The sequence below is a fragment of the Pseudomonas sp. MF6767 genome, assembly GCF_016405475.1.
GTDB classification, from domain to species: domain Bacteria; phylum Pseudomonadota; class Gammaproteobacteria; order Pseudomonadales; family Pseudomonadaceae; genus Aquipseudomonas; species Aquipseudomonas paracarnis.
On record NZ_JAEKCY010000010.1, the window covers coordinates 57,672 to 113,567 of the forward strand.

At 60.8% G+C, this 55,896-nt stretch carries 54 protein-coding genes (2 of these 54 running past the window's edge); 22 read left to right on the forward strand and 32 right to left on the reverse strand.

The features are described 5' to 3' along the window. From JFT58_RS16975 to minC, 7 genes are all read right to left on the reverse strand, one after another. Positions 1-1,743: the 5' portion of a mechanosensitive ion channel family protein gene (locus JFT58_RS16975; RefSeq protein ID WP_034126128.1), read on the reverse strand. 423 nt of this gene lie to the left of the window's left edge; only the first 1,743 of its 2,166 coding nucleotides appear in the window; the start codon lies at positions 1,741-1,743; its stop codon lies beyond the left edge, outside the window. A 72-nt stretch (positions 1,744-1,815) separates the two neighbouring features. Beyond that, positions 1,816-1,983: a hypothetical protein gene (locus JFT58_RS16980; protein ID WP_003192842.1), complete on the reverse strand. Its 168-nt coding sequence runs from the start codon at positions 1,981-1,983 to the stop codon at positions 1,816-1,818. 200 nt (positions 1,984-2,183) lie between these two features. After that, entirely contained in the window at positions 2,184-3,473 is a 1,290-nt protein-coding gene (locus JFT58_RS16985; RefSeq protein ID WP_054896339.1) for a M18 family aminopeptidase, read from the reverse strand. Between the two features lie 195 nt (positions 3,474-3,668). Further along, positions 3,669-4,304, reverse strand: a complete 636-nt coding sequence (locus JFT58_RS16990; RefSeq protein WP_003192838.1) for an RluA family pseudouridine synthase — start codon at positions 4,302-4,304, stop codon at positions 3,669-3,671. Between the two features lie 106 nt (positions 4,305-4,410). Then, positions 4,411-4,665: a cell division topological specificity factor MinE gene (gene minE, locus JFT58_RS16995; protein ID WP_003175252.1), complete on the reverse strand. Its 255-nt coding sequence runs from the start codon at positions 4,663-4,665 to the stop codon at positions 4,411-4,413. Positions 4,666-4,668: 3 nt separating this feature from the next. After that, positions 4,669-5,481 (reverse strand): septum site-determining protein MinD, encoded by an 813-nt coding sequence (gene minD / locus JFT58_RS17000; RefSeq protein ID WP_003192835.1) that lies wholly within the window; start codon positions 5,479-5,481, stop codon positions 4,669-4,671. Between the two features lie 199 nt (positions 5,482-5,680). Further along, on the reverse strand, positions 5,681-6,418 hold the full coding sequence (gene minC / locus JFT58_RS17005; RefSeq protein ID WP_014719299.1) for a septum site-determining protein MinC: 738 nt from the start codon (positions 6,416-6,418) through the stop codon (positions 5,681-5,683). A 119-nt stretch (positions 6,419-6,537) separates the two neighbouring features. On the opposite strand from minC, the gene JFT58_RS17010 reads away from it, so the two are divergent. Both JFT58_RS17010 and JFT58_RS17015 read left to right on the forward strand, forming a co-directional pair. Continuing rightward, entirely contained in the window at positions 6,538-7,473 is a 936-nt protein-coding gene (locus JFT58_RS17010; RefSeq protein ID WP_054896338.1) for a lipid A biosynthesis lauroyl acyltransferase, read from the forward strand. Between the two features lie 160 nt (positions 7,474-7,633). After that, a complete protein-coding gene (locus tag JFT58_RS17015; protein ID WP_054896337.1) occupies positions 7,634-8,776 on the forward strand; it encodes a patatin-like phospholipase family protein in 1,143 nt (380 codons plus the stop codon). A gap of 112 nt (positions 8,777-8,888) precedes the next feature. Here the strand turns inward: JFT58_RS17015 and JFT58_RS17020 are convergent, their stop codons facing one another. The 8 genes from JFT58_RS17020 to puuE form a co-directional block, all read right to left on the reverse strand. Then, a complete protein-coding gene (locus JFT58_RS17020) occupies positions 8,889-9,674 on the reverse strand; it encodes an outer membrane protein OmpK (RefSeq protein WP_054896336.1) in 786 nt (261 codons plus the stop codon). A 15-nt stretch (positions 9,675-9,689) separates the two neighbouring features. Then, on the reverse strand, positions 9,690-10,067 hold the full coding sequence (locus JFT58_RS17025; protein ID WP_140915357.1) for a hypothetical protein: 378 nt from the start codon (positions 10,065-10,067) through the stop codon (positions 9,690-9,692). A 44-nt stretch (positions 10,068-10,111) separates the two neighbouring features. Then, positions 10,112-11,455, reverse strand: a complete 1,344-nt coding sequence (locus JFT58_RS17030) for a nucleobase:cation symporter-2 family protein (protein ID WP_032896003.1) — start codon at positions 11,453-11,455, stop codon at positions 10,112-10,114. Between the two features lie 195 nt (positions 11,456-11,650). Further along, positions 11,651-12,934, reverse strand: a complete 1,284-nt coding sequence (locus JFT58_RS17035) for a urate hydroxylase PuuD (RefSeq protein ID WP_003192825.1) — start codon at positions 12,932-12,934, stop codon at positions 11,651-11,653. Positions 12,935-12,985: 51 nt separating this feature from the next. Further along, complete coding sequence (locus tag JFT58_RS17040) at positions 12,986-13,489, reverse strand: ureidoglycolate lyase (protein ID WP_014719295.1); 504 nt, start codon at positions 13,487-13,489, stop codon at positions 12,986-12,988. A 135-nt stretch (positions 13,490-13,624) separates the two neighbouring features. Further along, complete coding sequence (alc, locus tag JFT58_RS17045; protein ID WP_017137848.1) at positions 13,625-14,620, reverse strand: allantoicase; 996 nt, start codon at positions 14,618-14,620, stop codon at positions 13,625-13,627. A 41-nt stretch (positions 14,621-14,661) separates the two neighbouring features. After that, on the reverse strand, positions 14,662-15,177 hold the full coding sequence (gene uraD, locus JFT58_RS17050; protein ID WP_014719293.1) for a 2-oxo-4-hydroxy-4-carboxy-5-ureidoimidazoline decarboxylase: 516 nt from the start codon (positions 15,175-15,177) through the stop codon (positions 14,662-14,664). After that, positions 15,174-16,100: an allantoinase PuuE gene (puuE, locus tag JFT58_RS17055; protein WP_054896335.1), complete on the reverse strand. Its 927-nt coding sequence runs from the start codon at positions 16,098-16,100 to the stop codon at positions 15,174-15,176. The genes uraD and puuE overlap by 4 nt, the downstream gene beginning before the upstream one ends. A 441-nt stretch (positions 16,101-16,541) precedes the next feature. Between puuE and uraH the strand changes: the two genes are divergently transcribed. From uraH to JFT58_RS30345, 3 genes are all read left to right on the forward strand, one after another. After that, positions 16,542-16,895, forward strand: a complete 354-nt coding sequence (uraH, locus tag JFT58_RS17060) for a hydroxyisourate hydrolase (RefSeq protein ID WP_034126134.1) — start codon at positions 16,542-16,544, stop codon at positions 16,893-16,895. A 158-nt stretch (positions 16,896-17,053) separates the two neighbouring features. Beyond that, entirely contained in the window at positions 17,054-19,273 is a 2,220-nt protein-coding gene (locus JFT58_RS30340) for a dermonecrotic toxin domain-containing protein (protein ID WP_233095412.1), read from the forward strand. Between the two features lie 66 nt (positions 19,274-19,339). Further along, positions 19,340-22,285: a dermonecrotic toxin domain-containing protein gene (locus JFT58_RS30345; protein WP_233095413.1), complete on the forward strand. Its 2,946-nt coding sequence runs from the start codon at positions 19,340-19,342 to the stop codon at positions 22,283-22,285. On the opposite strand, the gene JFT58_RS17070 is transcribed toward JFT58_RS30345, so the two are convergent. Both JFT58_RS17070 and JFT58_RS17075 read right to left on the reverse strand, forming a co-directional pair. After that, positions 22,269-22,907 (reverse strand): LysE family translocator, encoded by a 639-nt coding sequence (locus JFT58_RS17070; protein WP_054896333.1) that lies wholly within the window; start codon positions 22,905-22,907, stop codon positions 22,269-22,271. The genes JFT58_RS30345 and JFT58_RS17070 overlap by 17 nt on opposite strands. Before the next feature lie 66 nt (positions 22,908-22,973). Further along, positions 22,974-24,320 carry an NCS2 family permease gene (locus tag JFT58_RS17075; protein ID WP_034126137.1) on the reverse strand — a complete coding sequence of 449 codons (1,347 nt, stop codon included), beginning with the start codon at positions 24,318-24,320 and terminating at the stop codon, positions 22,974-22,976. Between the two features lie 310 nt (positions 24,321-24,630). Between JFT58_RS17075 and JFT58_RS17080 the strand changes: the two genes are divergently transcribed. Then, positions 24,631-25,233: a glutathione S-transferase family protein gene (locus JFT58_RS17080; RefSeq protein ID WP_054896332.1), complete on the forward strand. Its 603-nt coding sequence runs from the start codon at positions 24,631-24,633 to the stop codon at positions 25,231-25,233. 102 nt (positions 25,234-25,335) lie between these two features. Here the strand turns inward: JFT58_RS17080 and JFT58_RS17085 are convergent, their stop codons facing one another. Further along, positions 25,336-26,232, reverse strand: a complete 897-nt coding sequence (locus JFT58_RS17085; RefSeq protein ID WP_054896331.1) for a LysR family transcriptional regulator — start codon at positions 26,230-26,232, stop codon at positions 25,336-25,338. Positions 26,233-26,342: 110 nt separating this feature from the next. On the opposite strand from JFT58_RS17085, the gene JFT58_RS17090 reads away from it, so the two are divergent. From JFT58_RS17090 to JFT58_RS17100, 3 genes are read left to right on the forward strand one after another with little or no spacing between them, the layout of a single operon-like run. After that, positions 26,343-27,635: a CitMHS family transporter gene (locus JFT58_RS17090; RefSeq protein ID WP_054896330.1), complete on the forward strand. Its 1,293-nt coding sequence runs from the start codon at positions 26,343-26,345 to the stop codon at positions 27,633-27,635. A gap of 1 nt (position 27,636) precedes the next feature. After that, on the forward strand, positions 27,637-28,962 hold the full coding sequence (locus JFT58_RS17095; RefSeq protein ID WP_054896329.1) for an acyclic terpene utilization AtuA family protein: 1,326 nt from the start codon (positions 27,637-27,639) through the stop codon (positions 28,960-28,962). Then, positions 28,959-29,279: an AtuA-related protein gene (locus tag JFT58_RS17100; protein WP_054896328.1), complete on the forward strand. Its 321-nt coding sequence runs from the start codon at positions 28,959-28,961 to the stop codon at positions 29,277-29,279. Before JFT58_RS17095 ends, JFT58_RS17100 begins: the two co-directional genes overlap by 4 nt. Before the next feature lie 120 nt (positions 29,280-29,399). Here the strand turns inward: JFT58_RS17100 and JFT58_RS17105 are convergent, their stop codons facing one another. From JFT58_RS17105 to JFT58_RS17125, 5 genes are all read right to left on the reverse strand, one after another. Continuing rightward, positions 29,400-29,771 carry a glutathione S-transferase N-terminal domain-containing protein gene (locus JFT58_RS17105; protein ID WP_054896327.1) on the reverse strand — a complete coding sequence of 124 codons (372 nt, stop codon included), beginning with the start codon at positions 29,769-29,771 and terminating at the stop codon, positions 29,400-29,402. A gap of 101 nt (positions 29,772-29,872) precedes the next feature. Continuing rightward, positions 29,873-30,418 carry a GTP cyclohydrolase I FolE gene (folE, locus tag JFT58_RS17110; protein ID WP_014719282.1) on the reverse strand — a complete coding sequence of 182 codons (546 nt, stop codon included), beginning with the start codon at positions 30,416-30,418 and terminating at the stop codon, positions 29,873-29,875. Between the two features lie 78 nt (positions 30,419-30,496). Beyond that, on the reverse strand, positions 30,497-31,054 hold the full coding sequence (locus tag JFT58_RS17115; protein WP_003192796.1) for a Smr/MutS family protein: 558 nt from the start codon (positions 31,052-31,054) through the stop codon (positions 30,497-30,499). A gap of 75 nt (positions 31,055-31,129) precedes the next feature. After that, complete coding sequence (locus JFT58_RS17120) at positions 31,130-31,450, reverse strand: hypothetical protein (RefSeq protein WP_054896326.1); 321 nt, start codon at positions 31,448-31,450, stop codon at positions 31,130-31,132. Positions 31,451-31,586: 136 nt separating this feature from the next. After that, positions 31,587-32,177, reverse strand: a complete 591-nt coding sequence (locus JFT58_RS17125) for a cysteine hydrolase family protein (RefSeq protein WP_014719280.1) — start codon at positions 32,175-32,177, stop codon at positions 31,587-31,589. Positions 32,178-32,417: 240 nt separating this feature from the next. On the opposite strand from JFT58_RS17125, the gene prmB reads away from it, so the two are divergent. Beyond that, complete coding sequence (gene prmB, locus JFT58_RS17130) at positions 32,418-33,326, forward strand: 50S ribosomal protein L3 N(5)-glutamine methyltransferase (protein ID WP_034126143.1); 909 nt, start codon at positions 32,418-32,420, stop codon at positions 33,324-33,326. A gap of 128 nt (positions 33,327-33,454) precedes the next feature. Here the strand turns inward: prmB and JFT58_RS17135 are convergent, their stop codons facing one another. Both JFT58_RS17135 and JFT58_RS17140 read right to left on the reverse strand, forming a co-directional pair. Next, positions 33,455-34,258: a hypothetical protein gene (locus tag JFT58_RS17135; protein WP_034126144.1), complete on the reverse strand. Its 804-nt coding sequence runs from the start codon at positions 34,256-34,258 to the stop codon at positions 33,455-33,457. Positions 34,259-34,357: 99 nt separating this feature from the next. After that, positions 34,358-35,320, reverse strand: a complete 963-nt coding sequence (locus JFT58_RS17140) for an alpha/beta hydrolase (RefSeq protein ID WP_019818577.1) — start codon at positions 35,318-35,320, stop codon at positions 34,358-34,360. A 143-nt stretch (positions 35,321-35,463) separates the two neighbouring features. Here JFT58_RS17140 and aroC point away from each other — a divergent pair, with 143 nt between their 5' ends. From aroC to JFT58_RS17160, 4 genes are all read left to right on the forward strand, one after another. Beyond that, positions 35,464-36,555 (forward strand): chorismate synthase, encoded by a 1,092-nt coding sequence (gene aroC / locus JFT58_RS17145; protein ID WP_054896325.1) that lies wholly within the window; start codon positions 35,464-35,466, stop codon positions 36,553-36,555. A 75-nt stretch (positions 36,556-36,630) separates the two neighbouring features. Continuing rightward, complete coding sequence (locus tag JFT58_RS17150) at positions 36,631-37,794, forward strand: MFS transporter (protein WP_054896363.1); 1,164 nt, start codon at positions 36,631-36,633, stop codon at positions 37,792-37,794. Then, positions 37,791-38,321, forward strand: coding sequence for a 1,2-dihydroxy-3-keto-5-methylthiopentene dioxygenase (locus JFT58_RS17155; protein ID WP_054896324.1), 531 nt, complete (start codon positions 37,791-37,793; stop codon positions 38,319-38,321). Before JFT58_RS17150 ends, JFT58_RS17155 begins: the two co-directional genes overlap by 4 nt. Positions 38,322-38,530: 209 nt before the next feature. Continuing rightward, positions 38,531-38,800, forward strand: coding sequence for a response regulator transcription factor (locus tag JFT58_RS17160; RefSeq protein ID WP_054896323.1), 270 nt, complete (start codon positions 38,531-38,533; stop codon positions 38,798-38,800). A gap of 62 nt (positions 38,801-38,862) precedes the next feature. Here JFT58_RS17160 and JFT58_RS17165 read toward each other — a convergent pair whose 3' ends face one another. After that, positions 38,863-39,141, reverse strand: a complete 279-nt coding sequence (locus JFT58_RS17165; protein ID WP_003172952.1) for a DUF3509 domain-containing protein — start codon at positions 39,139-39,141, stop codon at positions 38,863-38,865. A gap of 452 nt (positions 39,142-39,593) precedes the next feature. On the opposite strand from JFT58_RS17165, the gene JFT58_RS17170 reads away from it, so the two are divergent. The 5 genes from JFT58_RS17170 to JFT58_RS17190 all read left to right on the forward strand — a co-directional run bounded on the left by JFT58_RS17170 (position 39,594) and on the right by JFT58_RS17190 (position 45,370). Beyond that, positions 39,594-41,420, forward strand: a complete 1,827-nt coding sequence (locus JFT58_RS17170; protein WP_054896322.1) for a long-chain-acyl-CoA synthetase — start codon at positions 39,594-39,596, stop codon at positions 41,418-41,420. Positions 41,421-41,526: 106 nt separating this feature from the next. Next, on the forward strand, positions 41,527-42,042 hold the full coding sequence (locus tag JFT58_RS17175; protein ID WP_014719271.1) for an ankyrin repeat domain-containing protein: 516 nt from the start codon (positions 41,527-41,529) through the stop codon (positions 42,040-42,042). Positions 42,043-42,083: 41 nt separating this feature from the next. Further along, positions 42,084-42,614 carry a hypothetical protein gene (locus tag JFT58_RS17180; RefSeq protein ID WP_054896321.1) on the forward strand — a complete coding sequence of 177 codons (531 nt, stop codon included), beginning with the start codon at positions 42,084-42,086 and terminating at the stop codon, positions 42,612-42,614. Positions 42,615-42,681: 67 nt separating this feature from the next. Next, positions 42,682-42,873, forward strand: coding sequence for a PLDc N-terminal domain-containing protein (locus tag JFT58_RS17185; protein ID WP_003192770.1), 192 nt, complete (start codon positions 42,682-42,684; stop codon positions 42,871-42,873). 409 nt (positions 42,874-43,282) lie between these two features. Then, positions 43,283-45,370, forward strand: a complete 2,088-nt coding sequence (locus JFT58_RS17190; RefSeq protein ID WP_034126149.1) for an LTA synthase family protein — start codon at positions 43,283-43,285, stop codon at positions 45,368-45,370. Positions 45,371-45,473: 103 nt separating this feature from the next. On the opposite strand, the gene JFT58_RS17195 is transcribed toward JFT58_RS17190, so the two are convergent. After that, a complete protein-coding gene (locus JFT58_RS17195; RefSeq protein ID WP_003192767.1) occupies positions 45,474-45,626 on the reverse strand; it encodes a DUF3309 family protein in 153 nt (50 codons plus the stop codon). Between the two features lie 329 nt (positions 45,627-45,955). Between JFT58_RS17195 and JFT58_RS17200 the strand changes: the two genes are divergently transcribed. Together JFT58_RS17200 and csrA are read left to right on the forward strand one after the other, a co-directional pair. Then, on the forward strand, positions 45,956-46,771 hold the full coding sequence (locus JFT58_RS17200; RefSeq protein WP_054896320.1) for an SDR family oxidoreductase: 816 nt from the start codon (positions 45,956-45,958) through the stop codon (positions 46,769-46,771). 127 nt (positions 46,772-46,898) lie between these two features. Continuing rightward, positions 46,899-47,102 carry a carbon storage regulator CsrA gene (csrA, locus tag JFT58_RS17205; RefSeq protein ID WP_054896319.1) on the forward strand — a complete coding sequence of 68 codons (204 nt, stop codon included), beginning with the start codon at positions 46,899-46,901 and terminating at the stop codon, positions 47,100-47,102. A 10-nt stretch (positions 47,103-47,112) separates the two neighbouring features. On the opposite strand, the gene JFT58_RS17210 is transcribed toward csrA, so the two are convergent. The 5 genes from JFT58_RS17210 to mnmC form a co-directional block, all read right to left on the reverse strand. Then, the gene (locus JFT58_RS17210) at positions 47,113-47,340 is read right to left on the reverse strand and encodes a YheU family protein (RefSeq protein WP_003192759.1); all 228 of its coding nucleotides are present in this window, start codon (positions 47,338-47,340) and stop codon (positions 47,113-47,115) included. A gap of 72 nt (positions 47,341-47,412) precedes the next feature. Continuing rightward, the gene (locus JFT58_RS17215) at positions 47,413-48,597 is read right to left on the reverse strand and encodes an osmoprotectant NAGGN system M42 family peptidase (RefSeq protein WP_034126152.1); all 1,185 of its coding nucleotides are present in this window, start codon (positions 48,595-48,597) and stop codon (positions 47,413-47,415) included. Between the two features lie 157 nt (positions 48,598-48,754). Further along, on the reverse strand, positions 48,755-50,500 hold the full coding sequence (gene ngg / locus JFT58_RS17220) for an N-acetylglutaminylglutamine synthetase (protein WP_054896318.1): 1,746 nt from the start codon (positions 50,498-50,500) through the stop codon (positions 48,755-48,757). Positions 50,501-50,503: 3 nt separating this feature from the next. After that, positions 50,504-52,276 carry an N-acetylglutaminylglutamine amidotransferase gene (locus JFT58_RS17225; RefSeq protein ID WP_014719264.1) on the reverse strand — a complete coding sequence of 591 codons (1,773 nt, stop codon included), beginning with the start codon at positions 52,274-52,276 and terminating at the stop codon, positions 50,504-50,506. Between the two features lie 136 nt (positions 52,277-52,412). Further along, positions 52,413-54,413, reverse strand: coding sequence for a bifunctional tRNA (5-methylaminomethyl-2-thiouridine)(34)-methyltransferase MnmD/FAD-dependent 5-carboxymethylaminomethyl-2-thiouridine(34) oxidoreductase MnmC (gene mnmC, locus JFT58_RS17230; protein ID WP_054896317.1), 2,001 nt, complete (start codon positions 54,411-54,413; stop codon positions 52,413-52,415). 154 nt (positions 54,414-54,567) lie between these two features. Between mnmC and pap the strand changes: the two genes are divergently transcribed. Then, positions 54,568-55,896, forward strand: partial view of a polyphosphate:AMP phosphotransferase gene (gene pap / locus JFT58_RS17235; RefSeq protein WP_054920485.1) — the 5' portion only. The gene runs 186 nt beyond the window's last position; only the first 1,329 of its 1,515 coding nucleotides appear in the window; its start codon is at positions 54,568-54,570; its stop codon lies off the right edge, out of view.

A 55,896-nucleotide genomic window follows, 5' to 3' on the forward strand; every position in this document is an offset into this window, starting at 1 on the left:
CACGGTACGGATGGTCAGGCCTTCCACCGTGCCGAGGTGGCCGCCCACATCCACGTAGTCGTCGATGGCCAGGGAGTCTTCGATGATGATGAACAAGCCGGTGATCAAGTCGGCTACCAGCGATTGCGCACCAAAGCCGATGGCGATACCGATCACGCCCGCACCGGCCAGCAGGGGCGTGACGTTCATACCCATGTTCGCCAAGGCCACGATGGCGGCGATGATAAAGATGGTCACGAACAGCACGTTGCGGATCAGCGGCATCATGGTTTGCGCACGCGCGTTGGCCAGGCCTTTGCGCGAACGGGTCAGGGCGTGGTGAATCGCGGTGTCGCTGAGGATCCAGATCAGCCAGGCGAACAACAAGGTCCCACCGAGGCCGAACAGCTTCACGGCTATTTCATGGCCTTCACCTTCGGTAAAGCGAATCATCGACAGGCCCCAGACCCGCAGCCCCAGTTCGATAAAAACCAGCCACACCACCAGGTGCACCAGGGTGTAGACAAAGCCTTTGAGGCGTTCGGAGTACAGCGCGTGGCGTTTGTGCCCGCGTTGCGGCTTGAGAGCGTGGCGGCGCACCAGGCCGTTGATCACCATGCACAACACCAGCAGCACCGTGCACAGCAACGACTGGCGCAGGGCGGTGCTGGTGTCGCCGGCCGACAGGAAGGTGGCGAACAGTGAGATGCCCACCAGCAGAAGAGCCGGGATGTACCAGAAGGTGCCGATGATCGACAGAGTATCGGTGAGGGCGCGGCGGGTCAGTCGGCGCGACAGCGGCTGGTTGCGGATCAGGTGCGCGATGGGTCGGCGGAAACGCAGGATAAACACCCCGGTGGACAACGCCGCCATTACATTGGCCACGGTCGCAGCGGTGTGGGCCAGATGCTGGCCGAGCGCGGCAACCAGGCGCGGGTCGCTCAAGGCTTCGCCGAAGGCGGCAAAACTGCCGATCCACCACAGCGGGCGGAACGCCTGGTGGCGCAGGATATACAAGGCGCGGTGGCGGTGCGGGCCGTCGAGTACGGAGAAGGCAATCACGCAGATTGCCGAGAAACAGGTGCCGACCACCAAGGCATAGGCCAGCACCATGGCCAGGGATTTGCCCAGGGAGGAAGGCAGGGCGTAACTGAGGTAAACCGTAATCACCAAAGCGATCAGCCAGGGGCCCAGCTTGCGCAGGGCAAAGCGCAGCATGTCCCAGGTGCGCGGGTGCTGCGGCAGCTCTTCGGGCAGGCCGAAGCGCTCGCGCACTCGGTGGCTGAGCCAGATCAGCGCAGCGGCCAGCAGGCTCCATACGGCCAGGATCACGGCAAAACCGAAGATGATCGGCAGCCATTCGCTGGCCGGCAACATCAGGGCGGCCAGTTCATCCTTGGCCAGGTCGACTTCATTGGACCAGCGCCCCAGCGGGCTGTCGGCGCCGGAAAACTGCTGCTCAAAGCCCGACAGCGTACTGCCGATCAACCCGAGTACCCCGAGTTCGGCGGCGGGCTGGGCCTTTTGCGTGGCGGCGCGCAGTTTCTTCAGGTCGCTGAGCAACTGGGTGCGTTGCTGGTCGTTTTCCAGGGTTTTGATCACTTCGTCCAGCGACTGCCCCAGGGGCACTTCCGCCTGGGGTTGGGTCTTGCTGGAACCGCCCAGCATCCCGGGCAGGCCCACGGCTTGGGCGGGCATCACTGGCAGCAGCGTGAGCAGGGCGATCAGCAGGTAGCAGGGCAGGGCAAACAGACGGGAGAACACGAGGCGGTCAACCTTGAAAACGACGAATTGACCGAGTGTACGAGGCCGCTATGCCCAATGCGAGCGCATTTGTCACTGCGCCAGTTTGGCGAGGATCTTGTAGAGCACGGTGCCGAGGATCAACAGCATGCCGATCCACATGCCAAACACGCCCAGAGGCTTGTCGCGAAAGTTGAAGCCGACCGCGAGCATGATCATGCCGATCACGATGGGGATCAGCATGGCGTGGAATGAGGACATTGAGATCATGGCGAGGGGCGGCCTTGTGGGACTGGAAGTTCTGACAAGTCTAGGCCGGATTGGCAGAAGTGCAGTTGATGTGAGTCAGATAGCCTTATATCTGTTTGGAAACCCATCGCGGGCAAGCCCGCTCCCACACTGAAATGCATTCACAGATCAAATGTGGGAGCGGGCTTGCCCGCGATGGGCGCGCCTGGGTCTCAGGGTAAATCGCGACTGGCGTAGAACGCCCCCAGCACCTTGACCAGATGCGCCAGGTCATGGCTGCCACACAGCTCGCGGATGGAGTGCATGGCAAAGGTCGGCAAGCCGATGTCCACGGTGCGCACGCCCAGGTGGCTGGCGGTGATGGGGCCGATGGTCGAGCCGCAGCCCATGTCGCTGCGTACCACGAAGCTTTGCACTGGCACTTCCTGGGCCATGCACAGGTGGCGGAAGAACCCGGCGGTTTCGCTGTTGGTGGCGTAGCGCTGGTTGCTGTTGACCTTGATCACCGGGCCGGCGTTGAGTTTCGGGCCGTGGTTGGCGTCGTGTTTCTCGGCGTAGTTGGGGTGCACACCGTGAGCGTTATCTGCCGACACCAGCAGGGATTTCTGGATGGTGCGTACGAATTCTTCACCTTCGGGCAACAGGCGACGCAGGGTCTGTTCCAGCATCGGGCCATCGGCACCGCAGGCCGAGCAGGAGCCGACTTCTTCGTGGTCGTTGCACACCAGCACGCAGGTTTCATCGGTGTCGCTGGTGAGCAAGGCTTGCAAACCGGCGTAGCACGACAGCAGGTTGTCCAGGCGCGCACCGGCAATGAAGTCGCCATTGAGGCCGATCACGGCGGCACTTTGGGTGTCGTAGAAACTCAGCTCGTAGTCGAGCACCACATCGGCATTCAAACCATGCTCGCGGGCCAACTGTTCGGTGAGCACGGCGCGAAAGTCCACGCGCTCGTCACCGGCAAACTGCGCCAGGATCGGCGGCAGCTCGGTCTGGGCATTGATTGCCCAGCCCTGGTTGGCTTCACGGTTGAGGTGAATGGCCAGGTTGGGAATGATGGCGATCGGCAGCTTGAAGTCGATCAGTTGGCTCTCGACCTTGCCATCGCGGCGGAAGGTAACACGGCCTGCCAGGGACAGGTCGCGGTCGAACCAGGGCGCCAGCAGCGCGCCGCCGTAGACTTCCACGCCCAGTTGCCAGAAGCCGTGGCGTTGCAGCTCCGGCTGGGGCTTGACCCGCAGGCACGGGCTGTCGGTGTGGGCGCCGACCATGCGGATACCGTCCTGCAGCGGCGATTGGCGGCCGAGCTTGAAGGCGATGATCGAGGAATCGTTGCGGGTCACGTAGTAGCGACCGTTGGCCTCGGTGGCCCAGGTTTCGCGCTCGTCGAGACGCTGGTAACCGGCCGCTTCCAGGCGTTGGGCCAGGGCGGCAGTGGCATGAAAAGGAGTAGGGGAGGCCTTGAGGAAGTCGATCAGGCCTTGATTCAACGCTTCGCGCATAAATAGCTCCAGACAGCAGTGGCGAGAGTTTACCGTATTGGCCAGATATTTGGAGTGAGCGTGCATGGCTGAGAACCACATCAAACCCTGTGGGAGCTGGCTTGCCTGCGATAGCGGTCTTTCTGTGCCAGATGTATTGGCTGGCACGCCGATATCGCAGGCAAGCCAGCTCCCACATTTGACCGCATCAGCCCTTCAAAAAGGCGCAGGGCACTCGAAGCGCAGGCGCTCGCCGCTTTGCGGATGGGTGAAGCTGAGCATGCTTGCATGCAGGCACAGGCGCGGCCACGCGGCCAGGGCTTGTTCATGGGCGTACAAACCATCGCCCAGCAACGGATGCCCGATGGACAACATATGCACGCGCAACTGGTGTGAGCGCCCAGTGATGGGTGTCAGCTCTACGCGGCACCAGTCGCCGCAACGCTCCAGCACTTTCCAGAAGGTCAGGGCATGTTTGCCGAACTCATGGTCGACAACGTGGCGGGGCTTGGTCGGCGGGTCATAGCGCAGGGGCAGGTCGATGCTGCCGCTGTCCAGTGCCGGTTGGCCCCAGGCCAGGGCGGTGTAGGCCTTTTCTGTTTCGCGGTCGTGAAACTGACGGGACAGTTCGCGGTGGGTATCCGCGTCCCGGGCCAGCAGGATGATCCCCGACGTTTCCCAGTCCAGGCGATGAACGATGCGGGCTTCTGGGTAGCCGTTTTCCTGCAGGCGAGTGATCAGGCAGTCCTTGTTGTCGTCGGCGCGACCAGGCACCGAGAGCAGCAGGGTCGGCTTGTTCACCACCAGGACAGCGTCGTCCTGATGCAGGATGTGGATATTGGACAGCGGCATTAAACAGCCTCGTAACAAACGCCAACGGCGGCTCCACTGACGGCCCCCTCACCCTGTAGGAGCGAGGGGGCCGTCAGTGGAGCCGCCGTGGCGACCGCCCTTTCGATCAACGATCGGGCAGGGTGATATTGAGTTCCAGAATCGAGCAGCTGCCGTCATTTTCCAGGGCGACATGCACGTCATCGTTGCCGATATTGACGTACTTGCGGATCACCTCGACCAGTTCCTTCTGCAAGGCTGGCAGGTAATCCGGCGTGCTGCGTTGGCCGCGTTCGTGCGCCACGATGATCTGTAGACGCTCTTTCGCTACCGACGCGGTACTTGGCTTTTTGTTGGCGCGAAAGAAGTCGAGAAATTTCATTGTTTAGTTGCCTCCAAAGATACGCTCGAAGAATCCCTTCTTCTTGACATCGAGGAAGCGGTGTTCCACGGTCTTGCCCAGCAAGCGATCAACTGCATCGCTGTACGCCTGGCCGGCGTCGCTCTGGTCGTCGAGAATCACCGGTACGCCCTGGTTGGATGCCTTCAGGACGGCCTGGGATTCCGGAATCACGCCCAGCAGGGTCACGGCGAGGATTTCCTTCACGTCTTCAACACCCAGCATTTCGCCGTTGTTGACGCGCTCCGGGTTGTAGCGGGTGAGCAGCAGGTGCTCCTTGATCGGGTCCTGGCCTTCTTCGGCGCGCTTGGACTTGCTGGCCAACAGGCCGAGCATGCGGTCCGAGTCACGTACCGAGGAGACTTCCGGGTTGGTTACCACGATGGCTTCGTCGGCGAAGTACATCGCCAGGTGAGCACCGGTTTCGATACCAGCCGGGGAATCGCAGACCACGTATTCGAAGGTTTCCTTGAGCTCGGCGAGGACTTTGCCGACGCCTTCTTTGGTCAGCGCGTCTTTGTCACGGGTCTGGCTGGCAGCCAGCACGTACAGGTTCTCAAGGCGCTTGTCCTTGATCAGGGCCTGTTGCAGGTTGGCTTCGCCGTTCACCACGTTGACGAAGTCATACACCACGCGACGCTCGCAGCCCATGATCAGGTCAAGGTTACGCAGACCGACGTCGAAGTCGACGATGACTGTCTTGTGGCCGCGCAGAGCGAGGCCGGTACCGATAGCGGCGCTGGTGGTGGTCTTACCCACACCACCCTTGCCGGATGTAACCACGAGAATCTTGGCCAAGGTGTTTCACCCCTAAGGAAAAAGGACTTTCGGTCCCTGAAAAACATCTCTTGGAACTCGCCGCAGGCGGACAGCCTTTGCAGGAAAAAGACGGGGTTTCCATGGGGAAACACCAACTTCCAAAAAGTCCTACACAAGTCTTGCCGGTTTCGCTTTGCTATCAGAGTCTAGAGATGCTTGGAAAATGCGGCAGTATCCGTTAAAGACGGATGATGTTCAACACATCGCCCGACAGGTTGACCTGTACCGAAGCGCCCCACAGTGGATCGCGGCGCAAATCTTCGGAAACCTTGTACTGACCCGCGATAGAAACCAGCTCGGCGGTCAACTGCTGGCAAAAAATACGTGCCTTGGTATCACCCTTGATGCCGGCCAGGGCGCGTCCGCGCATCGGGCCGTATACATGGATGTTGCCATCGGCAAGAAGTTCCGCCCCCGGGCTGACCGAGGAAACCACCACAAGGTCGCCGCCCTGGGCGTAAATCTGCTGCCCGCCGCGTACCGGCGAGGTGATGATCTTTGTAGGCCTGATCGCAGGCTCCGGTGGTTTTTCCGGTTTTTTCTTTTCTTCGCCGACCAATGGTTCCAGAGGGCGCTCACGGGCGCCGGACGGTGGCAGTACTGGCAGTTCAATGGCGATGGCGGCGGCAATGTCTTCGATGCGGCTGGCGCGAATCGCCAGTGTGCGCAGGCCATGGGAACGGCATACACGCATCAGGCCGGGCAAATCAATCACTCCCTGGCCAGCCGGCAGCTTGTCCAGCGCCAGCACCAGCGGGGCGTTGTTGAAGAAGTTCGGCGCCAGGGCGACCTTGGCGGCCAGTTGGCGGTCCAGGGCGTCGAGGTCATTGCGGGCCAGTTCCAGCACGGTAATGGCGAGCATGCTGCCTTTTAGCTGGAACACGGGATCTTGGTCTAGCGGTTCGGTTTGGCTCATGGTCGGCGAAAGCGGCTTGTCACGAAAAGTGTCGAGACTTATAACGAGAACACTCACCCGCCGCAAGCCGAGTCGAACCGTTGTAGAATGCGCGGCCCTTGTCTTTACCGGAATCTGTAATGGATCGCCCGCGTTTTCGAGCTGTATTTCTTCACCCGCGTTTTTGGCTGCTATGGCTGGGGCTCGGCCTGCTGTGGCTGGTCACTCAATTGCCGTATCGGGCGCTGTTGACCATTGGTCGCCTGCTGGGCGCGGGCATGTACCGCGTGGCAGGTGATCGTCGCCGCATCGCGGCGCGCAACCTAGAGCTGTGCTTCCCGGAAAAATCCGTCAAGGAACGCAAACGCCTGCTCAAGGAAAACTTCGCTTCCACCGGCATCGCCTTCTTTGAAATGGCCATGAGCTGGTGGTGGCCCAAGCCGCGCCTGGCGCGCCTGGCCCATGTCGAAGGGCTGGAGCACCTCACGCAGGCGCAGTTGGACGGCAAGGGCGTGATCCTCATGGCGCTGCACTTCACCACCCTGGAAATCGGCGCGGCGCTGCTGGGGCAGAAGCACACCATTGACGGCATGTACCGCGAACACGGCAACCCGCTGTTCGACTTTATCCAGCGCCGTGGCCGTGAACGCCACAACCTCGATTCCCTGGCCGTGGAGCGCGACGACGTGCGCGGCATGCTCAAGCTGCTGCGCGCCGGCCGGGCCATCTGGTACGCACCGGACCAGGACTACGGCGCCAAGCAAAGCATCTTCGTGCCGTTGTTCGGCATCCAGGCTGCTACCGTTACCGCTACCAGCAAATTCGCACGCCTGGGCAAGGCGCTGGTGGTGCCGTTTACCCAGGAGCGCCTGGCTGACGGCAGCGGTTACCGCCTAGTGATCCATCCGCCGCTGACCGACTTCCCGGGTGAAACCGACGAGATCGACTGCCTGCGCATCAACCAGTGGGTCGAAGCCTCGGTGCGCGAATGCCCCGAGCAATACCTGTGGACCCATCGCCGCTTCAAGAGTCGGCCGCCGGGTGAGCCCAAGCTGTACGAAAAGCGCCGTCGATAACCCTGCTGTCATTTTAGGAGCGAGCTTGCTCGCGAAAAACCCAATAACACCGCGTTCACCTAGGATGTACGCGTAATCATTGGCGATCTTCGCGAGCAAGCTCGCTCCTACAGTGATATGACGTTGATAAGCCCAACTTTTCGCCACATGGAGTGACGCAATGCGCCCAGTTGAACCGGTCACAGGCTTGATTCTTTCCGGCGGTGGGGCGCGAGCGGCTTATCAGGTGGGGGTGCTGGCGGCGATTGCCGAATTGCTGCCGCCAGGGGCGCCGAATCCTTTTCCGGTGATCGTCGGCACCTCCGCCGGCGCCATCAATGCGGTGAGCCTGGCCAGTGGGGCCAGTGACTTCTGCGCGGCTGTCCAACGGCTGACAGCGTTCTGGCAGGGCTTTCGCAGCCATCAGGTGCTGCGCAGCGATTGGCCGGGGGTGATACGCCAGGCCGGTCGCTTCCTGATCCACAGCCTGTTGGGCCTGGGCGCCCAGGTGCCGGTGGCGTTGCTCAATAGCTCCCCCCTGCGTGACTTGCTGCAAGCGCGTTTGAACCTGGACGGCATCGACGAGGCTATCCGCCGCAAGCACTTGCAGGCGGTGGCGGTGACGGCCTTTGGTTATGAGTCCGGGCAAGCGGTGACCTTCTATCAGGGCGGCGGCACCATCGATGCCTGGTTGCGTCATCGGCGCATTGGGGTACCGAGCCAACTGACGGTAGAGCACCTGTTGGCAAGCTCCGCGATTCCGCTGTTGTTCGCTCCGATCAAACTTGACGAAGAGTACTTCGGCGATGGCGCAGTGCGGCAGTCCGCGCCCATCAGCCCGGCCTTGCACCTGGGGGCCAGCCGCGTATTGGTCGTCGGTGTGAGCGGCAACCCAAGGGGCAATGAAGCCTCGACGCAACGCACCTACACCGGCCAGCAACCGACCCTGGCGCAAATCGGCGGGCACATGCTAAACAGCACGTTCATTGATAGCCTGGAAAGCGATATCGAACTGCTGGAGCGCTTGAACCAGTTCAGCCGCGTCGTGCCTGCGGATGCGGCGGTGCAGGGCCTGGCGCCGGTAGAGGTGTTGGTGATTGCCCCCAGCCAGCCCATCGATGAAATCGCCGCGCGACATCGCCAGGAATTGCCGGCGGCGTTGCGTGTGTTTTTACGGGGGCCTGGGGCAACCAAGACCAGCGGGGCAGGGGTGTTGAGTTATCTGTTGTTCGAGGCGGGGTATTGCAGCGAGTTGATCGAACTGGGGCGCAAGGATGCGCTGGCCAAGCGCGAAGAAATCACCCGTTTCCTGGGCCTGACGTGAACCTTTGTAGGAGCGAGCTTGCTCGCGAAAAACCTGAGAACGCCGTGTTTATTCAGCATGAGCGCGGTGATCTTGAGTTTTTCGCGAGCAAGCTCGCTCCTACACAGGGCCGTCAGAAGTGGTATTTGACCAGGAAGCTTGCTGTGTCCTGAGTCGTTTTGAATGCCCCCGAATCCTCAATCCCGTACTTGTTCTTCCAGTAGTCGTATTCAAAACCCACATACAACTGCTTGTCGCCCCAATGCAGCGCCTTGCCCAAGTCGTATTTGACCTGCGGGTTGAAGTGCAGGTTGGCGTGATAAGTGCCGCGGGCGTTCTTGTCGTTATCCACCACCCAGTCCATGAAACCGTCGATCAGCACGTCGGAATTACCCACGGGAATGGTGTACGACCAGACCGGAGTGATCTGCCACACGCCGTCACCCGGACGATTGCCCTCGGTCTGGCGCTGGTAGAAGTTCAACTGGAAGTAGTCGAAACCGGGGATGTTCAAGTCGAATGCCGGACCCAGCAGGTAGGACTCGTTATCGCCCTCGCCGAACTCATAGGTGAAGGCCAGCAGCACGTCCTTGATCGGGCCGAACGACAGGTCCTTGTCCAGGATCTTGCCGAACGACAAACGCGGGCTGAACTCGCCGTAGTAAGTATTCGGGCCGACATTGCCGTCTTCCTTGCCGTTGTAAAAGATACGGTCGAGGAAGAAGAAGTTGTCGCCGTACTTCCATGCGTCGGCATGTTCGAAGGTGACGGTTTGCTGGATCTGCGGGTTGACGGTAAAGCTCTTGCCCCACAGATAAGTCAGGCTGTTGTTTTGCCACTGCAACAAGTCACTGGCTACGGCCTGGCCACCGGCCAACAGTGATCCAGCCAGCATCAGGCCTTTGAACATAGGTTTCATTCGGTTGCTCCCGAGTTAAAATTTTATGGTTTTTCTTCTACGCAGGCGCTCTGGTGTGGCGCCTTTTGGTTCGCTGCAAAAATCGTCTATTCGGTCAGCTTTGATGCTTTTAGCAAGAGCTGCGCCAAGGTGCTGAAAAAGCCAAAAAAATCCCCGTCGGCTGCAGCGGATGCAGTCGAATTCAGGGGACTTTTGTGCACTTTGGCAGCAAACATCAGGCCGGGATAAGTTGGCCTTGAGGTCAGCTTTTACATTCGCTGTTTTTTTTTGAGTCGATTCGAGCGGGCGCGGAGAATACTGGCTCCCAGGCCTGGGCTCAAGTGCGCTGTAACAGAGCGCGAGGGGCAAGAATGGGGCGCGGCGTGTGGCCGGCCCCATGTCAAGGTTGTGCATGTGGGGGTTCCCTGTTTGTTGTTATTTTTGTACTAACAAAGGAATCAATGCGTATGCGCGACTTCGGGGCGCTCAGCGCCGCCGAGGATGTTGAACAGGATGTTCAGCGACAGCGCGCTGAGGGTGGCCATGGCGATGCCGCTGTGGGTAATCGGGCTCATCCACAACGGCAGCTGTGCGAAGAACTCCGGGCGTACCACGGGGATCAGGCCCATGCCGATGCTCACCGCCACCAGCAACTGGTTACGGCGGTCGGCGATGTCGGCTTCCTGCAGAATCTTGATCCCGGTTGCCGCCACCATCCCGAACATCGCAATCGCCGCGCCGCCGAGTACCGCAGGTGGAATTGAAGCCACCAGATAGGCCGCCTTGGGCAACAGGCTGAGCACGATCAAGAACGCGCCGGCCATGAGCGTGACCGAGCGGCAGCGCACGCCGGTCATCTGCACCAGGCCGATATTCTGCGCGAAGGAGGAGTGGGTAAAGGTGTTGAAGAAGCCGGCAAAGAACGACGCGCCGGCATCACACAACAGGCCGCGTCGCAGCATCTTCGGCGTGACCTCCTGGCCGGTGATCTTGCCTAGGGCGAGGAACATGCCGGTGGACTCGACAAAAATGATCACCACCACCAGGCACATCGACAGGATCGGCGCCAACTCGAACTTGGGCATGCCAAAGTGCAACGGCGTCACGACCTGCACCCACGGCGCCTGCGCCAGGCCACTGAGGTCGACCATGCCGATCACACCACATAGCGCGTAACCCAGGCCCATGCCGATCAGTACCGAGATGTTCACCCAGAAGCCGCGCATGAAGCGGTTGATCAGCAAGATCGTGGCCAGTACCAGGGCGGCAATCGCCAGGTAGACCGGCGAGCCAAACGTGGCGGCGGCGCTGCCCCCGCCGGCCCAGTTCACCGCCACGGGAAACAGCGAAAGGCCGATGGCGGTGATCACCGTACCGGTCACCAGCGGCGGGAAAAAGCGCACCACCTTGGACATGAACGGTGCGATGAGCATGCCGAAGAACCCGGCGGCGATGGTCGCGCCGAAGATGCCCTGCAAACCGATGCCGGGCATGCCGGCCATGGCGACCATGCTGCCCACGGCGGCAAAACTGGCGCCCATCATCACCGGCATGCGGATGCCCATGGGGCCGATGCCGAACGACTGCACCATGGTGGCGATACCGGCCACCAGGAGGTCGGCGTTGATCAGAAAGGCGATTTCTTCACGGCTCAAGCCGGCGGCCTGGCCAATGATCAGGGGCACGGCGACAGCACCGCCGTACATCAGCAAGACGTGTTGCAGGCCTACCAGGATCAGTTGCAAGAGGGGCAGCCGCACCATGGCGGGCGCGGCAGGAGTCTGCGTTTCTAACTGGGACATGCAACACCTCGAATCTTTTTATTTTTGTGTTGTTTGGCATTCAATTGCCGGATGAAACTTAATCTTCAAACCATCACTGATCTCCCTTGTGGGAGCTGGCTTGCCTGCGATGGCGGTGTGTCAGTCACCGAAAATGTTGGTGATCTGCCGCTATCGCAGGCAAGCCAGCTCCCACATGGGAACGGTGTGAAACAGTCAGTTGGTACGGGCCCCCTGATTAATCCAGGTGCCGATCAAATCCCGTTCCTGCTGGGTCATCTGGGTAATGTTGCCCAGCGGCATGATCTGGCTGGCCACGGCCTGCGCTTGAATCCGCGCCGCCTGCTGCTGGATCTGTGCCGGTGTGTCGAACATCACCCCAGCCGGTGCCGTACTGAACAGCGGGCTGGTGGGCTTGGCCGAATGGCACACGGTGCAGCGTTGTTCGATCACGTGGTGCACCTGGCCGAAGTCCGTGGTGGCCTGGGCCGGTGCCGGTTCAGCGGCGGGTGCGGCAGGCGCGGCCGGTTTCAAGCCACCGCCCAGTGCGGTTTCTGGCAGGGGTTGGTACTCGATGGCAGCCGGTGCCTTGGCAATCGGTTCAGCCGGCTTGGGCCCGGTCACGTAGGCCAGGCTGATCATCGCCAAGGCGCCTACGGGCAAGGTCCACGCATACTTCTGGCTGTCATGCCGGGTGTTGAAATAATGGCGCACCAACACTGCTGCCACCGCGATACCGGCCAGGATCAGCCAGTTGTATTGGCTGCCATAGGTGCTCGGGAAGTGGTTGCTGATCATGATGAACAGCACCGGCAAGGTGAAGTAGTTGTTGTGGCGTGAGCGCAGCAGACCTTTGGCCGGCAGCGCCGGGTCGGGCGTGCGATTCTCGGCGATGGCCGCCACCAGCGCGCGTTGGGCCGGCATGATGATACGGAACACGTTACCTACCATGATCGTGCCGATCACCGCACCCACGTGCAGGTAGGCACCGCGGCCGCTGAACACCTTGCTGAAGCCGTAAGCCGCCGCAATCAACAGCACGAACAGGATCAAGCCGAGCAGGGCAGGGCGTTTGCCCAGGGCCGAGTCGCAGAGGAAGGAGTAGATGAACCAGCCGGCGAACAGTGAACCGATGCCCAGCAACACGCCTTCGGTGCCGCTGAGGCTGCTGCCGGGGGCGAGCAGGTACAGCGTCGGGTTGAGGTAGAACACCACGCACAGCAGCGCGACGCCCGACATCCAGGTGAAATAGGCTTCCCATTTGAACCAGTGCAGGTTGTCCGGCATGGTCGGCGGGGCCAGTTTGTATTTTTCCAGGTGGTAGATACCGCCACCGTGGATCGCCCACAAGTCACCGGCCAGGCCGTTCTTGGGGTTGACGCGATTAAGGTTGTTTTCCAGCCAGACGAAGTAGAAAGAAGCGCCGATCCAGGCGACGCCAGTGATCATGTGAACCCAGCGCACGCTCAGGTTCAGCCATTCCAACAGATGTGCTTCCACAGTCTTTACCTCTCGCCTGTCACCCTTGTTGTCGGGTGATCAGACCTTCTCTTATTGGTGGGGGGCGAGGATCAAACGCTCATCCTCTTTGAAAAAATGCTCATCGCAGTTATTGCCTGTGCCACTGCGATCAACCACCAGGAAGTCATCCCGCTTTTCGATCGTCAGCACCGGGTGGTGCCAGACGCCGCGATGGTAATTAATGCCCTGCCTGCCGTTGGTGACGAAGGCGCGGACCAAGCCCGATACAGGTTCATCGCCAAGTGGCGCGACCACGATCAGAAAGGGGTTGCCGAGCAGCGGAATGAAAGCCTGGCTGCCCAGCGGGTGTCTCTCCAGCATGCACACGGTCAGCGGCATGTCCTGCGCGTCGGCGCGGAAGATGCTGATGATGGCGTGGTCTTCCGGCTTCGCGGTGTCGACCGTGGCCAGTTTGTGAAAGCGCATGGTCGACCCGTTGTTGATCATGAAGTGATCGCTGCCGTCGGTTTCGATAACGTCTCCGAAGGGGGCGAAGGCTTCTTTGGTCAGGGGTTCGATCATCAGTGTGCGCATGGCTGTCTTCTTGTCTTGTCTATAGATCGTTCCCACGCTCTGCGTGGGAACGCTGCCCTGGACGCTCTGCGTCCGCTGTGTGACGCGGAGCGTCACGGGGTGCATCCCCACGCAGAGCGTGGGGACGATCGGGTGTTATTTGGCGACCTTGCCCAGGACGCGCAGGCGACTCACACCACCATCCGGGAACACGTTCAAGCGGATGTGGGTAATCGGCCCCAGCGCCTTGATCTGCTCGGCGAAGGTGTGTTCGGCGTGCATTTCCAGCTTCTGCGCCGGCAGCAGTTCGCGCCAGAACAGCGACTGGGTTTCGATCTGGCTGTCGGTGCCGCCTTTCACGAAGGCGCCCTGGATCGAGCAGGTGTCCGGGTAGTTGCCCTTGAAGTGCAGGGTGTCCACCACGATTTTCTCGATCTCGCCCGGGTGGCCCAGGGCGACGATCACCCAGTCATTGCCTGGCGTGCGACGACGTGCGGTTTCCCAGCCATCGCCCATGTTGATGCCGCGGCCCGGGTTGAGGATGTTGCTCATGCGGCCGAAGTGTTCGTCGGAACAGGCCAGGGCACGACCGCCATTGAGCGCGGCAGCCAGGTCGACCTGTTCGTTGTCGCCCACCGAAGACCAGTCGCGGAACGGCACGCCGTACACACGCAGACGGGCCACGCCGCCATCCGGGTAGATGTTGAAGCGCAGGTGGCTGAACGCCTGGTCGTTGTTGATCTCGTGGTAGTGGTGGCTGTTGCCTTGCAGCTCGACGGCTGACAGCACTTCCACCCACTGGGTGTTGGCATCCGGCTCGCCCGAGGCCAGGAAGCAGGCTTCCAGGGAAGCCGACGGCGGGAAGTTGCCGGTGAAGAATGAAGTGTCGATGTCCACGCCTTTGATCGAACCCGGCACGCCCAGGCGGATCACCGCACTGTCGTAGCCTTCGAAGCGCTTGCGGCGTGACTCCCAGCCGTCCATCCACTTGCCGTTGTCATCGAAAACGCCCTCCTTCCACACGGCCGGGGTCGGCTGGAACAGGCGGTTGGCGTCAGCGAACCAGTCATCGGTCACCGAGATGATCTTGGTACCCAGGCGGGCGTCGGCCAGGTTGACGAACTTTTCGAAAGGTACGGCGTAAGCTTTCATTCTTCTTGTCTGCCTTAGATAGAGTGGCTGGGGATGGACTGCTAGAGGGTCAGTAAGCGGAACAACGCGATCTTGTTGATCTCGTCCAGCGCGCACTTGAACTCGGTGTCTGCCGAGTTGTGGATGCGCGTTTCGAAAGCGGCGAGGATCTGATGCCGGTTGCTGCCTTTTACCGCCATGATGAAGGGAAACTTGAACTTGGCTTTGTAGGCCTCATTCAGCTCGGTGAAGCGAGAAAACTCTTCGGCCGTGCATTGGTGAATACCCGCGCCCGCTTGTTCATCGGTGCTGGCTTGGGTCAGTTGGCCCTGGACGGCAGCTTTTCCGGCCAGGTCCGGGTGAGCATTGATCAGCGCCAGTTGCGAGGCGTGATCAGCACTCAACAGGATATCGCTCATGCGCTGGTGCAGGGTTTCGATCTGGTCGATCGACGCGTCCTGGCCCAGGTCGAAGGCCTTTTCGGCCACCCATGGCGAGTGTTCGTAGATATCGGCAAAGGCCTGGACGAAGGCGTCGCGGCTCAAGGTCGAAGGTTTCAGGGTCTGGAACGCAGTCATTTCGCTGCTCCCGGGAAAGGGTGGGTTTGGTGCCAGTGACGGGCGATGTCCACGCGGCGGGTGAACCACACATGGTCATGGCTTTTGACGTATTCAATAAAGCGCTTGAGCGAGGCCAGGCGTGCCGGGCGACCGATCAGGCGGCAATGCAGGCCGATCGATAGCATCTTCGGCGCTTCGGCGCCTTCTGCGTACAGCACGTCGAAGGCATCCTTGAGGTACTCGAAAAAGTCATCGCCCTTGTTGAAACCCTGCACCTGGGTGAAGCGCATGTCGTTGGTGTCCAGGGTGTAGGGGATTACCAGGTGCGGCTTGCCGTTCGGGGTGTTGGGTTCCCAGTAGGGGAGGTCGTCGTCGTAGGTGTCGCAGTCGTACAGAAAGCCACCTTCCTCCATCACCAGGCGACGGGTGTTGGGGCCGGTGCGGCCGGTGTACCAGCCCAATGGGCGTTCACCGGTAAGTTCGGTGAGGATGCGGATTGCTTCGAGCATGTGCTCGCGCTCCTGGGCCTCGTCCATGTACTGGTAGTCGATCCAGCGGTAGCCGTGGCTGCAAATCTCGTGGCCGGCGGCGACCATGGCGCGGATCACATCCGGATGCCGCTGGGCGGCCATGGCCACGGCGAAGATGGTCAGCGGGATGTCGAATTCTTTGAACAACTTGAGGATGCGCCACACACCGGCACGGCTGCCGTACTCGTACAGCGACTCCATGCTCATGTTGCGCTCGCCTTGCAGCGGTTGCGCCGAGACCATTTCCGAGAGGAAGGCTTCGGACTCTTTGTCACCGTGCAAAATGTTGCGCTCGCCGCCTTCTTCGTAGTTGAGTACGAACGACAGCGCAATGCGTGCCTTGCCCGGCCAGTGGGGGTGAGGAGGGTTACTGCCGTAACCGATCAGGTCGCGTGGGTAGTCAGCGCTCACTGCAGTCTTCCTTCTTGTTCGTGGTAGCAGGTGTGTGTGGCGTCCGGGCAGTGGAATGACTGAGTGGCGTCACAGCGATGAGTGATTGTATACAACTTATTGCAAACTTTGTAAGCCCGCATTTCTGCATTTTTTCTGAACGGGCTCTCTACGGGTCTCTGCAAGAAACTTGCCTGAGTGGTCAGGTTAAGATCAAAAAGCCCACTGTAGGAGCGAGCTTGCTCGCGAATAACCTGAGGGCGCCACTTTTCATCCTGGGAGCCCGCGTTATCGTTGGCGTTTTTCGCGAGCAAGCTCGCTCCTACAGGGGATTGAAGCGCTGTGAAATTTATTGTGTACAATTTTCTTTGAAAATGTCTTAATCAGCCATCGCCGGCTTTTTCACTGCCCTGAAAGAGTGCGGGTTTCTCTATGACTGACTTCGGGAGGCGCATAAAAGCCATGGGACGTTTGACCACACACGTTTTGGACGCCGCGCACGGTTGCCCCGGCAGCGCAATCAAGGTCGAGCTGTACCGCGTCGAAGGTGCGCAGCTTGAGCTGGTCGCTACCGCCACCACCAACAGCGACGGCCGCTGCGATGCGCCGCTGTTGCAAGGCGACGATTACCGCAGCGGTGTCTACCAGCTGCAATTCAACGCCGGCGATTACTACCGCGCCCGTGGCGTGCAGCTGCCGGAGCCGGCTTTCCTGGATGTAGTGGTACTACGCTTTGGCATCAGCGCCGAGCAAGAGCATTACCATGTACCCCTGTTGATTTCGCCTTACAGCTATTCCACCTATCGCGGTAGCTGAGTCGTCACCTCGCTTCATACCCCCAAATGCTCTTCGTTGGTTTCGCCCGCGCACACTGCGGGCTTTTTTTCGCCCGTGGTGTGTTCAATTATCTAACGCCTTTTGAGCCGCGACGCTGCCTAGGCTGGTGTTTGTCCTTCCATCAAGAAGAAAGCACCATGACTTCAGCCATCGGCAACATCTATTCAGATGATCCGGATATCACTGCCGAACGCGTGCAGCAGATGCGCGATCAACTGACTCGGCGCATCAACACTCATCCCCAGCCCGGCCGCCTGATCAACCAGCTCGCGGAGGCCGACCGGCGGTGTTTCCAGTCGACCAGAGTGCTCGCCCGCTTGATAGGTCATGCGCCCCGGGTTCTGGGAGTGATTCGTGCCGCGCTGCGCAAGGAATTTGAAATTGACCCCGACAGCCTGCTGTTTACCCAGGCGGCATTGCCGGGGGCGGCCGCCAAAGTTGACAGTTTGACCGACCGGGCGCTGCTGTCGCTGGCATTGCCTTCGGTACCGGACAACCTCAATCAATTCACCTCCTTGAGTGTCAAGGGCGATCCAAACCGTCGGCTGCCGTATACGCCTTTGCAGGTGTTGCGACGCATGATCGCGATGAACCTGCTGGAGCGGCTGCCTCAAGCGGTAACGGAATATTGGCAGGCCTTGGCGCATGGATCGTGGCACACACGTCAGGAACGCTGGGCTGAATCATACGCCGCAGCTTTTGCCGAGCAGGCTTTCATGGCACGGCAACTGGATGAGATTTCCATTGCGGGAATGACCCTGGTCCAGCAATTGGTGGATGCCCCCGACACCGAGGCGCGCCAGCGCGCCGGGGGCAGTTGGGCCAGCGTGCGGGTAAGCCAATTGATGTGGCCAGGCTTGCCTGCAGTCGCGATTCCCGGGGCACTGCATATTTATCGAGACGGCGACCCCGAGGGTGCGCCGCATGTGATTTACCTGCCGGGCGTGGCCCGCCATTTTTACGAGTACCCGTCGTTCTTCTCGCTTCAATGCGGCCTGTTGGCGTTGACCAGTCAGACGCTGTTCGATGAACTCTGGCAATGCTTGCCACTAAAGCGTCGTCACCAATTATGCCGACCCGATCACCTGAGCCCAGCCTCCGTTGTCGTGCGTGGCGCGGCGGTGACGGAGGATGCGTTGGCTCTGAGCGCCCGGGCGTTGCTGGATGGCCAGTGGGCGAATGAGTTGGCCTGCGCGCTGGCGATCAATCACGCGCATGTGTTCGCTGCAAGCAGGCCGCGGCCTGAAACGTTGTCGGCCACGGCCTTTCTCCGTTCGATCGAGCAAGCTCGCAAACGGCTGGCAGGCAGCGCCCGGCTGCACAACGTGTGCGACCAATTACTTATCTGGGACCGGCAGCGACGGGAGCCAGAAATCCTGTTTGCCAGTGCGATGCCCGAGCTGGCCCGGCTTACGGCAGAGCAACAGGTCAAACGCTATGAAAAAGGCCTGGTTGCGTTGCTTAACCAGGATGATCCGAGTGCGCAGAGCGCGGCGTTTGAGCAGGTGTTGGCGCTCGAGCGTCAGCGCAAGGAGCACACGCAGGTGTTGAGCGCACAGATCAAGGATGCGCAGCATCAACTGTTCGATTTGCCGTTCTGGCTTGCGCGCCCTGGGGGAGGGCGCAGGCGTGCTGCGCTGTTTTTGAGCGCCCAGGTCGAAGCATTGCGCTGTGAGGTTGAGTTGCAACACCAGCTCAAGCTCATATCCACGGCGCATCGTGACGTGATTAGCGAAGTGCTGGACCAGCCTGCAGCGCGCAAACGCCCTGGCAGTCAAACCCAGGTGCTGTCGGTCTCGGTGGGCAGCGCGCCGGATGCCTTCTATCCGCTGCATAACGTGTGGGTGGTGACGCGAGTGACCGCGCTGAAAAAACCGGCAGGCGCAATTCCGGTGGTGCTGTATGCGTTTGGAGATTATGGCGGGCTTATGGCTTTTTCCGGCCTGGAGGCGCTGACGCAGGGGCTCAAAGCGACACTGGGCAGCAGTGACTATTCCAGGTTATGGGGTTGTGTCGAACGGGATAAGCTCCACGACTTGCGCGCCCATGCGGTGCGCAACACGCTGGCTGTGCGTTACGAGCCTGTCTACATCAGCCCCACGGGTCTCTCGCTGAAAAACCTGGTGATGTACTACGCAGGGTTGAGCAAACGCATCGGTGGCATGACGGGGCTTTTCGGCGAGGTGAAGGATGCGATGGTCAGCCGCTTGTTGTGGGTGGTCGAGCTGCACCAACATCTGGCGTTTCCTCCCAACCATGCTTTGAGCCAGGCGTTGGCCAATGTGGACGTGCTGCGTAAAGTTGCGCTTGAGATGAAAAGTTCCCCAGCGTGGCTGGCCAGCGCAACGCCTACCTAAGTCAAACAATTCCAACGCCTCAAGCGCAGGTACCTGGGCAGTGCCGCTGCCGCTGAAAGCGGGCTCGTGCAGATCCTGCCTGACCTGGACACCTTCGCCCGCAGTGCATTGATCGCTCGTTTGACTGAAGACGGTTTTTACCCGGAACTGGACATCGACAAGCCGTTGATCGACTTGCCGGATGACACCTACAGCAGTTTTTGTGGCCACGAAAGTCGCTGCACGCCGGGCGATCGCAAAGTCATCGTGACACCCAGCCTCAAACGCCACACGTTCAGCATGCTGCAACTGGCGTTGCATAACCTTGACTCGCAAGCACCCTGGACACGCCCGCGATTGACACGCGGCCGCTATCTGCAACCGCAGTGGCGCCAGCGACTGAACGCCGATTATCTGATCAACACCGTGTCTTCGCTGGATATCGGCGGTCATTACGCGATACGGGCCCACCGTGCATTTTACCCTGCGGGGGCGAGCGGTCAGAGGGAAGAACGTATCCCTGTGCTGATAAATCGCACGTTGCGGGACTGCGCGCAGATGCAGCTTTTTTCAGCGGCCGCCCAGGGTTTGAGCGCCCAGGCGCAGAGCCTGTTCAAGGTTGCAATGGCAGCCCGCACGGCTGAAGACCTGTTAAAGAACGGGCATCGGCTGACGCTCAGTGTGGTTCATTTGGTAGGACACACGATGCTGCATGATCGTTACATCGCAGGCATTGTGGTGATGGCGGACCAGGCCAGCGGACGCTGCGTGGTTTACTGGCCGGCCGCGCCCCAAGCCTTGGTCATCAGCGAATACACCAGTGTGGGAGTAGCCCTGGCGGCGCTCAATCGTATGGCTGCAGAGCCCGATTACGTTAAGGTTCTGGCGCGACAGGTTGCACCGGGTTGGGCATTCGAGGCCATCGCCCATAACGTCGATGCAACAAACAAGAACAGCTCGATTTATGACGTGGACCCTATCCTCGCCGGTTTTTCATTCTTCGAAGGTGTGTGGAGGAGCTATGAGTTTTTCCGCTCATTCAAAATCACGCACCTTGAGCCTACGCCAGCGGTCAATGAAATCGAAGAGCTGATCCACGAGCAGATTGCCAGTGCACCATCGAACTGGTTGGCGGTGGTGCCCACCACCTACCGTGACGCCATGGCACTGCTGTACGCGGCCAGCTCGCTGGAGCTGCAAGGGCGGGTTCAAGCCGTCAGTAACTCCAGCTGGATGTTGGCGACTTATCGGGTTCAACGTCTTGAAGAGCAGAGCGAGGCCACCAGGCGCGGGTTGCTGGGTATTTTGATTCCGTTATTCGGTAAGGCTAACGACTTCCATGATTTGCTGTTGGCTGCCCGACGCTATCATCGCTTTGGCGACCCTAACGATGCCGTGGATGTGGCGTTCATGACCCTGTTTCTGGCGGTCGAACTGGCGACAGACTTTGCACCTGTTCCCAAAGTGAAGGGCGGTAAGGTCATAGGTATGCGTTCGCCGATGAAGGTTCTGAGTCGTATCCGTCGCTTGCCGATGGCAATACGTAGTCATTTGCCCAGCGCGTCTTCGTCGCTGGTGACGCAATCGAAGCTCTTGGACCGTTTCAGAATCAAGGGTAAGCCCGAGGGCGCCGTAGCGTTGAAAGGGCCGGGCAGGCAAGGCGTGCATGTCAAGAACGGTGAGCAGTTCATAGCGGACGATACGCACCATTACCCGGTTTACCAGCGCGAAAGCGAAGAGGTATTTCGTCTGCGAAATAGCCGGGAACCGGGACTGGATGAGTTGGTCATCAACATTCAAGAGCCTAAAGAGTGGTTGTTGGGCATGAATGCGCCACAACCTGGGCCCAGCTCCGGGGTGCATAACCCATGGCCCGTTTCCCCATTGCCGGATTGGCAACCCCCTCGTACGCGCACGGCTACCGAGAATCGGATTGTGCAGTCACGTACAACGGATACTCAGTGGCTGAGTTGGCGTGTTCAAGTCCAACCCAGTCAAATTGTAGACTTTCCGGCGGCTGGCGTGTTTGAGGTAGGCGTGGGTCCCAGAGGTTCTGAGCTCAATGCCAGGTTTTTACGCGTGGCTCCTCCTTATACCGCCATCCAGGATCCGAGCAGCGGTTTCTACCGGATGCTCCCGCAGGGTGATCGTGCACCGTTGAACGGCCTGGTGTTTATCACCCGAAATGAGCCACCGGGGCGATCCGCGCTAACCGATATCATGCGCTGGACAAGCACTGATATTCGCGACCAGCCTATTCCCGTATCACGCCTGCCTTCAGGTGGGTGGCAAAATCATCCGGCACTGTTCGACAGGCCGTTGAGGCAGTATGTGACCATGGCCTTTCCCACCCTGACGAATGACGCTCGAACGTTTGCCGTCATAAGGTTGGTTGAGTTGTCAGGTCCTTCCCGGGCTGCCACGGCAAGCCATTTGCTCGACATCCGCGCGACGCTGGACGAATGGCTACCCGCGCCTCCTGCGAGGAGCGGTCAAACGGATGATTTACTGCGGATGTTGCGACCTAATGAACGGCGCAGCGAATATCTATACATCGGTTTTGAAGGCAAGGCGCCCGGCTTCACGCGTGTAGACTTCATACCGCCTCATCCGTTAGACCCGAGCCTGCAATATGCTGTCACACCGGTCAGGACGCAGAGGCTTGAAGCAGAGCGCGCCGCCGTCAGAACCGTGTTGGAGCAGCAGGGTTACCGCATTGTGGACTTGTCTGTGCGACGCCCAGGGTTACCTCTTGGAGAAAACAGTATTGAATCAGTCGTGACTCATCCCCGTTCGAGCACAATTTACTACGTGGCCTACCAATGGTTTGAGACAGGGCGAATTAGCGTGAGAACGAAGCTTTCGGACAAGTGGGTTCGGGTAGCCATCAACTCCCACCCTGACTCTGCTTTATTAAGGGCGGTTGACAACGCGATGCAAGAACAACGCTTGGTGCGGATTGTGGCCGGTATCCAGTGGCCCACAAAGGGACAGCTGGCCCCCACTGTTTATTTCGTCAAATTGAACCCTTAGCGTTGATGAGAGCCATTGCACCGGCGCCGCCAAACAGCGCAGCGCTGGTGCGGTTGAACCAGCTCTGGCCCGAACCGCTGCGCAAATACCGCGCGGCGCCATGGGCGCCCAAGCCGTAAGCCAACTTGCACAACAGGTCGAGCACCGTCCAGGTGGCGATCATGATCAACAATTGCGGTAAAAACGCCTGCTCGGCGCTGAGAAACTGCGGCAGGAAGGCCGCAAAAAACAGGATGTCCTTGGGGTTGCTGGCCCCCAGTACGAAGGCCCGGCCAAACAACGCACCAAAGCGCGGCACAGCCGGGGACGTTGGCACTTCGGCGCCTGCGCTCGGCAGCCGCGATTGCTGCCAGCTTTGCCAGGCGAGGTAGAACAGGTACAGCGCGCCGACGATCTTCAGTGCGCTGAACAATTGCTCGGATGCCAGCAACAGCGCGCCGAGGCCAAGTGCCGAGGCGCTCAGCAGACAGATCGAAGCAAATACGCCGCCCAGAAACGCCGGGTAAGAGCGGCGCAGACCGAAGTTGAGGCTGTTGCTGATCATCAGCAATGACAGCGGGCCGGGGATCAGGATCACCACCAGCGCAGCGCCGCTGAACAACAGCCAGGTATCCAGGTTCATCTACAGTTCTCCCTTACGTGCAAAAGCCCCACCCGAAGGTGAGGCGGTTTTTCAGCCCTTCCTGAACTACAGAAAGATGAACTTGGCGATAAAGATCGCGCACAGCACCCACAGGCTGATGGAAATCTCACGGTACTTGCCGGTGCCGGCCTTCAACGCCACATAGGTGATAAAGCCCAGGGCGATTCCGTCGGCGACCGAAAATGTCAACGGCATCATGATCGCGGTCACGATGGCCGGAATGCTGTCGGTGGCTTCATCCCAATTGATATGGGCCATGCTCGCCATCATCAGCATTGCCACGTAAATCAATGCGCCCGCCGTGGCATAGGCGGGAATCATGCCCGCCAGCGGCGCGAAAAACATCGCCGCCACAAACAGCACGCCTACGGTCACGGCAGTCAAGCCGGTGCGGCCGCCGGCAGCTACACCGGCAGCACTTTCCACATAGCTGGTCACAGGCGGCACGCCAACCATGGCGCCGAACACGCTGGAAGCACTGTCGGCCTTTAATGCACGAGACAGGTTGTCGATCTTGCCGTCTGCCTTGACTAGCCCGGCGCGTTGGGCAACGCCCATCAGTGTACCGGCAGTGTCGAACATGTGTACAAAAAGAAAGGCAAATACCACGCTTATCATGCTCACATTGAACACACCCATCACGTCCATGGCCATCCAGGTCGGTGCCAGGCTCGGTGGGGTAGAGAGAATGCCGTTGTAATGCACCAGGCCCAGGCCCCAGCCCGCCAGGGTCACGGCGATGATGCTGATCAGGATCGCGCCGAATACGCGGTGGTAACTGAGGATGGCGATCAGCAGGAAGCACACCGCCGCCAGCAGTGGGGCGGGTTCATGCAGGGAGCCGAGCTTGATCAGGGTGGCCGGGCTGTCGACAATGATGCCGGCGGTTTTCAGGCCGATCACCCCCAGGAACAGACCCACACCCGCGCCCATGGCATGACGCAGGCTGACCGGAATACTGTTGAGCAACCATTCGCGGATACGCGACAACGTCAGGATCATGAACAGCACACCCGAGACAAATACCGCACCGAGGGCGGTTTCCCAGTTGTAGCCCATGGTGCCGACCACGGTGTAGGTGAAAAACGCGTTCAAGCCCATGCCCGGCGCCAGGCCCACTGGCCAGTTGGCGTACAGGCCCATCAACAGGCAGCCCAGCGCGGCGGCGATGCAGGTGGCGACGAAAGCCGCGCCGTGATCGATCCCGGCGTCGGCCATGATGTTGGGGTTGACGAAGATGATGTAGGCCATGGTGATGAACGTAGTGAGGCCGGCGATCAACTCGGTCTTCACTGTGGTGCCATGCAAGCGCAGTTTGAACAGGCGCTCCAGCCAACCGCCTCGGGGCGCGGCCAGATCCAGCGTAGGGGCTTCGGTTTTACGGCTATCCACAGCGAGTACTCCTCAATCGTTTTATTGTTATTTCCAGCGCCGGTCACATGAGTGGGCAACAGCGCCTTGAGGTACTGGCGGGCTTTGTTGACCAAAAGGTCAGGAACTCGCACGAAGCGAATTATGCTTTTGTATACAAATAAAGCAAATAATGTTTTCGAAAGTCGGGTCGAAAGTGGATGAAAGGCTGATTTCCAGGGGCGCGCGTGCAGATTTATTCCGCGCGCCGCCTTGAAACATTGCCGCGATACCCGCATTTTGTGGGCGCACGCATTCGCTCAGAATGCGCAAAGCGGCATAAGGGGAGCCCATGTACAAGGTTTATGGCGATTACAAATCGGGCAACTGCTACAAGATCAAATTGATGCTCAGCTTGTTGGGGATCCCGTTTAAGTGGGTCGATATCGACATCCTCAAGGGCGACACCCAGACCCCTGAGTTCCTGGCGAAGAACCCCAACGGCAAGATCCCGGTGCTGGAACTGGAAGACGGCACCTGCCTGTGGGAATCCAATGCGATTCTTAATTTCCTCGCCGATGGCAGCGAGTTCCTACCGACCGAACCGCGCCTGCGCACGCAAGTCCTGCAGTGGCAATTCTTCGAGCAATACAGCCACGAGCCCTACATTGCGGTGGCGCGGTTCATTCAGTTTTACCTGAACATGCCCGAGGATCGGCTGGAAGAATACAAGACCACCCACAAAGGCGGTTACAAGGCCTTGAGGGTGATGGAGCGTCAGCTTCAAGCCACGCCTTATTTAGTGGGCGAGCAATTTTCCATTGCCGATATTGCGTTGTATGCCTACACCCATGTGGCCCATGAAGGCGGCTTTGACCTGGCGCCGTATCCGGCGGTGCAGGCGTGGTTGCAGCGCGTGGCCAGTCATCCCAACTACGTGGCGATGCTCGACTGACTCCCTCGGTCCAATGTGGGAGCTGGCTTGCCTGCGATAGCGTCACCCTGGTGCCCCGGCTAAACCGAGGTGTCTGCATCGCAGGCAAGCCTGCTCCCACATTCAGCGCGGCGGCGTGTCAGGCAGTGCTTTGTTGAGCAGTTCAAAGCAGCGCTGCGCCGCCGGGCTCAAGCCCATCCCGCTACGGCTGATCAACCCGATCTCCCGATTCACCCCGGGATGATCGATGCTGATCCGCTTCAAACCTTCCAGGCTATCGGCCGCTGACTCCGGCAACACACTGATGCCCAGGCCCTGGCGCACCAAGGCCAATACGGTCGACATGTAGTTGGCCTCCATGCCGGCGTTCAGCGTCAACCGTGTGTCATCGAACAGCGTGTCCACTTGCTCGCGCACACTGCTGTCGCGCCCGGTCAGGATGATTGGCTGGTCCGCCAATTGTTCCAGCGTCAGTTGGCGATGGCGGGCGAGCGCATGGCCCGATGGCACAAATGCGCACAGCCGATCATTGAGCACCGGTATGAAGTCCAGGCCGTGGCTCAGGCGGGCGCGCACGCCGATGCCGAAATCCACTTCGCCGTTGCGAACCTTTGCGTGAATGCGCTGGGCCACCAGGTCATGCAGGCGCACTTCGATGCCGGCGAAGCGTTCGCGAAACAGGCGCAAGGCCGGGGGCAGGGCGCCAGCGCAGACTGAGGGCAGCGCGGCGATGGTTACCACTCCACGGCGCAAGGCGGCGAGGTCGCGGGAGCCGGTGACGATGTTGTCCAGGTCCAGCACCAGTTTTTCCATGGGCCCGCGCGCCTCCTGGCCCGCAGCGGTAATGCTCACGTGGCGCGGGCTGCGGTCGAGCAGGGCGACGCCGAGCCAGTCTTCCAGTTGTTGCACCTGCACGGTGAGGGCCGACGGCGAAAGGTGTAACTCGTTGGCCGCTTTGGTGAAACTGCCAGTGCGGGCCACCGCGAGGAACGCCTGGATGTGCTGGATGGAGTTCTTCATTTTGTTTTTCCGAACGAGCTAGGCCGAATATTCCAATTTACAAAGACTAACCCGCTTCCAATACTCCAGGGAAAACAATAACTGGCCAACCAGGCCGCCTGGAGTAACCCATGCTCGCAACCCTGGGTGTCATCACCATCCTGTGCCTGCTCGCTGCCGTCATGAGCAAGCGCCTCTCGCCACTGGTGGCTTTGATCGCCTTGCCGATCATCGCTGCGCTGATCGGCGGCTTCGGCCTGCAAACCAGTGCCTTCATCATTACCGGTATCAAGAACGTCGCCCCTGTGGTCGGCATGTTTGTGTTCGCGATCCTGTTTTTCGGGATCATGACCGACGCGGGCATGCTCGATCCCATCATTGATCGCATCCTGCGCACGGTCGGCACGCGTCCTACACGGATTGTGGTGGGGACCGCGACCCTGGCGTTGCTGGTGCACCTGGACGGCTCTGGCGCGGTGACCTTTCTGGTGACGGTGCCGGCGATGCTGCCGCTGTATACGCGGCTGGGCATTGATAAACGCATCCTCGCCTGCGTGTGTGCGATGGCCGCCGGCGTCAACTTCCTGCCCTGGACCGGCCCGGTGCTGCGTTCGTCGGCGGCGCTGCATGTGCCAGTGGCCGACCTGTTCCAGCCACTGATCCCGGTGCAGATCGTCGGGTTGATCTTTGTTTTCGCCTGCGCCTGGTGGCTGGGCCATCGCGAAGAAAAACGCCTGGGCCTGGGCGCCGGTTCCAGCGTGGAGGCGGTGCCGCAACGAGTGCTCAGCGATGACGACATCAAGCTGCGCCGTCCACGGTTGTTCTGGGTCAACCTGGTGCTGACCGTGCTGGTGATGGTGGTGATGATCGCCGGCTGGGTCGACCCGGTGGTGATGTTCATGCTCGGCACCGTGGTTGCGTTGTGCATCAACTATCCCAACGTGGACGCCCAGCGTGCGCGCATTGACGCTCATGCGAAAACCGCCCTGACCATGGCCAGTATCCTGCTCGCCGCCGGGGTATTTACCGGCATCATGCAAGGCACCGGCATGCTCAAGGCCATCGCCGAAGTGGCGGTGGCGCAGATTCCGGCGGGCCACGGCAAGTTGATCCCGGCCGTCGTGGGCTTTTTGTCCATGCCCCTGAGCATGTTGTTTGACCCCGATTCCTACTATTTCGGCGTGATGCCGGTGATCGCCGAAGTCGGCAAAGCCCTGGGCGTCGACCCGCTTCAGGTGGCCCAGGCTTCGCTGCTGGGCGTGCACACCACCGGCTTCCCGGTCAGCCCGCTGACCCCTGCGACCTTCCTGCTGGTGGGCCTGTGCAAGATCGAACTGGCCGATCACCAGCGCTTCACCATTCCTTTCCTGTTTGCCGCCTCGGTGTTGATGACCCTGACGGCGTTGCTCCTGGGAGTGATTTGACATGAACACCTTGCGCATCGGCTCCGGCGCCGGCTACTCCGGCGACCGTATAGAACCCGCCGTGGAACTGGCCAAACACGGCGACCTGGATTACCTGGTCTTCGAATGCCTGGCCGAACGCACCATCGCCCTGGCGCAACAGGCGCGTATCAGCGACCCGCAAGGCGGTTATGACCCGCTGCTGGCTGAGCGCATGCGCCGTGTCTTGCCCTTTGTGGGGCAGGGGACGGGGCGTCGACGCCTGCGCGTGATTACCAACATGGGCGCGGCCAACCCGCTGGCGGCGGCCAGTGAAGTACGGCGCATTGCTGGCGAGCTGGGCCTGGGCCTCAAGGTTGTGGCGGTGGTCGGGGATGACGTGCTGCATACCTTGTCTGCCGAGCAGTTGCTGGATAACGGCCAGACCGTAGGCGCATTGGGTGAGCGGTTGATTTCTGCCAATGCCTACCTGGGCGTGGAGTGCATTGTTCAAGCGTTGCGCGCCGACGCCGATGTGGTGATCACCGGGCGCGTGGCCGACCCTTCGCTGTTCCTGGCGCCGCAGATGTTCGAGTTCGGCTGGGCCTTCGATGATTGGCCGCGACTGGGCCGGGGCACGCTGGTGGGGCATTTGCTTGAGTGCGCGGGGCAGGTGAGCGGCGGTTACTTCGCCGATCCCGGCTTCAAGGATGTGGAGGATCTGGCGCGCCTGGGCTTTCCCCTGGCCGAGATCGACGCCGACGGCAATGCAGTGATCACCAAGGTGGCAGGCTCGGGTGGGCGGGTCAGCCGCGCGACCTGCGTCGAACAACTGATTTATGAAGTTCACGACCCGGCAGCTTATTTGACCCCGGATGTGACGGCCGACTTTTCCCTGGTGGGGTTTGTCGAGGAGGGCGTGGACCGGGTGCGTGCACAGGGAGCCAGTGGGCGTGCCCGGCCTGATCAACTGAAGGTCAGCGTCGGTTATCTGGACGGTTGGATTGGTGAAGGGCAGATGTCCTACGGTGGTCCCGGCGCTGTCGCACGGGCCGAGTTGGCGCGGGAAGTGGTGCTCAAGCGTCTCGCGTTGATCGGGGTCAACATGCAGGACCTGCGTGCCGAGTTGATCGGCATGGATTCATTGCACGGCCCTCGCAGCAGCGTCGAGCCTTGGGAAGTGCGCCTGCGGGTTGCCGCCCGTTGTGACGAGCGCAGCGACGCCGTGCGGGTCGGCAATGAAGTAGAGACCCTCTACACGAACGGCCCGGCCGGCGGCGGTGGGGCGAGCAAGAGCGTGCGTCAGGTGGTGGCGGTGGGGTCGTTGCTGTTGCCCCGTGAAGCGGTCAAACCGAGGATTGAAGAATGAAACTGCACAGGCTGGCCCATTCCCGCACCGGGGATAAGGGCGACACGTCGAACATCTCGATCATTGCCTATCGCGCCGAGGATTATCCGTTGCTGTGTGAACAGCTGACGGCTGAGCGCGTGGCCGAGTTCTTTGCCGATTTACGCGATTCCGATGCGGCACCGGTTCAGCGCCATGAGTTGCCGAACGTGCAGGCGCTGAACTTCGTCCTGCCGGGAATCCTGCGCGGCGGCGTAACCCGCTCGCTGGCCCTGGACGCCCACGGCAAGTGCCTGGGTTCGGCATTGCTGGATCTCGACCTGACAATACCCACCTGATTTCTGTAGGAGCGAGCTTGCTCGCGAAGAACTCACAGGCACCGCGTTTATTCAGGCAGCCCCCGTTATCGTTGACGTTTTTCGCGAGCAAGCTCGCTCCTACATTGATCGCCGCGTACTTCAGATCGCAGCGAAGCGCTTGTCCAGGTAGTCAATGATCACCTTGGAGTCATACATCCAGGTGGTCTGGCCGTTCTCTTCGATGCGCAGGCACGGCACTTTGATCTTGCCGCCTTGCTCCAGCAGGGTCTGGCGGTCCTGCTCGTTGTTCTTCGCGTCCTTGAGCGCCACCGGCACATTCAGGCGGTGCAGGGTGCGACGGGTCTTCACGCAGAACGGGCAGGCGTGGAACTGATACAGGGTCAGGTCCTTGGCCGCAGCATTGACCTTGGCCTGTTGTTCGGCAGGGCGTTGCTTTTTGCGTGGGCGGGTAAGCAAGTCGCCCGCGATGATGACGTGGCCGAGGCCCACTCGAAGTGCTTTGACGAACATGGCTGAAACCTCTTGCCCATGACTGAGGGGGCGCAGCTTACCTGATTTCTGCAGGCGAAAAAAAACCGGCGATGAACGCCGGTTCCTTCCTGCCCAACCGGTTACTTGATCAGGCTGAGAAATTCGCTGCGGGTGGCCGCGTTCTCGCGGAACTCACCCAGCATCACCGAGGTGATCATCGACGAATTCTGCTTCTCCACACCGCGCATCATCATGCACATGTGCTTGGCCTCGATCACCACGGCCACGCCCAGGGCGCCTGTCACTTCCAATACGGCGTCGGCGATCTGGCGGCTGAGGTTTTCCTGGATCTGCAGGCGGCGCGCATACATGTCGACAATGCGTGCGACCTTCGACAGGCCCAGCACTTTGCCGCTCGGGATATACGCCACATGGGCCTTGCCGATAAACGGCAGCAGGTGGTGCTCGCACAACGAGTACAGCTCGATGTCCTTGACCAGCACCATTTCGCTATTGTCAGAGCTGAACAAGGCACCGTTGGTGACTTCCTCGAGTGTCTGTTCATAACCGCGGCAGAGGTACTGCATTGCCTTGGCGGCACGCTTTGGCGTGTCGAGCAGGCCCTCGCGGGACACGTCCTCGCCGAGTTGGCCGAGGATCGCGGTGTAATTCTGTTCCAGGGACATGAAACTACCTGTGGGATTTTCGCAAAGCGCAAGGTTACGGTGGCGGACACATCGCTGCAAGCCTGACGATGGCACTTGTTACTCGTCGCGCCCTTCCATCATGGTGCGCTTGAGCATCACATACACCGCGCCGGCACCGCCGTGACGAGCCTGGCAGGAGGTAAAGCCGAGCACCTGGGCATGCTGGCGCAGCCAGGTATTGACGTGACTCTTGATCATCGGGCGCTTGCCGTCCAACCGCACAGCCTTGCCATGGGTGACGCGCACGCAGCGGATTTCGAATTTAGTCGCTTCGGCCAGGAAGGCCCAGAGGGTTTCCCGGGCTTTTTCCACGGTCATGCCGTGCAGGTCGAGGCTGCCTTCGAACGGGATCTGGCCGGCCTTGAGCTTGCGCATCTGGCTTTCCTGCACGCCGTCGCGGGCCCACATCAGTTCATCTTCGGGGCCGACGTCGATCACGAACTGGTCCGACAGGCCGTCCACGGTAGTGGCATCGGTGCGCACGGTCGCGGCCTGGCGCAGCTTGGCGATCTGCGCGCGGTCAGTCTTGGGTTTGCCGGTGTCGGCGCGGTCGTGCTTGATCGGCTTGACGCCGCGCAGCTCGTTTTTGAACAGGGAAAAATCGTCGTCTTGCATGTCAGCCTCCGCGAAGGGCGGGCAGTTTACCTAAATCGCGGCGGCCAGGGCGCAGGAAACGCTATCCAAGCGCCATCAGTCGTGCTTTTTCATCAGGTGAGAGGCGATATTCAACGACAGCGGCTGGCGCATTTTCCGGCGGCTGCGACGCCACAACCACACGCCCAACCACAGCACCAGCAAGCCGATCCCCAGCAGGAGTGCCGAGCCGCCCGGGCTGGCATTCAGTTCGCCCAGGGCGGGCGAATGCCCAAACAGACCGGCGCCACCAGCGCCCGCCAACAACAAGCCTACTAGCGCCAGCAACGCGGCAATGCACGCTACCAGGCGCAGACGCCAATTGCTCGGGCCCTTGGGGCGCAAGCGACGAGCATCAAAACCATCGGATATCTTCATTCCGACCTTTCCTCCAGGGTATCGGCCCTTCGACCGGAAGATACACAGGTTGTTCCGGGGGGAGAGGTAAATGCGCCAAATGAGAGGGCTTTGCGGATGAGCGGAGCAATAAACACGCCGCTCACCGCCAGCAGCATCAGATCAAGTCTTTGGCCAGCGCCAGGGTGGCGAAGTTGTCTGCCATGATGGCCATTTCGGTTTGCTGCACATGCTCGGCGCTCAGGATACCGCCCTTGTAGGGCAGGTCGCGGGTGGCACAGGCGTCTTCCACCAGCGTGCAGCGAAAGCCCAGGTTCTTGGCCGCGCGCACGGTGGTGCTGACGCTGGAGTGGCTCATGAAACCGCAGACGATCAGGTCCAGGGAGCCGAGGTCTTGCAGGTGTTTTTCCAGGCCGGTGCCATGGAAGGCGCTGGGCAGCAGTTTGCCGATGATGGTTTCGTCACCCTCAGGCTCTAGGCCCGGAATGAATTCGCCGCGCTCGCCCTGGGGGTCAAACAGGCCGCCCACGGTGCCCAGGTGGCGCACATGCACAATCGGGCGCCCGGCACTGCGCGCTGCGGTCACAAGCTGCTTGATGTTTTCTACCGCCGCGTCCATGCCCGAGAGGGCGAGCGGGCCGCTGAGGTATTCTTTCTGGGCGTCGATGATCACCAGGGTCGCATGATTGAGGTTGGCTGCTGCGTAACCGCGACCGCTGAGTTGAAACATCGTCTTTGGAACGGACATTCTGGGGCTCCTGTGAGTGGGGCTTTTGCGACATTGTCCACTGGCTGAGCGCTTCTGTGAATCGCTACTATCGTAAGGTACGCCGTTGCTGGCGTGCAGCCATGTCAAGAGGCAGGCCTGTTTAACACAATGCGGGCAGATTCGATGAAATCCGACGTACGGCGCCAGGTTTTTCGTACATCGTCGGTACAGGTGAAGGCTGTTAGAATCGCCAGTCGTTTTTTCCAGGAGCTTGCCCCCGTGATCACTTCTCGCCTGCGCACCTTGCGCGACCACATCCGTTGGGCTGTCAGCCGTTTCCATGGGGAAGACCTGTTTTTTGGCCATGGCACCGACAATGCCTGGGACGAAGCCCGGCAATTGGTACTGGGCGCCTTGCACCTGCCGTGGGAAATCGCCGACAGCTATTTGGATTGCAACCTGGAAGAAGAGGAAATCTCCCACGTGCAGCGCTTGCTGCATCGCCGTATCCATGAGCGAGTGCCAACGGCCTACCTGTTGAAGGAGGCCTGGTTTTGCGGCATGTCGTTTATCGTCGATGAGCGCGTATTGATCCCGCGTTCACCCATAGGCGAGCTGATTGAAGACCGCTTCGAACCCTGGCTGGCCCAGCCGCCGGCACGCATCCTCGACCTGTGCACCGGCTCCGGTTGCATCGGCATCGCCTGTGCCTATGAATTCCCCGAGGCCGAAGTGGTGCTGGGAGACTTGTCCTTCGAAGCCCTGGAAGTGGCGAACCAGAACATTGAGCGCCATGGCGTCGACGAGCGGGTCTACACCGTGCAGGGCGATGGTTTTGACGGGCTACCCGGCCAGCGTTTCGACCTCATCGTGTCGAACCCGCCCTACGTGGATGCCGAAGATTTCGCCGACATGCCCGATGAATATCAGCACGAACCGGAACTGGGCCTGGCCTGCGGCGACGACGGCCTGAACCTGGTACGCCGGATGCTGGCTGAAGCTGCGGACCACCTCACCGAGAAGGGCCTGCTGATTGTCGAAGTGGGCAACAGCCAGGTGCATGTCGAGGCGCTGTACCCGGAAGTGGATTTCGCCTGGCTGGACTTCAAGCGCGGTGGGCATGGGGTGTTTATGTTGACGGCTGAGCAGTGCCGCCAACACCAGGCCGTTTTCGCTGCCCGGATATAACTGCAGAAACTCGGTCAATGTGGGAGCTGGCTTGCCTGCGATAGCGGTGGGTCAGCTTGCACTTGTGCTACTGATACATCGCTATCGCAGGCAAGCCAGCTCCCACATTTTGATTGCATTTCAATCTATCAGCGGTGTGTGGCAATCCAGATCAACAACCCCGCCTGAAACACCGTAAACGCCACCAGACAGGTGATGGTAAAGCGCAGCCCGCTGTCTTCACGCTTGAACTTGGTGACTTTTTCCTCTTCCTTGCGCAGCTTCACTTCCTGCTCCGCCAGGTTCTGCTCTGCCTGTTGCAGCATCTGCGCGGCTTCCAGGATCTCCACGAACTGCACTTTCTCGGTGTTCCAACTGTCCAGCACGTCGCTGACCTTGCCGGGTTGCACATTGCCCTTGAGGTGCTGCACATCGGCGTAGGCCACATCGAAACCCTGGATACGCAGGAAGTGATCGCGGCGCAGGCGCGTGGCTTCGTTGAGGGCGTCCTTGTTGGCCAGGTCCACGCCGTCGACGCGGTAGTGTGACCACTTCTTCTTCGCCCAGGCGGCGCCTTGGGCCACCAGGAAGCGCCCGATACCGCGGTTGGCCGGCTCGATTTCCAGGCTGTTGCCGGGCCCGAAATGCACGCGGTGTTTATCGTGATCGACCCAGATATCCAGGTGGTTCTGCTCGCGCCGTACTCGCTGGCCCGGTAACTGGATGACCATGCGCAACAGGCTGTGGTGTTTATCATGGCGCTCGGCATAGCCGAACTGCACAAAGCGCAACGGCCGTGCGCCGGTCGCGCGGTCGGTGGCCAGCGGGGCCAGGCGCAGCATCTTGAAATGTTCGGCGTGAACGTCGGCCCACGGCAGGGCCGCTGCGGCGCCAGCTTCGGTTGCGGCCGTAGTTTCGGCGGTAGATTCGGGTGTTGTTTCGGTGGTTGTCATGCGGCGCGATCCTGTCCAAGCCCTGCGAGCCGACAATCTTTTTACTGTCGACTCTGGACTTATCGGCCGTTTTTCCCAGGACTGGAGGCCAATTGCCGCTTAACGGGGTTGAAGTCCTTCGATAAAGCTGACGATACGTTGGCCCAGCTCCGCAGCCAGCGGCAGTTTCGGGTCATTGTAGGAGGCCAGTTGCTGCTTCACGTTATTGGGCACGATGCGCATCACGTGGTTCATGCCTTCGATCACCGTCAACTGCGCGTCGGGCTTGGCCTGCTTCAGTTGCCGGGCGTCGCCTACGCCAACCTGGATATCGTTGGTGCCCTGAATGATCAGCGCCGGCATGTCCAGGCGCGCAAAGGCGGCCGACGGATCGGCGCGGAACAGGCTGATCAGATACGGCTGCACGCTGGGTCGGAAAATACCCTCCAATGGGCGCGGCACGTCGGCGTCCACCTGGCCGGCCTTGAGGTGATCGAGTATTTCATTGCTGCGCAGCAGCAGGGCAGGGGGCAAGTGATCGGCCAGTTGCTGACGGATCACCTGGTCCACCGGGCGGGCGCTGCCAGACAAGGAAATGACCCCGGCCGGTTCAAGTTGCGGCGCGGCGAGGGCGGCGACCAGCGCGCCCTCGCTGTGGCCCAGCACAATCAGCGGGCCCATGCGCTTGTCGGCCTTGAGTAATTTGCCCCAGGCCACGGCGTCGGCCACATACGCCTCCAAAGTCAGGTTGCGTTCATCCGGCGTGGCCGCCAGGCTCGCGGCCACGCCGCGCTTGTCGTAGCGCACGCTGGCGATGTTATGCCGGGCCAGTACCCAGGCCAGGCGCTTGAGGCTGTCATTGCGCGCGCCGTCGGCGCTGTTGCCGTTACGGTCGGTGGGGCCGGAGCCGGCGATGATCAGCACCACCGGCACCGGTTTATCCGATTGCGGCAACAGCAGGGAGCCAAAGAGTTGGCCGCTGCCGGTGTCCAGGCTGATCGGGCGTTGCAAGACAACAGGGGAGGCGGCCTGGGCCACGGCGGTGAACAGGGTGAGGGTGAACAGCAGAACTCGCAGCATCATAGCGCCATCATTGGAGAGGTGCCGGTTGGACCAACGTCTACCGGTAAGGTTTCGAGGATGAACTAGTCGGTTAGCCTGCGTATACTGGCTGTCTTAAGTTATTACGGTTGACTTGATTCAACTGATTTCACGGAGCGCCCTGCATGTCCGGCAATACCTTCGGCAAGCTGTTCACTGTCACCACCGCGGGCGAAAGCCATGGCCCGGCGTTGGTCGCCATTGTCGACGGCTGCCCGCCAGGCCTGGAGCTGAGCCTGGACGACCTGCAGCGCGACCTCGACCGCCGCAAGCCCGGCACCAGCCGCCACACCACCCAGCGCCAGGAACCGGACGAAGTCGAAATCCTCTCCGGAGTGTTCGAAGGTCGCACCACGGGCTGCGCCATTGGCCTGTTGATTCGTAACACCGACCAGAAGTCCAAGGACTACTCGGCGATCAAGGACCTGTTCCGCCCGGCCCATGCCGACTACACCTACCACCACAAATACGGCGAACGCGACTACCGTGGCGGTGGCCGCAGCTCGGCGCGTGAAACCGCCATGCGCGTGGCCGCTGGCGCCATCGCCAAGAAATACCTGGCCACCCAGGGCATCGTCATCCGTGGCTACATGAGCCAGTTGGGCCCGATTGGAATCCCGTTCAAGACTTGGGACAGCGTCGAAGACAACGCCTTCTTCTGCCCCGACCCGGACAAGGTGCCGGAACTGGAGGCCTACATGGACCAGTTGCGCCGCGACCAGGACTCGGTCGGCGCGAAGATCACCGTGGTGGCCGAAGGCGTGAAACCGGGCCTGGGTGAGCCGATCTTTGATCGCCTCGACGCCGAACTGGCCCATGCGTTGATGAGCATCAACGCGGTGAAAGGCGTGGAAATCGGCGCCGGCTTCGCCTGCGTATCCCAGCGCGGTACCGAGCATCGCGATGAGATGACCCCTGAAGGTTTCCTCAGCAACAACGCGGGCGGCATCCTCGGCGGTATTTCTTCCGGCCAGCCGATCGTGGCGCACCTGGCGCTCAAGGCCACGTCGAGCATTACCACGCCTGGCCGTTCGATCGATGTGCACGGCAACCCGGTGGACGTGATCACCAAGGGCCGCCACGACCCGTGCGTCGGCATCCGTGCCACACCGATTGCCGAAGCCATGATGGCCATCGTGTTGATGGACCATCTGCTGCGCAACCGCGGGCAAAATGCCGATGTGCGCGTGAGTACCCCGATACTGGGCCAACTGTGATCGCCTGGGGCAATGAGCGAGCTTGTTGTGGCCAGCGAGCTTGCTCGCGCTGGGCTGCGCAGCAGCCCCAATAACATGCTCCCACCGCTCCCATACTGGCGCCTCTCCAGCTTCTACCTCTTCTATTTCGCCCTGCTGGGGGCGACCGCGCCGTTCCTGGCGCTGTACTTCGATCACCTCGGTTTCTCCAGCGCGCGCATCGGCGAGCTGGTGGCCATTCCCATGCTGATGCGCTGCGTGGCCCCCAACCTGTGGGGCTGGATCGGCGACTACACCGGCCGGCGCCTGGCCATTGTGCGCTTCGGCGCGGTGTGCACCCTGGCCAGCTTCTGCCTGATTTTTGTCAGCAAAACCTACGCCTGGCTGGCGCTGGTGATGGCCCTGCACGCGTTCTTCTGGCACGCGGTGCTGCCGCAGTTTGAAGTCATCACCCTGGCCCACCTGCACAAGCAAACCTCGCGCTACAGCCAGATCCGTCTGTGGGGCTCCATTGGTTTTATCCTCACCGTGGTGGTTATGGGGCGCCTGTTCGATTGGCTGAGCCTGGATATTTACCCGGTGGTGGTCGTGGTAATCATGGCCGGCATCATCGGCGCCAGCCTGTGGGTACCGAACGCGCAGCCGGCCAGCCACGGCAACCGCCTGGCCGGCGATGGCTTTCTCAAGCAATTGGGCAGCCCAGGCGTGCTGGCGTTTTATGCCTGCGTGGCGCTGATGCAAATGAGCCATGGCCCGTATTACACCTTCCTCACCCTGCACCTGGAGCATTTGGGCTACAGCCGTGGCGTGATCGGCCTGCTGTGGGCGCTTGGGGTGGTGGCGGAAGTGCTGATGTTCCTGGCCATGAGCCGTATTCTTGCGCGCTTTTCGGTGCGCCGGGTGCTGCTCGCCAGCTTCTTGCTGGCGGCGCTGCGCTGGTGGCTGCTGGGTTCATTTGCCGAGGTTTTCTGGCTGCTGCTGGTGGCGCAGTTGATGCACGCCGCCACGTTCGGCAGCTTCCACGCGGCGGCGATTGCCTTTGTGCAACGCAGCTTCGGTGACCGCCAGCAAGGCCAGGGCCAGGCCCTATATGCCGCGCTGGCCGGCACCGGCGGCGCGCTCGGCGCCCTGTATTCCGGTTACAGCTGGAATCTGCTGGGGCCAACCTTCACGTTCAGTATCGCCAGCCTCGCGGCGCTGGCCGCCGCCATTATCATTGGCCTTCGATTGCAAGAGCCGAACCAAGGAACCGTGCAATGAGCTATGTAGCCGTCTACTCCATCGCCACCCCGGACACCCCGAACAAAGTGTTGACCCATGCCGACGACATCCAGTCGACCCTGGCCGAGCACGGTGTGCGGTTCGAACGCTGGCAGCCCAGCCCAATCGAAAAGGGCGCCAGTGCGGCGCAGATGATCGCCGCGTACCAGGCGCAGATCGATGCTCTGGGCTACGCCGCTGTTGAAGTGGTCAGCGTGACCCACGACCATCCACAGAAAGACGAGTTGCGCGCACAGTTCCTGGATGAACGTACCTACAGTGAAGATGAAGTGCGTTTCTTCATCGCAGGCCAGGGGCTGTTTACGCTGCACATAGGCGACTATGTGTACAGCTTGCGCTGTGAGAAGAATGACTTGCTGATCATCCCGGCCGGTGTACCGCACTGGTTCGACATCGGCGAAAACCCGCACTGTGTGACACTGCGTTTGTTCAACACGGCCCAAGGCGTTGTGCCCTCTTTGACCGGTGATGCGATTGCCGCCCGCTTTCCAGGGCTGGATGACTAAGCATAGATAACTGAATGTTCAACCCTGGCAAGTTGGAAGTTGCTGTGGGAAGAAACTTAATTATTTGTAGGGCAACGCTGTTTGTTCGGTGCTGTGCGCTTTGATTCCACTCTTTATGTAACTCTCTGTTCGGCGTCAATGTTTATGCCATCTGTCAATGGGAGGAATCCGAAAGATGGCAGCGCATCAGCAGATATAAGGAGAGAACAATGAGTGGCCCCGAGGAGACGTATCGCCCGTTGGTTATCGTGCCGACGGCTATCAGAAAACGCATGAGCTTGTCCGGCAAGCCCCTGACTTCCACCGAGCTGGAAATCCTGCGATGGGCCTCCGAGGGCAAGACCGTCTGGGAAATCAGCCAGATTCGCGCCACCTCTGAAGCCACGGTTAAATTTCATCTGCGCAACATCTACGGCAAGTTGGATGTCACCAACCGTGTACAGGCAAAGAATGAGGCCGCACGCCAGGGCTTATGTTAACGGCATGAAAAAGGGCCGCGACGCTGAGTAGCGTCGCGGCCCTTTTTTTTCGGATTTTCAGCTTAGGCCGAATGATAAGTCGGCAGCGCAAAGCGGTTCTGGCTTTGCAACATCGAAATCTGCGGCAGTTCGCTGGCTTGTTCAGCCAAGTCACGGCGAATGGCGCTGATGACCCAGGTCAGTTGATCGGCGGTGTGCAACTGCTGATAAGAGATCGAGCGCTTGACCTGTTTACCTTCGCTGTTGCGCAGGGTCAACAGGATACCGCCGTCCGGACGTGGCTGGGTGGTGACGTCGTAGTTGGAGAATACCGAAGCGAATTTATCTTGGATCAGGCTCATGTCTATCAGCTCCATTGGCTCAAGTTGGCAAGCATGGAGTGATAGGTGCAGTGATTGTGCCAGTATTGGATTTTCTAGAAAATCCTTATAAATCAGTCAGTTATAAATTTATAGGATTTTCATTTTCGTGCAATTTGCATGAAGGGCCATCGTGCATCCTGCATTTTGCGCTATCTGCCCGGTGATTTTCCGGGCAGGAGGGGAAGGGCTGTAATGATACTGACCGCCTTTTGCCAGGAAAAATCCCGGTCGGCTGGCAGGCCGTCATCGCAGGCAAGGCGGCTCCCACATTTAAATGGTGGAGTGTCAGGGGGATAGGCATCGGGCGGCCGCCACGGGATACAAAACTTTTCAAATCCCGCGTGTACAGCCAAAGAACCGCTGACGTATTTTCCGCTACACCAGTCGATGTACCTGGACCAGACCAAGAATAAGAAAAGGGACGTCCCTCCATGACTCATCAGCAAGTCGACATGATCACCTGGCGCATGATGCTGCGTAAGGTGCCTGCCATTGTTCGGGCGCTCCCACGGGTGGTGCGCGGCATGCGTGCGGCCAACGTCACCGACCCCAACCAACCCTGCGGCCTGGGCTGGCATTTCGAACAAGCCACCTTGCGTAACCCTGACGGTGCTGCCCTGCTGTATGGGGACAGCGTGATCAGCTACCGCGACGCCAATCAGTGCGCCAATCGCATTGCCCATCACTTGCAGGCCCAGGGCATCCGCAAGGGCGATGTGGTAGCGCTGTTTATCGAGAATCGCCCCGAGTTGCTGCTCAACGTGCTGGCCGTGGCCAAGCTGGGCGGCATCTGCGCCATGCTCAACACGGCGCAAACTCAAGGGGCGCTGGTACACAGCCTGACCCTGGTCAAGCCGGTTGCCATTGTGGTCGGTGCCGAATTGCTGAGCCCTTACGCAGCAGTGCGCGATCAAGTCCAGATCCCGGCCGAGCGCACTTGGTTCGTGGCCGATCAGCCGGGCAGTAGGGTGCCCGACGGCTACATCGACCTGATGGCCGCCAGTGCCGAAAGCCCGGTGGACAACCCGGCGAGTTCCGCGCAGGTGTTCTTCCACGATCCCTGCTTCTATATCTACACCTCCGGCACCACCGGCTTGCCCAAGGCCGGCATCATGAAGCACGGGCGCTGGACCAAAACCGCCGTGAGCTTCGGCAGTATCGCTCTGGACATGGGGCCGCAGGACGTCCTCTATTGCACCTTGCCGCTATACCACGCCACCGGCCTGTGCGTGTGCTGGGGGGCGTCGATTATCGGCGCGTCCGGCTTTGCCATTCGGCGCAAATTCAGCGCCAGCCAGTTCTGGGACGATGCACGCCAGTTCAAGGCGACCACTCTGGGCTATGTCGGTGAGCTGTGCCGCTATCTGCTCGACCAGCCCGCGAGTGCGCAGGACCGTGATAACCAGGTGACCAAGATGGTCGGCAACGGCCTGCGCCCCGGTGTGTGGGCGCAGTTCAAGCAGCGTTATGGCGTGGAGCATATCTGCGAACTGTATGCCGCCAGCGACGGCAATATCGGCTTTACCAACGTGCTGAATTTTGACAACACCATCGGCTTTTGCCTGCAGCATTGGGCGCTGGTGGATTACGCCCATGACACCGGCGAACCGCTGCGCGGCAACAATGGGTTCATGGTCAAGGTGCCCACTGGCGGGCAGGGCCTGTTATTGGCGCGCATTGATGATAAGTCGCCCTTCGACGGTTACACCGACCCGGAAAAGAACCGCAAGGTGGTACTGACCGACGTATTCGAAAAAGGCGACCGCTATTTCAACACCGGCGACCTGGTTCGCAGCATCGGTTTCGGCCATGCGCAATTTGTCGATCGCCTGGGGGATACCTATCGCTGGAAGGGCGAAAACGTCTCGACCACCGAGGTGGAAAACGTCCTGCTGAAACACCCGCAGATCGCTGAAGTGGTGGCCTATGGCGTCGAGATCGACAACACCAACGGCCGCGCAGGCATGGTCGCCATCACCCCCAGCGAATCCCTGGCCAGCCTGGACATGCGCGAACTGCTGCAATTCGCCCACGGTCAGCTGCCCCCTTATGCGGTGCCGTTGTTTTTGCGGATCAAGGTGAAGATGGAAACCACCGGCACGTTCAAGTACCAGAAAGTGAAGCTCAAGGAGCAAGGGTTCGACCCGGACAAGGCTGGCAATGACCCGGTCTACGCCTGGTTGCCGGGTTCGGACAGCTATGTGCCGGTGACCGGGCAATTGCTGGCGCAGATCCAGGGCGGGCAATTCCGTTATTGATTCTGGCTATGGCGGCTTTTGACAAAAAAGCCATGACACCGGGGAACTCCATCGCGACACTGGGCGCCTTAAACAGTTATGTCAGTCGCCTCAGCAAGGAGCCCCCATGTCAGATCAGCCTAAACAAATGACCGAAGACGAAGCCGCCGAGTTTGCCGAGCAAGTCTTCGACGTCGCGCGGCGCGGCGACGCCGCCATGCTTGCCGCACTGTTGGCGAAAGGCCTGCCGGCCAACTTTCGTAATCACAATGGCGACACCCTGTTGATGCTCGCGGCGTACCACGGCCATGCCGAGGCGGTCAAAGTGCTGCTGGAGTTCAAGGCCGACCCCCTGATCGCCAACGACAAGAACCAGTTGCCGATTGCCGGCGCGGCGTTCAAAGGCAATCTGCCGGTGGTCCAGGCGTTGATCGAGGGCGGCACGCCGATTGACGCGGCCTCCTCGGACGGGCGTACGGCCTTGATGATGGCGGCGATGTTCAACCGCGTTGACATGGTTGACTATCTGCTTGGTAAAGGCGCAAACCCCAAGGCCACCGATGCACAAGGCGCGACGGCACTGGCCGCGGCGCAGACCATGGGCGCGGTGGATACGGCGGCGCAGTTACAGAAACTGGTGTAGGCTACGCGCCCTTCAAAACTTGCCCGTTACAGGATCGCCCCATGAAAACCGCCCTCGTCGAACTCATCAGCAAAATCAGCGCCGGCGTCATGGGGGACGATGAAGTAGCGCGTATCGCCGAAGAAGCGGCCCAGGCCTACGCGGACCCGGCGGCGTTCCTGGCGGCCAATCCGGATATCAACTACGACGACAGTTTCCCGATCCCGCTGGGGGAGTGGGTGGTGGTCGGTAGCCTGCCGGACACGGTGTTGTTCCAGGCCGATACCTATGGCGACCTGTTTGCCCAGATCGTTGCGTCGTTCGGTCCGGGCGTGGCGTTCAACCTCAAGCCCAAGCAACTGGCCAAGACCGAAGACCTGACCGCGCTCAACCGCATCCAGATCCAGATGAGCGCCCTGAGCCCGGAAGATGGCGGTTATGTGCTGATGAACTTCAGCCAGTTGTTGGATGACGAGATCCAGGCAGTGCTGGTGTTCGGCAACGACCTGGCGCGAGTGCTGGAACTGTGTGCCGAAGTCGGCATCAAGGCCGAGCCCTCGCTTGAAGCCTTGAAGATTGCCGTACACGTCTGAAATAAAACGGAACCCGCGCCAAGGCTGACTATCCTACAAGTGCATGCCCTCACTTAGGAGCGACACCATGGGTTCCACGTTTAATAGTCTGATTGGCCTGATCATCCTCGCGCTGGATATCTGGGCGATCATCAACGTGTTCAAAAGCGGCGCCAGCACCGGCGCCAAAGTGTTGTGGATCCTGTTGATCCTGCTGTTGCCAGTGCTGGGCCTGATCATCTGGGCTATCGCCGGGCCGCGCGGTAACGTGCGGATCTGACGTCCCACTCGATTTGGAGCGGGCACAGTCAATGTGGGAGCTGGCTTGCCTGCGATAGCGGTGGGTCAGCTTGCATTGTATTGGTTGACACACCGCTATCGCAGGCAAGCCAGCTCCCACAGTGGGGTTTACGGCGTTAATTAAATTTGTGTGTCGAAAGTATTCGCCGCACGAAATTTTCACATCCCATCCAAGACAATTCTCCGGCTTTATCCGGCTGCCAGGGCTCTATCTCCAGCGCCCTTAAAGGCAGGGCCGTGGCATGCGTTCAGTAATTAATAGCCTTGCCGGCCTTGATCGGGCACCATTTGTGCCACCGCGTTAACCGCCTACCCCAGCCAGCCTGGGCGAGGGACGGACGCCACTGCATTATTTCGCAACTTAAACTTCCAATGGGTCCTAAAACGACATGGCAAACCCGGACGCCCTGAATCAGCAGCGAGCTTCAAATCGCCTGCTGCAACCGACCGTCAAATCCCATCTGGCGTACACGCTGCTCTGCGCACTGGTCATGATGGTGATGTTTTCCCTGCTGCGCCTGGCGTTGCTGGTCTACAACCGCGAGATGATCCTCGATACGCCGGCTTCGACGTTCCTCGAAGCCTTCGCCAACGGGCTGCGCCTGGACATTCGCCTGGTGATGTACCTGCTGATCCCGCTGCTGTTGGCGCTGTTCAGCGTGCGGGCCATGGCAGCGCGCGGGTTCTTCCGTTTGTGGCTGACCGTCGCGTCCAGCATCGCCTTGTTCCTTGGCCTGATGGAGATGGACTTCTACCGCGAATTCCACCAGCGCCTCAACGGCCTGGTCTTCCAGTATGTGAAGGAAGACCCGAAAACCGTGATGAGCATGCTCTGGTACGGTTTCCCGGTGGTGCGTTACCTGCTGGCCTGGGCCGTGGGCACGCTGATCCTGAGCATGGCCTTCAAGGGCGCTGACCGCGCAACGCGCCCACGGGGCCCGTTCAGCGGCGGCACTATCAGCACGCGCCAGGTGGCGCCATGGTACAGCCGCATCGCAGTGTTCATGGTTTGCCTGCTGGTCGCCGTGGTCGCCATCCGTGGCACCCTGCGCCAGGGGCCACCGCTGCGTTGGGGTGACGTCTACACCACCGATTCGAACTTCGCCAACCAGTTGGGCCTCAATGGCACCTTGTCGCTGATCGCGGCGGCCAAGGCGCGCTTTGGTGAAGACCGCGCCAACATCTGGAAGGCGACCCTGGAACAACCGCTGGCCACCCAGACCGTGCGTGACATGCTGGTGCTGCCGCAAGAGAAGCTGGTAGACACCGACACCGCTGCCGTGCGCCGTGACTTCACGCCACCGGCCGAGAAAACCCTGCCGATCAAGAACGTCGTGGTGATCCTGATGGAAAGCTTCGCTGGTCATTCGGTGGGCGCATTGGGACGTCCGGGCAATATCACCCCGTACTTCGACAAGTTGACCCACGAGGGCTTGCTGTTCGACCGCTTCTTCTCCAACGGCACCCACACCCACCAGGGTATGTTCGCCACCATGGCCTGCTTCCCGAACCTGCCGGGTTTCGAATACCTGATGCAGACTCCGGAAGGCAGCCACAAGCTGTCGGGCCTGCCGCAGTTGCTCAGTGCGCGTGATTTCGACGATGTGTATGTCTACAACGGCGATTTTGCCTGGGACAATCAGTCGGGCTTCTTCAGCAACCAGGGCATGACCAACTTCATCGGCCGCAATGACTTCGTCGACCCGGTGTTCTCCGACCCTACATGGGGCGTGTCCGACCAGGACATGTTCAACCGTGGCCTGGAAGAACTGAAGGCCCGCGAAGGCGGCAAGCCGTTCTACGCACTGCTGCAAACCCTGTCCAACCACACGCCGTACGCATTGCCGACCCCGTTGCCGGTAGAGAAAGTCACCGACCGTGGCAGCCTCAACGAGCATTTGACGGCCATGCGCTACTCCGACTGGGCCTTGGGCCAGTTCTTTGAAAAGGCCCGCAAGGAGCCGTACTTCAAGGAAACCCTGTTCGTGATCGTCGGTGACCACGGCTTTGGCAATGAGCAGCAGATCACCGAGATGGACCTGGGTCGCTTCAACGTGCCGATGCTGATGATTGCACCGGGCATGCGCGAGAAGTTCGGTGAGCGTGACCACACCGTGGGCACCCAGATCGACATCGTGCCGACCATCATGGGCCGCCTGGGCGGCGATACCTTGCACCAGTGCTGGGGCCGCGACCTGCTGAACCTGCCGGAAGGTGACAAGGGTTTCGGCGTGATCAAGCCATCGGGCAGCGACCAGACCGTGGCCTTGCTCACCGGCGACCGCGTACTGGTATTGCCCAAGGAAATGCCACCCAAGTTGTGGGAATACACACTGGGCGCCGAGCCGACTGGCAAGGTGATTCCTGAGTCGCCGGACGAAGCTGTGCTCAAGCAGAAGCTCGAGTCGTTCCTGCAGACCGCGACCAAGAGCCTGCTGGATAACACCGCAGGTGTGGTAGATGGCAAACCGGACTAACTGACCGGCAATAAAAAAGAGGCCCTCTAGAGGGCCTCTTTTTTTTGCTTTCTTACTTGTAGGAGAGAGCTTGCTCGCTCCTACAAAAAGCGTAGCGCGGCGTTTATATCTTGCCGAGCAACAACAGCACCAGCAGAACAACCAGCACCACACCCAGGATACCCGACGGTCCATAACCCCAGTTACGCGAGTGCGGGAACACGGGCAGGCCACCGACCAGCAGCAGGATCAGGATAATAATCAGAATGAGGCTCATGGTTTTATTCCTTATAGGTTCTTTGCAAAAACCGGCTGTTTAACCGTTGGTTCGTCCATGTACAGTGGGACGCCTTACCCATTCCGACTCTGCTACTTCGTAGAAAATTCATTGTTTTTATAAAACATTTTGATGTGACGCTTATTTCTTTTAACGCGTGCGCAACTTGAACTAATCAGTTGAAAAAAATTGAACTTAGTCGATAGGCACGCTTGCGACCGGGCCCGCGGTTTGCCCGGGGCATTCATCACCCTGATGGTGCGTGGGTAGAGCAAAAACCTTCGCTACACTGCCGGTCACTTCTTTCGTGAACCACAAGGCTACCTCCTATGCAAAACCGCATGATGATCACTGGCGCCGGGTCTGGCCTGGGTCGCGAAATCGCTCTGCGCTGGGCCCGTGAAGGCTGGCAGTTGGCGTTGTCTGATGTCAGCGAGCCCGGTTTGCAGGAAACCCTCAAGCAGGTTCGCGAAGCAGGGGGGGATGGCTTTATCCAGCGCTGTGACGTGCGTGACTACAGCCAGCTCACGGCCTTCGCCCAGGCCTGTGAGGTGAAGCTCGGGGGCATCGATGTGATCGTCAATAACGCCGGCGTGGCCTCGGGCGGGTTCTTCGCTGAACTGTCCCTGGAGGATTGGGACTGGCAGATCGCAATCAACCTGATGGGCGTCGTCAAAGGCTGCAAGGCGTTCCTGCCGCTGCTGGAAAAGAGCAAGGGCCGCATCATCAACATCGCGTCAATGGCAGCGCTGATGCAGGGCCCCGCCATGAGTAACTACAACGTGGCCAAGGCGGGCGTGGTGGCGTTGTCCGAGAGCCTGTTGGTGGAGCTCAAGCAACAGGAAGTGGGCGTGCATGTGGTGTGCCCGTCGTTTTTCCAGACCAACCTGCTCGACTCGTTCCGTGGGCCAACCCCAGCCATGAAGGCTCAAGTGGGCAAGTTGCTTGAGAGTTCGCCCATCTCGGCGGCGGATATTGCCGACTACATTTACCAGCGCGTGGCCGAAGGCGAATTCATGATCCTGCCCCACGAGCAAGGCCGCATGGCTTGGGCGTTGAAACAGAAAAATCCGCAGTTGCTGTATGACGAAATGACCCTGATGGCCGACAAGATGCGCGCCAAGGCGCAGGCTGTTAAGGCCTGATTTGGCTGGGGTCTGTCAGGCAAGTTACCTACCTGTGTAGGAGATGCCTGATTTGCCCGCAAGCCATTGTCGGTCCAGCGCCAAGGGGGCATGGTCGAGGTCCTGTTACTGGAAAAGGACTACCGCCATGCTGGTCTTAAGCCGTGCCATAGGCGAAGCCATCGCCATTGGCGATGACATCACCGTGCATATCCTTGACGTGAACGGCACTCATGTGAAGTTTGGCATCGAGGCGCCGATGGGCGTCAACGTGTACCGCTCCGAGGTGTACCGCAAGATTCTCAAAGGCGAGGGCCAGGCTACCCATCCCGTGCCGGTACCCAACCTTTAGGCGCAGCTTTTCAGTCGAACAGGTGCTTGGGCACATCGTGCTTGAGCATCAACTGGCATTGCTCGCTCTCGGGGTCGAAGACGATCAGCGCCTGGCCTTTGGTCAGCGCCTGGCGCACGCGCAGCACGCGGGTTTCCAGGGGCGTGTCGTCGCCATTATCGGTGCCGTCGCGGGTGACAAAGTCTTCGATGAGGCGGGTCAGGGTATCGACTTCAAGTGCATCGTAGGGAATCAGCATACAAGCCTCAGGTGTCAGGTCCCGGCGATGCTACTGCGCCGGGACCTTTGTTGCCAGTATCAACTCACCGCGTCAGGACTTCTGGCCGACCAGGCTGTCTACCGACGGCACGCGGGTGTCGCTCTCCATTTGCGTTTCATGCTCGATCTGATGACTGAACCGATCCAGTGAGCCCTGGGCCGGTTGCGCATCGCTGGCAAATACCGGCGGGCTGAGGATGTAAGCGCCCAGCAAGCGGCTCAGGGCGGCCAGGCTGTCTATATGGGTACGCTCGTAACCGTGGGTGGCGTCACAACCGAAGGCCAGCAGGGCGGTGCGTATATCATGGCCGGCGGTGACCGCCGAGTGCGCATCGCTGAAGTAATAGCGGAACAGATCGCGGCGTACCGGCAGGTCGTTCTCCGACGCCAGGCGCAGCAAGTGGCGGGACAGATGATAATCATAGGGCCCGCCGGAGTCCTGCATGGCCACGCTCACCGCGTGTTCGCTGGAGTGCTGGCCGGGGGCGACCGGGGCGATATCGATGCCGACAAACTCACTTACATCCCAGGGCAGGGCGGCCGCTGCGCCACTGCCGGTTTCCTCGGTAATGGTGAACAGCGGGTGGCAGTCGATCAGCAAGGGTTCGCCACTGTCGACGATGGCCTTGAGCGCGGCGAGCAGGGCGGCGACGCCGGCCTTGTCGTCCAGGTGGCGAGCGCTGATATGCCCGCTCTCGGTGAACTCGGGCAGTGGGTCGAACGCCACGTAGTCACCCACACTGATGCCCAGGGAGTCGCAGTCGGCACGCGTGGCGCAGTAGGCGTCCAGGCGCAGCTCGACATGGTCCCAGCTCACCGGCATTTCATCCACGGCGGTGTTGAATGCGTGCCCGGAGGCCATCAGCGGTAATACGCTGCCGCGAATCACGCCGTTGTCGGTGAACAGGCTGACCCGGCTACCTTCGGCAAAGCGGCTCGACCAGCAGCCCACCGGCGCCAGGGTCAGGCGCCCGTTGTCCTTGATCGCACGCACGGCGGCGCCGATGGTGTCCAGGTGGGCGGAGACGGCGCGGTCAGGGCTGTTTTTCTGGCCCTTGAGGGTGGCGCGAATGGTGCCGCGCCGGGTCATTTCAAACGGAATGCCGAGCTCTTCCAGGCGTTCGGCGACGTAACGCACGATGGTGTCGGTAAAACCGGTGGGGCTGGGAATGGCGAGCATTTCCAGCAGCACTTTTTGCAGGTACGCGAGATCGGGTTCGGGAATGGTTCGGGTCATGGAAACTCCTGATGAGTTGAGGGCGATCGACGCGCTGCGATCGTGCGATCGTTCCCACGCTCTGCGTGGGAATGCCTCAGGGACGCTCTGCGTCCACTGTGGTGACGCAGAGCGTCACAGGCTGCATTCCCACGCGGAGCGTGGGAACGATCGGTAGTCAGGTAGCTGGCTGACTGTGTGGAAACAACAAATCCACAAACTTCTCAGCCGTGGGTTGCGGTTCATGGTTGGCCAGGCCGGCCCGTTCGTTGGCTTCGATAAACACATACTCTGGCTGGTCGGCCGCAGGTACCATCAGGTCCAGGCCGACCATGGGGATATCCAGGGCACGGGCCGCACGCACGGCCGCGTCCACCAGCGTGGGGTGCAGGATCGCCGTGACATCTTCCAGGCAACCCCCGGTGTGCAGGTTGGCGGTGCGTCGCACGGCCAGTTGCACGCCACGGGGCAGGATGCTGTTGTAGTCGTAACCTGCGGCTTTGAGGGTACGCTCGGTTTCTGCATCCAGCGGGATTTTGCTCTCGCCATCGGTGGCCGCCTGGCGACGACGGCTTTGCGCCTGGATCAACGCGCGAATTGAATGTTGGCCGTCGCCGATCACTTCGGCAGGGCGACGAATCGCAGCCGCGACCACTTCAAAACCGATCACCAGAATCCGCAGGTCCAGGCCTTCGTGGAAGCTTTCCAGCAACACGCGGCTGTCGAACTGGCGCGCCGCTTCGATCGCCTGCTGCACGTCTTCGATGCTGCGCAGATCCACGGCGACGCCATGGCCTTGCTCGCCATCCAGCGGCTTGACCACGATGCGCTGGTGTTCGTCGAGAAACTCCAGGTTGTCGTCGGCGCTGCCCGCCAACTGTTGCACCGGCACCTGCAGGCCCGCCGCCTTGAGCACCTTGTGGGTGAGGCTCTTGTCCTGGCACAGGGTCATGCTGATGGCGCTGGTCAGGTCGCTCAGGGACTCACGACAACGCACGCGACGCCCGCCGTGGCTAAGGGTGAACAGGCCCGCATCGGCATCGTCCACTTGCACATCAATACCGCGTCGGTGGGCTTCTTCGACAATGATGCGCGCGTAAGGGTTGAACTCCGCCTGCGGCCCCGGGCCCAGAAACAGCGGTTGATTGATACCGTTCTTGCGCTTGATTGCAAAGGTGGTCAACGCCCGAAAGCCGAGCTTGGCGTAAAGGCTCTTGGCCTGGCGGTTATCGTGCAGCACCGACAAGTCCAGGTAGCTCAAGCCTCGGCTCATGAAGTGCTCCACCAAGTGGCGCACCAACACTTCACCGACGCCAGGGCGGGTGCATTGAGGGTCGACGGCCAGACACCAGAGGCTGCATCCGTTCTCCGGGTCCTGGAAGGCCTTGTGATGATTGAGGCCCATCACGCTGCCAATCACCGCGCCGCTGTCTTCGTCTTCGGCCAGCCAGTACACCGGGCCGCCTTGATGACGTGGGGTGAGGCGTTCCGGGTCGACAGGCAGCATCCCGCGGCCCTGGTACAGGTGGTTGACCGCTTGCCAGTCGGCCTCGCTCTGTACCCGGCGAATACGAAAGCCGCGAAATACACGGGTGGCCGGGCGGTAGTCGGTGAACCACAGGCGCAGGGTGTCGGACGGGTCGAGGAACAGTTGCTGCGGGTCAATGCCCAGGATTTGCTGAGGCGCGGCCACGTACAGCGCGATATCACGCTCGCCGGGCTGCTCGTTGAGCAGTTCCTGAGCCAGGCTTGCCGGGTCGGGAAAGGTGTGGCCGATCAACAAACGGCCCCAGCCGCAATGCACGGCAATCGGGTCGGCGGCCAGTGCGCTGCCATCTTCGGCCAGGCGCGCTTGCAGGCGCTCGTAGGTCGGCGCCTGGCCCTTGAGTAAGCGTTGGCTGTAAGCCGCGGCATTCGGTTTCATGGATCAGATTCCTTGTTCGCTCAGCCACAGGTTCAGCGCCGCCAGCTGCCACAGCTTGGAGCCGCGCAGCGGGGTCAATTGGCCTTGCGGGTCGGTGAGCAAGCGGTCGAGCATGGCCGGGTTGAACAGCCCGCGGTCCTGGCTCGGGTCCAGCAGCAACTCGCGCACCCAATTCAAGGTATCGCCCTGCAGGTGCTTGAGGCCGGGCACCGGGAAGTAGCCTTTCTTGCGGTCGATGACTTCGCTGGGGATCACCCGACGCGCCGCTTCCTTGAGCACCTGTTTGCCGCCGTCGGGCAGCTTGAACTGGGCCGGCACACGGGCCGACAGTTCTACCAGGCGGTAGTCGAGAAACGGCGTGCGCGCTTCCAGGCCCCAGGCCATGGTCATGTTGTCGACGCGTTTGACCGGGTCGTCCACCAGCATCACCGTGCTGTCCAGGCGCAGGGCCTTGTCCACCGCTGCGTCGGCGCCCGGCATTGCAAAGTGCTCGCGCACGAAATCGCCAGCAGCGTCGTTGGCGGTCAGCCATTGGGGCGCGACGGTCGCCGCGTAGTCGTCGTAGCTGCGGTCGAAAAACGCCTCGCGGTAGGCCGCGTACGGGTCGCTGGCACCGTCCACTTGCGGGTACCAGTGGTAACCGGCGAACAGTTCATCGGCGCCCTGGCCGCTCTGCACCACTTTGCAATGCTTGGCCACTTCCCGCGACAGCAGGTAGAAGGCGATGCAGTCATGGCTGACCATCGGCTCGCTCATGGCGCGGAAGGCGGCCGGCAGTTGCTCGATGATCTCGCTTTCGGCGATGCGCAGTTGGTGGTGATGGGTGCCGTAGTGTTTGGCGATCAGGTCTGAGTACTGGAACTCGTCGCCACGTTCGCCGCCGGCGTCTTCAAAGCCGATGGAAAAGGTCGACAAATCCTCCACGCCCACTTCACGCAGCAGGCCGACGAGCATGCTCGAGTCGACGCCGCCGGACAGCAGCACCCCCACATCCACCGCCGCACGTTGGCGAATGGCCACGGCTTCGCGGGTGCTGTCGAGCACGCGGTCGGTCCAGTCTTCCAGGGTCAGGTGTTTTTCGTCCTCATGGGGCCCGTAGGGCAGGGTCCACCAGGTTTTCTGTTCGGTCTTGCCGCTGGCGTCGATGCGCATCCAACTGGCGGGCGGCAGCTTTTCGATGCCGGCCAACAACGTGCGCGGCGCAGGGACCACGGCGTGGAAATTCAGGTAGTGGTTGAGGGCGACCGGATCGAGGATCGGGTTGATATCCCCACCCTTGAGCAACGCGGGCAACGCTGAGGCAAAGCGCAGGCGTTGGCCGGTGCGCGACAGGTACAAGGGCTTCACACCGAGACGGTCACGAGCGATGAACAGACGCTGGGCATCACGCTCCCAGATGGCGAAAGCGAACATGCCGTTGAGCTTGGGCAGCAGCGCTTCGCCCCAGGCGTGGTAGCCCTTGAGCAGCACTTCGGTGTCGCCGCCGGAATAGAAGGCGTAACCCAGGGCTTCCAGCTCTTGGCGCAGCTCCGGGAAATTATAGATAGCGCCATTGAACGCCAGGGACAGCCCCAGATGGGCGTCGACCATCGGTTGGGCAGAGCCGTCCGACAGGTCCATGATCTTCAGGCGGCGGTGGCCCAGGGCAATCGGCCCTTGGGCATGAAAGCCCCAGGCGTCGGGGCCTCGGGGGGCGAGGTGGTGCGTGATGCGTTCTACGGCTGCCAGGTCGGCAGGTTGATGATCAAAGCGTAACTCGCCAGCTAGTCCACACATAAATTCCTTACCGGTTTTTCCGTTGGGGAGGGGTCAATACTCAATACGCCCAAAAGGGCGCGTACCCAGAAACTGACCCAGTGCTATGCGTGGAGTTTTAGACCGATAAGTTATAAGGCAGATAGCCGCCTTGCCTTTAATCCGGCTTTTTTTGTGCAGCGCCCTGGCCTCGCACCAGCGTGCGCAGGGCAAATCGATTGGGGTGGCAAGCCTCGGCTACGCTGGTGGGCACTGGCAGGGGCTCATCACTCAGCCATGCAGCCAGCAGTTCGCCGCACAACGGCGCAGTGATCAGGCCACGCGAGCCATGGCCGCTATTGAGAAACAGCCCCGGCAGCCACGGGCAGGGCGTTTGCGGCACTTGCCGGGCGTCTTTGCCCAGTACCGCATAAGCCTGCTGAAACGCCGCATGGTCGGCCAGTGGCCCAACGATGGGCAGGTAGTCGGGGCTGGTACAACGAAACGCGGCACGGCCTTCCAGTTGTTCGGCCGCCAGGCGGTCGGCACCCAGGCGCTGCAGCAGGTCGGTAGACATCTCGCGCAGCATCTGCAGGTTGCCGCTGTGTTCGGCGGGCGTGGGCGTGAGGTCTTGATTGTTGAAGTCAAAACTGGCGCCCAGGGTGTGTTCGCCAAGCCGGGCCGGCGCGACGTAGCCCTCGGCACAGACCACCGTGGCCAGCGCTTTACTCGCGCAGGTTTGCGCCAGCCGAGTGATCTGCCCGCGGATGCGCTTGAGCGGTATGTCTGCACTGAAGGGGAAACGCTTGATCTCCGCAGCCCCGGCGAGCACCACGACACCGGCGCTGGCCAGCACGCGGTCACCGGCGCGGGCTTGCCATTGGTCGTCGAGCCGGTGCAGTTCCAGTGCCTCGTGGTGGGTGAGCACTTCAATCAGTGGATGTTTCGCCTGCCACTGGCACAGCGCGGGCGGATGCACCCAACCGCCCTCTGGAAAAAACAACCCGCCGTGGGCCAGTTCGATTCCCGCCTTTTGCTGCGCCTGCTCGCGGTCCAGCAGATGCAGCAGATCCGGAGCAAAGGCGTTTGCCAATTGAGCCTGACGCTGGATCTCTTTGGCGTCAAACGCCAGTTGCAACACGCCACAGCCGTCCCAATCGACACCTCGGTGCAAATGTTCCAGCAGGCGTCGGGTGTGGCCAAAACCGCTGACTATCAGTTGGGACAAGGCCGTGCCATGGGCCGAAAGTTTGAGGTACAACACACCCTGTGGGTTGCCCGACGCTTCCTGTGCCAAGCCGGCGTGGCGCTCCAGAAGGCTGACACGCCAACCCCTGGCGGCCAGGCTGGCGGCGGTCGCGCAACCGGCCAGGCCACCGCCGATGACCAAGGCATGACGTTCTCCCTCGATGGCGGGTGGCCGGGCGAACCAGGGTTTACGTGGGGCCGGCGCGGGTAAGTCGGCGGGCCAACCGACAAACTCCCCACGCAGGATCTCCCACTTATGGCCGATGCCTGGCGTGCGTTTCATCTTGAACCCGGCTGCATTGATCAACCGCCTTACCCAGCCGGTGCTGGTGAAGGTGCTGATGGTCGAGCCCGGTGCCGCCAGGCGCGCCAGTTGGGCGAACAGCTCGGCGGTCCACATGTCGGGGTTTTTCGCCGGGGCGAACCCGTCGAGAAACCATGCATCGACCTGGGCGTCCAGTTGCGGCAATTGTTCCAGCGCATCGCCGATCAACAGGGTCAGGGTCACGCGGCCGTTGTCCAGTACCAGGCGCTGGAAACCCTGGTGGATGGCAATGTATTGCGCCAGCAGTTGCTCGGCCAAGGGTTGCAGTTCGGGCCAGAGGGCGAGGGCGCGTTGCAGGTCGGCATGGCTGAGGGGGTACTTTTCCACGCTGACGAAGTGCAGCCGCGCACCGGCGACTGCGTGCTGTTCGAACAACTGCCAGGCGCAGAGGAAGTTCAAGCCGGTGCCGAAGCCAGTTTCACCAATCACCAGGCGCCCACCTGCGGGCAAGGCGGCGAAGCGTTCCTGCAAGCGGTTCTGCTCCAGGAACACGTAGCGGGTTTCTTCCAGGCCCGATTGGTCGGAGAAATACACGTCGTCGAATACCCGCGAATGCGGGCGGCCTTGGTCATCCCAGTCGAGCTGGGCGTGGGTGATGGGGTTCATGGCGGCTCATAAAATGAAAGCGGGCAAAGGCAAGGCGGCCATTCTAGCCGATCAACCGGCGTTGAATTGATCCATGGCAAGGCTGGGTTGTATTTCCTTGCGCGTGTCGGGGCCCAATCCGCTAGTCTTGAGCCATCTTGAAACGGAGCTGCCCATGTTCGAATCCGCCGAAATCGGTCACGCCATCGACAAAGACACCTACGACGCCGAAGTGCCGGCCTTGCGTGAAGCCTTGCTGGAAGTTCAGTACGAGCTGCAACAGCAGAAACGCTTCCCGGTGATCATCCTCATCAACGGCATCGAGGGCGCGGGCAAGGGTGAAACCGTCAAGCTGCTCAATGAATGGATGGACCCGCGCCTGATCGAAGTGCGCACCTTCGACCAGCAGACCGACGAAGAACTGGCGCGTCCACCGGCCTGGCGCTACTGGCGGCAACTGCCGGCCAAGGGCCGCATGGGCATTTTCTTCGGCAACTGGTACAGCCAGATGCTGCAAGGCCGCGTGCATGGGCAGATCAAGGATGCGCGCCTGGACCAGGCCATCGCCGGCGCCGAACGTCTGGAAAAGATGCTCTGCGATGAAGGTGCGCTGATCTTCAAGTTCTGGTTCCACCTGTCCAAAAAACAGATGAAGGCGCGCCTCAAGGCCCTGGCCGACGACCCGCTGCACAGCTGGCGCATCAGCCCATTGGACTGGCAGCAGTCCAAGACCTACGACAAGTTCGTGCATTTCGGTGAGCGTGTGCTGCGCCGCACCAGCCGCGATTACGCGCCGTGGCATGTGATCGAAGGCGTCGACCCCCATTACCGTGGGCTGACCGTGGGCAAGATCCTGCTCGATGGGCTGCAAAGTGCCCTGAACCAGGCCAAGGTCAAGGCCAGCGGCATGAACCCGGCGCCGTTGCTTGCCTCGGTGGACCAAAAGAGCCTGCTCGACAGCCTCGACATGACCCTGCGCCTGGACAAGGACGACTATGAAGAGCAACTGATTACCGAACAGGCGCGCTTCTCTGGCCTGATGCGCGACAAACGTATGCGCAAGCACGCGCTGGTAAGCGTGTTCGAGGGCAACGACGCGGCGGGCAAGGGTGGGGCGATCCGTCGAGTGGCGGCAGCACTGGACCCGCGCCAGTACCACATCGTGCCGATTGCCGCGCCCAGCGAAGACGAACGGGCCCAGCCTTATCTATGGCGGTTCTGGCAGAAAATCCCGGCGCGCGGCATGTTCACCGTGTTTGACCGCTCCTGGTACGGCCGCGTGCTGGTGGAACGCATCGAAGGCTTCTGTACCCCTGCGGACTGGATGCGCGCCTATGGCGAGATCAATGACTTCGAAGAGCAACTGCGCGATGCGGGGGTGATCGTGGTCAAGTTCTGGCTGGCCATCGACAAGGAGACGCAACTGGAGCGCTTCCAGGCCCGTGAAGAAATCCCCTTCAAACGCTTCAAGATCACCGAAGACGACTGGCGCAATCGCGACAAG

Excerpts from the sequence above, each read along its gene's own strand:
- JFT58_RS16980 (WP_003192842.1), bottom strand. The coding sequence starts at position 1,983 with ATGTCCTCATTCCACGCCATGCTGATCCCCATCGTGATCGGCATGATC.
- JFT58_RS17150 (WP_054896363.1), top strand. The coding sequence starts at position 36,631 with ATGCTCCCACCGCTCCCATACTGGCGCCTCTCCAGCTTCTACCTCTTC.
- JFT58_RS17120 (WP_054896326.1), bottom strand. The coding sequence starts at position 31,450 with ATGAAGATATCCGATGGTTTTGATGCTCGTCGCTTGCGCCCCAAGGGC.
- JFT58_RS17080 (WP_054896332.1), top strand. The coding sequence starts at position 24,631 with ATGTACAAGGTTTATGGCGATTACAAATCGGGCAACTGCTACAAGATC.
- JFT58_RS17215 (WP_034126152.1), bottom strand. The coding sequence starts at position 48,597 with ATGACCCGAACCATTCCCGAACCCGATCTCGCGTACCTGCAAAAAGTG.
- JFT58_RS17135 (WP_034126144.1), bottom strand. The coding sequence starts at position 34,258 with ATGACAACCACCGAAACAACACCCGAATCTACCGCCGAAACTACGGCC.
- JFT58_RS17100 (WP_054896328.1), top strand. The coding sequence starts at position 28,959 with ATGAAACTGCACAGGCTGGCCCATTCCCGCACCGGGGATAAGGGCGAC.
- csrA (WP_054896319.1), top strand. The coding sequence starts at position 46,899 with ATGCTGGTCTTAAGCCGTGCCATAGGCGAAGCCATCGCCATTGGCGAT.
- JFT58_RS16985 (WP_054896339.1), bottom strand. The coding sequence starts at position 3,473 with ATGCGCGAAGCGTTGAATCAAGGCCTGATCGACTTCCTCAAGGCCTCC.
- JFT58_RS17115 (WP_003192796.1), bottom strand. The coding sequence starts at position 31,054 with ATGCAAGACGACGATTTTTCCCTGTTCAAAAACGAGCTGCGCGGCGTC.
- folE (WP_014719282.1), bottom strand. The coding sequence starts at position 30,418 with ATGTCCCTGGAACAGAATTACACCGCGATCCTCGGCCAACTCGGCGAG.
- JFT58_RS17095 (WP_054896329.1), top strand. The coding sequence starts at position 27,637 with ATGAACACCTTGCGCATCGGCTCCGGCGCCGGCTACTCCGGCGACCGT.
- JFT58_RS17125 (WP_014719280.1), bottom strand. The coding sequence starts at position 32,177 with ATGTCCGTTCCAAAGACGATGTTTCAACTCAGCGGTCGCGGTTACGCA.
- JFT58_RS17140 (WP_019818577.1), bottom strand. The coding sequence starts at position 35,320 with ATGATGCTGCGAGTTCTGCTGTTCACCCTCACCCTGTTCACCGCCGTG.
- JFT58_RS17030 (WP_032896003.1), bottom strand. The coding sequence starts at position 11,455 with ATGTCCCAGTTAGAAACGCAGACTCCTGCCGCGCCCGCCATGGTGCGG.
- ngg (WP_054896318.1), bottom strand. The coding sequence starts at position 50,500 with ATGAAACCGAATGCCGCGGCTTACAGCCAACGCTTACTCAAGGGCCAG.
- JFT58_RS17025 (WP_140915357.1), bottom strand. The coding sequence starts at position 10,067 with ATGCACAACCTTGACATGGGGCCGGCCACACGCCGCGCCCCATTCTTG.
- JFT58_RS17170 (WP_054896322.1), top strand. The coding sequence starts at position 39,594 with ATGACTCATCAGCAAGTCGACATGATCACCTGGCGCATGATGCTGCGT.
- minE (WP_003175252.1), bottom strand. The coding sequence starts at position 4,665 with ATGAAATTTCTCGACTTCTTTCGCGCCAACAAAAAGCCAAGTACCGCG.
- JFT58_RS17185 (WP_003192770.1), top strand. The coding sequence starts at position 42,682 with ATGGGTTCCACGTTTAATAGTCTGATTGGCCTGATCATCCTCGCGCTG.
- uraD (WP_014719293.1), bottom strand. The coding sequence starts at position 15,177 with ATGACTGCGTTCCAGACCCTGAAACCTTCGACCTTGAGCCGCGACGCC.
- JFT58_RS17070 (WP_054896333.1), bottom strand. The coding sequence starts at position 22,907 with ATGAACCTGGATACCTGGCTGTTGTTCAGCGGCGCTGCGCTGGTGGTG.
- uraH (WP_034126134.1), top strand. The coding sequence starts at position 16,542 with ATGGGACGTTTGACCACACACGTTTTGGACGCCGCGCACGGTTGCCCC.
- JFT58_RS16990 (WP_003192838.1), bottom strand. The coding sequence starts at position 4,304 with ATGCCGCTGTCCAATATCCACATCCTGCATCAGGACGACGCTGTCCTG.
- JFT58_RS17180 (WP_054896321.1), top strand. The coding sequence starts at position 42,084 with ATGAAAACCGCCCTCGTCGAACTCATCAGCAAAATCAGCGCCGGCGTC.
- JFT58_RS17085 (WP_054896331.1), bottom strand. The coding sequence starts at position 26,232 with ATGAAGAACTCCATCCAGCACATCCAGGCGTTCCTCGCGGTGGCCCGC.
- JFT58_RS17090 (WP_054896330.1), top strand. The coding sequence starts at position 26,343 with ATGCTCGCAACCCTGGGTGTCATCACCATCCTGTGCCTGCTCGCTGCC.
- minC (WP_014719299.1), bottom strand. The coding sequence starts at position 6,418 with ATGAGCCAAACCGAACCGCTAGACCAAGATCCCGTGTTCCAGCTAAAA.
- JFT58_RS17020 (WP_054896336.1), bottom strand. The coding sequence starts at position 9,674 with ATGAAACCTATGTTCAAAGGCCTGATGCTGGCTGGATCACTGTTGGCC.
- JFT58_RS17195 (WP_003192767.1), bottom strand. The coding sequence starts at position 45,626 with ATGAGCCTCATTCTGATTATTATCCTGATCCTGCTGCTGGTCGGTGGC.
- JFT58_RS17165 (WP_003172952.1), bottom strand. The coding sequence starts at position 39,141 with ATGAGCCTGATCCAAGATAAATTCGCTTCGGTATTCTCCAACTACGAC.
- JFT58_RS17175 (WP_014719271.1), top strand. The coding sequence starts at position 41,527 with ATGTCAGATCAGCCTAAACAAATGACCGAAGACGAAGCCGCCGAGTTT.
- JFT58_RS17160 (WP_054896323.1), top strand. The coding sequence starts at position 38,531 with ATGAGTGGCCCCGAGGAGACGTATCGCCCGTTGGTTATCGTGCCGACG.
- JFT58_RS17190 (WP_034126149.1), top strand. The coding sequence starts at position 43,283 with ATGGCAAACCCGGACGCCCTGAATCAGCAGCGAGCTTCAAATCGCCTG.
- JFT58_RS17225 (WP_014719264.1), bottom strand. The coding sequence starts at position 52,276 with ATGTGTGGACTAGCTGGCGAGTTACGCTTTGATCATCAACCTGCCGAC.
- aroC (WP_054896325.1), top strand. The coding sequence starts at position 35,464 with ATGTCCGGCAATACCTTCGGCAAGCTGTTCACTGTCACCACCGCGGGC.
- JFT58_RS17040 (WP_014719295.1), bottom strand. The coding sequence starts at position 13,489 with ATGCGCACACTGATGATCGAACCCCTGACCAAAGAAGCCTTCGCCCCC.
- JFT58_RS17015 (WP_054896337.1), top strand. The coding sequence starts at position 7,634 with ATGCGCCCAGTTGAACCGGTCACAGGCTTGATTCTTTCCGGCGGTGGG.
- JFT58_RS17210 (WP_003192759.1), bottom strand. The coding sequence starts at position 47,340 with ATGCTGATTCCCTACGATGCACTTGAAGTCGATACCCTGACCCGCCTC.
- JFT58_RS17155 (WP_054896324.1), top strand. The coding sequence starts at position 37,791 with ATGAGCTATGTAGCCGTCTACTCCATCGCCACCCCGGACACCCCGAAC.
- alc (WP_017137848.1), bottom strand. The coding sequence starts at position 14,620 with ATGAAAGCTTACGCCGTACCTTTCGAAAAGTTCGTCAACCTGGCCGAC.
- mnmC (WP_054896317.1), bottom strand. The coding sequence starts at position 54,413 with ATGAACCCCATCACCCACGCCCAGCTCGACTGGGATGACCAAGGCCGC.
- JFT58_RS30340 (WP_233095412.1), top strand. The coding sequence starts at position 17,054 with ATGACTTCAGCCATCGGCAACATCTATTCAGATGATCCGGATATCACT.
- JFT58_RS17010 (WP_054896338.1), top strand. The coding sequence starts at position 6,538 with ATGGATCGCCCGCGTTTTCGAGCTGTATTTCTTCACCCGCGTTTTTGG.
- JFT58_RS17105 (WP_054896327.1), bottom strand. The coding sequence starts at position 29,771 with ATGTTCGTCAAAGCACTTCGAGTGGGCCTCGGCCACGTCATCATCGCG.
- JFT58_RS17200 (WP_054896320.1), top strand. The coding sequence starts at position 45,956 with ATGCAAAACCGCATGATGATCACTGGCGCCGGGTCTGGCCTGGGTCGC.